Genomic DNA, 57063 nt, shown 5'->3' on the forward strand with positions numbered 1-57063 from the left:
AGTAGTTGGCCAGGTCAAGCTCGGGGCCATGTTCCTTGTCCGAAACCAGCAGATTTCCCTCACACTTCGATGAGGTGCCTGAGCCAACTGCTCCTGAGTCCACTACCGCGACCGAGAGTCCCCGGAGGGCACAGAAGTATGCGATAGCCGCACCCACTGCACCGGAGCCAATGACGAGCACATCGGAGGCATTCACCGCAGGCACCACAATGATCAAGAGCTCTCAGGTGAAGGTTTAGCGATGTCGTGCAGCAGGATAGGAGTGATGTGGGTTGTGCTCTGCCCCTCAGTGCCCTGGGACCACAGCTGGGAGGCATGACCCAGGTGGCGCATGATGACTTCGTAGGCACCCTCAGCGTCGCCCTCCTCCAGCTTGTTGAGCAGAATAACGTGTTCATAGGCGGAATGGATGAGCTGCCCGTTATCCACCAGAGTGCGCAGAGCCTTAAGCCGCGTGCGCCCGCGCAGCTGTGTACAGAGGATGACCAAGTGCGAGTTGCCGGTGTGTTTGAGGATCTCGGCATGGAAGACGCGGTCCTCGGCTAGGTAGGTGCGCAAGTCGCCCTCAGCGGCAGCCGCGTTGATTTGGTCGGCCTTGGCGCGCAGGGCTGGGAACTCCTCGGCGGGGATGTGCCCGGTGACCGCGTGGACGGCTGGACCTTCGAGCAGCTGCCGCACCGCGGTCATCTCACGAAGGTCTTCCGGAGTCATGACGGTCACCCTGAAGCCCTTGTTTTTCACCGGAGACACAAGACCTTCATTGGTCAGGTCCATCATTGCTTCACGAACTGGGGTGGCTGACACTCCGAGCGGCTCGGCCAGCGCCGGGGCGGAGTACAGTTCCCCTTCTTCGAGGTCGCCCACGATAATCGCGGTGCGCAGCGCCTCAGTGACGGTGCTGCGCAGGCTCTTGTACTGCTGGATTGTGCTCAGCGGAATATCGTGTGCGGCCATCTCTTCTGCTCTTCTCTGTTCCTGGGGACTGGGGCGTCACATGTTTCGGTGCAGTGTGACATAGCAGATTTTACAGCTCAAAACCCTCCGGATAAGGATCGGTGGGATCTAGGAAGAACTGAGCTGTCCCAGTGATCCAGGCCCGACCGGTAACCATGGGTACCACGGCATGGTAATCCCCCACTCTGGTTTCCTCTGTGAGCCGCCCGATGAACCGGGACCCGATAAAAGACTCGTTAATGAAATCCTCGCCAAGGGCAAGCTCACCTTTGACGTGCAGCTGCGCCATCCGCGCGCTAGTCCCGGTGCCGCAGGGGGAGCGATCAAACCAGCCAGGATGAATCGCCATGGCATGCCGAGAATGCTGGGCTGTGGATCCCGGCGCTTGCAGGTAGACATGGTGACAGCCACGGATATCAGGACGAACCGGATGGACCGGCTCATCGGCCTGGTTGATCGCCGCCATAATCTTCAAGCCTGCCTGCAGCAGGAGATCTTTGCGTGACTTCTCAAATGGCAATCCCAGCAACTCAAGCTCAACTATGGCATAGAAGTTTCCACCGAAAGCAAGGTCATAGGTGACTTCACCGTAGCCAGGGACCTCCACCGTGGCTGCAGTGCGCAGATGGAAGGCCGGCACATTGGTTATCGTGACCGATTCAGCTTGTCCCTCACGCACAGCCACTTCGGCGGTGACCAGTCCAGCCGGAGTGTCGAGCCTGATCGTCGTCCTGGGTTCGGTGACCTCCACCATGCCAGTCTCCACCAGCACGGTGCAGACACCGATGGCGCCATGACCGCACATCGGCAGCAGCCCGGACACTTCAATGAAAAGAACGCCCCAGTCAGCATCATCGCGGGTGGTGGGCTGGAGAATGGCTCCACTCATCGCACTGTGCCCGCGGGGTTCACGCATTAGCAGGTTGCGCAGGTGGTCTCGATGCTCCATGAACCACAAACGGCGCTGAGCCATGGTGGCCCCAGGAATGGGGGCGACTCCACCGGTGATGACCCTCGTGGGCATCCCCTCAGTGTGGGAGTCAACTGTGTGGTAGACGTGATGGGTACGCACAGAGCGAGCCTACTTGTAGCCTTTGGCGAGGGCAGCTTCAGTATCCCGCGTGATCGCCTGGTGCATCCAGCCCGCCAAAGGTCCACGCGGGGGCCGGCATTGACCACCTTTCAATCCAACGATGTCCATTGAGAGCTTGATGGCCTGCACGAACTCAGTCTTTGTATCCCACCTTAGCAGTGGGTGCAGTTCCGCGTAGAGCTCCTTAGCCTTCAGCAGGCCCTCAGGCTCCCCTGAGGTCGACAGCTGGTAAAGCTCCACTGTCGTCTGCGGAATCGCATTCGGATACCCCGAAACCCAACCTACTGCACCAGCCAAACCAACCTCCAATACCGTGTCATCGGTACCAATAATGATGTCCATCTCGGGAGCAAGCTCTTTAATCTCATAGGCCCGGCGGACATCACCGGAGAACTCTTTGACTCCCACCATGTTTCCTTCCTCATGGATGCGGGCGATCAGCCGCGGGTGCAGATCTACCTTGGTGTCAATCGGGTTGTTGTATCCCACCACCGGGAGGCCCACCTTACCGACATGACGGTAGTGGTCTACCACCTCATCATCATTGGCCCGGTAGGAGTTTGGAGGAAGCAGCATCAAACAATCGGCACCTGCCTCCGCGGCGTGCTCAGCCCACCTCTGAGATTCAAAGGCGCCATAGGCGCCGACTCCAGCCATCACATTGAAGCCTTCAGGTGCTGCTTCCACTGCAGTCTCAATGACTTTGGCTCGCTCTTCATCGGTGAGCACTTGGTACTCCCCCAACGAACCGTTCGGGGCAACGCCGTCACAGCCATTCTCAGCAAGCCACACGATGTGCTTCGCGAAGGCATCGAAATCAATTTTAAGGTCATCGGTGTAGGGAAGTGCTGTCGCGACGATTACGCCGTGCCACGGCTTGGACTCTGCCATTTTCAAGGTGCTCCTTACCCAGGTTGGTAGTGCAGCAGCGCATCGAACTCTGCCGCATGCAATTCTTTCGCAATAAATCTAATATGTCAACTGTAACATTTCACCGTGTACTGTCTCTGCGAGGTTTCACCGTCCAACTGCATAGCCCTGACTTCCACGTGGGTTGGCTGCTGCTCGGAAGAAATCTTTCTCCCTCGCCACAGCACTCAGCCGGCCTTCCGACCATCCGTCCCCAACGACAAGTTCGTGCCCTCGCCGCCGCAAATCGTCCAGCACGTCCTGTGAGAACCGGTCCTCGATCATGATCTGGGCTGGGAAGGATTCCCGGGGATAGAACGAGCTGGGTACATGGGTCGAGTGGAAAGCCGGAGCATCAATCGCTTCCTGGAGGTTCATCTGTCCATGCACCACGTTGAGGAAGAACTGCAGTTGCCATTGGTCCTGGGAGTCACCGCCTGGACTACCGAAAGCCATCCAAGGTCTACCGTCCCTCAAAGCAAGGGAGGGAGTGAGCGTGGTTCTAGGACAAGCACCGGGACGCAGCGAATTCGGCAGGCCCTCCTCAAGCCAGAACATCTGCCCGCGGGTACTCAGCGGAAATCCTAGGCCAGGAATGGTAGGGGAAGCCTGGAACCATCCACCGCTTGGCGTGGCGGAGATCATCATGCCGTTACGGTCTACGACATCGACATGGCAGGTGTCTCCCCGGGTCTCACCTGTCTTGGCAACAGTAGGCTCCCCGATGCCCGCTGGCAGGCTGACCTGACTGGCATCTGGGCACTTCGGGAGGCGTGGAGTGCGCCCTCCTGGACTTCCCGGCAACAGCTCCTGGGAGGCGTTCTCCCCGATCAAGGAGCGTCGCTTCTCGGTATATTCGGGAGAAAGTAGGTCCTCAACCGGGACATCGGTGAATCGTGGGTCGCCGTACCACGCTTCTCGGTCAGCGAAGGCCAATTTGCCGCACTCGACGATTAGGTGGACCCAATCAGCAGAACCTGGCTGAAGGGACCCCAAGTCGAAATCCTCCAAGAGTGCCAGTTGCTGGAGCATCACGGGACCCTGCCCCCAAGGGCCAGTCTTGCAGACGGTGTAGTTTCCGTAGTCCAGGCTCAATGGCTCTTCAACGGAGGCTCGCCACTGTGCGAGATCATCAGCTCTCAACAGTCCTGCGTGCCTTCTACCCGAGGTGTCCAGGACTTCCTGCGTGGTGCAGAAGTGGTCGATCGCCTCCGCTACGAAGCCTTCATACCAAGCGAGCCGCGCAGCTTCGATCTGCGCATCACGGTCTCGACCCGCAGACTCCGCCTCTTCTGCAATGCGTTGGTATGTTGCTGCCAGTACCGGGTTTTTCATCAGACTTCCTGCACCAGGAACTTTTCCCTGGGGTAGCCAGGTATCAGCCGAGCTCGGCCACTCTGTGGTGAAGAGTTCTTGCATCGTCCCTAGAGCGGCAGAGACGCGTTTGAGCACGGGATGACCGGTACCCGCGTAGTGTATGACAGGCTCCAGCACCTCGCTGACACTCATCGTCCCGTGCCGTTGTAGCAGGCTAAGCCATGCGTCGAAAGCCCCTGGGACAACTGTCGGAAGCAACCCGGTCCCGGGCATGATGTCAAGACCCAAATCGTTCAGCTTCTTGGGCTCAGCCAATGCGGGGGCTACCCCCTGGCCGTTAATCACCTCAGGCTTCTGGTTCTCCTCCGACCAGACGATGATGGGCACTTCCCCGCCGGGGCCGTTGAGATGAGGCTCCAGCACCTGCAGCACAAAGCCGGAGGCTACCGCCGCGTCCGCAGCATTGCCTCCACGGTCCAGGATGCTCATCCCCACAGAGGAGGCGATCCAGTGGGTGGAAGCCACCATCCCGATATTGCCCAGCAGCTCCGGGCGTGTGGTTTCCAGCATATGTTCTCGCCTCCTACCCCGCTTGCCGAGCAGCTTCCCAGGATGGGTCGACCTGAGGAACTGCTGCCAGCAGGGACTGTGTGTACTCGTGCCGCGGTGCATCGAAGATCGCCTCACGGGATCCCTGTTCAACGATCTCGCCGCTCTTCATGACGGCAACCTTATGAGCGATCTGACGGACCACAGCCAGATCATGAGCGATGAAGATGTATGACAGGTTCAGGTCCCGCTGGAGGTCTCGCAGCAGGTCCAGCACCTGGGCCTGTACGGAGACATCAAGGGCAGACACTGCCTCGTCGCAGATCACCAGCTGAGGCTCGACGACCAGGGCACGGGCGATGCCGATCCGCTGCGCCTGGCCTCCTGAGAACTGTGCCGGATAGCGGCCGGAGTGATCGGGATTGAGTCCCACCCGCTCCATGGACTCCTTCACTACGCGACGGCGGCCGCCCAGAACCTTCCTCCCCTGATAGAGCAGCGGCGCCGAGATCACCTGCTCCACCGTGTGCCGGGGGTTCAGCGAGGAATAGGGGTCCTGGAAGACCACCTGGACGCCCCCGCGGAAGTCACGCAGGGCCTTGCCAGCCTTATAGGTGACGTCGACGCCGTCGAACTCAAGCAGTCCCTCTGTGGGCTCGATGAGCTTCGCGGCCATCCTCGCGGTAGTCGACTTCCCCGACCCGGATTCGCCGACGATCCCGAGAGTCTCCCTGCGCGCCACATCGAAGGACACGCCTTTGACAGCGCGGAAAATGGTACGGGGCCCGGTGCGGAAATCTCTGACAAGATTCTCGGCTCTCAGCAGCGGCTGCCGCGTCATGAGTCCTCACTTCCAACTGGGGTCAGAATCGGCTCGGGAAGGTCCACCTGGTCGTCGAGCCGCGGTGTGGCGGCCAGCAGCTGACGGGTATAGTCATTGCTGGGCCGGGAGAAGATCTGTTCTGCTGTTCCCTGCTCGACGGTGCGCCCGTGGCGCATCACTGTGATCCGGTCCGAGACCTGACTGACGACTGCCAGGTCGTGGGTGATGAAGAGCATGCCGGCCCCGGTGCTCTGCTGGACTTCGGCCAGCAGCTCCAGAATCTGGGCCTGCACGGTGACGTCCAGAGCCGTGGTCGGCTCATCGGCGATGATCAGCTCCGGTTCGCAGACCAAAGCCATGGCGATCATGACACGCTGCCGCATACCGCCCGAGAATTGATGCGGGTAGTGGTTAACTCGCTTATCGGCATCCACGATCTTGACCCGGTCCATGGCTTCCACTGCGCGTCGGAGTCCAGCTCGCCGGGATCCCCCTCGGTGTGCACGGTATGCCTCTGCGATCTGGAATCCGACCGTGTAGTAGGGATTCAGGGAGGAGAGCGGGTCCTGGAAGATCATCGCCATGCGGTCGCCGCGCAGTCTGCGCATCTGTCGGTCAGACCGGCCCAGGAGCTCCTCGTCCATAAAGCTGATCCGGCCCGTGGTCCGGGCCTCTCGCGGCAGCAGTCCCATCACGGCCAAGGACGTCATGGACTTTCCTGAGCCGGATTCCCCGACCAGCCCCATCGTCCCGCCCTGCGGGATCTCAAAGCTAACCTGGTCCACAACAGCGGCAGTGGGGAAGGCGATCGTCAGGTCAACCACCTGGAGCATTGGCTTGTCTGTCATTTGGTGCTCTCTCTCACCCGGGGGTCGAGGGCGGTGTAGGTCAGGTCGACCACGATGTTCGCGATGATGACAGCGAAGGCTGCCAGCAGCGTGACCCCCATGATGACAGGCTGATCGTTGGTCCCGATGGCGTTGTACGCCCATCGCCCGACACCGTTGAGCCCGAAGACCGTCTCTGTGATCAGGGCTCCTCCCAGGAGGGTGGCGAAGTCCATGCCCAACAGGGTGACAACTGGAGTGAGAGACGGCCGCAGACCATGGCGGAGCATGATCGGCGCGGGGCGCAGTCCCTTGGCGTGCGCAGTCCGCATGAAGTTCTCACCAAGGGTGTCGATCATGTTGGTCCGGGTCAGTCTGGCGTACATCGACGCATACATTAGCGCCAAAACTGTCCAGGGCATGATGTAGGTCTGGAACCATCGGGTCGGATCGTCGGTGAATCCGACTACCGCGGGGAAGGGCAGCCACTGCAGCTGAACCACGAGCAGGTACTGCAGGACCAGCGCGACGAAGTAGTTGGGCAACGAGACGCCGGCCAGTGCAAACATCATCGCACCGCGGTCCCACCAGGTGCCCTGCTTCACTGCACTGATCACACCGGCTGCGACTCCGGAGAGGATCCAAAGCACTGCTGCGCCCACTGCAATGGTGATGGTCACCGGGAGCCTGTCGACGATACCGTCGAAGACGTCGGTGCGGTACTGGAATGAGTACCCGAGACAGGGGGCAGAACAGTAGATCTCTGCGGCTGTTCCTTCCCCGTAGGTCCGACCAACGAATATGCCGGAGAGAAAGGCCCAGAATTGCACGAAGAAGGGCTCCTCCAGTCCGAGTTGACGTCGGATCTGAACGATGGTGTCAGGCGTGCATGCGTCGCCGCAGATGCTCGCTGCAGGATCGGGCGTGAGATAGAAGAAGATGATGAACGTGAAGAAGATCACGGCCAGCATCGTGACGACAGCGCCGAGTAACCGCTTGAGGATGTAGCTGATCATGACCGGCCTCCGCTCGCCCAGACCTTCTGAAGGTTGTCACCGAGGATGGTAAAGGAGAAGACCGTCAGGAATAGGAAGATTCCAGGGACGGCGAAGAACAGCGGGTGGCTGGCATACCACGGTACCGCCTGAGCGATCATCTGTCCCCAGGAAGGCGTCGGCGGGATCACACCCACACCCAAGAACGACAATCCGGCCTCGGTAGCGATGAACGTTGGCACGGCAAGAGTTGCCATAACGATGACAGTTCCGGAGAGATTGGGCAGCACCTCTTTGAACACGAGAGTCATTCGTCCTGCTCCTGATGCGCGCGCCGCTTCGACGAATTCGCGGTTGGTAATCGACATTGCCTGTCCTCGGACCACGCGAGCGGTCTGCGGCCAGCTGAAGAGGCTGAGAACCAGGACCAACAGCAGAGGCCGGTTGCCCTGAGGTACGGCCGAGAGGACTGCGATCATGAAGATCAGTGCCGGGAATGCCATCAGGAAGTCCATCAGTCGTGAGATCACAGCATCCACCCATCCGCCGGCGAATCCTGCCAGCATTCCCAGGGTCACACCGATCAGCATGGTCAGGGCCGTGGCGCAGATGGCGATGAGCATAGAGACCCGAGCGCCGTAGACAATGCGGGCGAAGATGTCTCGCCCATTCTGGGGCTCGACGCCGAACCAGTGGTCCGCACTGATTCCTCCCCAGGGGCCGAGGGGCAAACCGCCGGTGGAGGAGTCAACGGCTGACTCATCGAACTGCAGTGGACCCCATCCGCTGAGCTGGGTCACCCAGGGGGCGAAGACTGCCATACCTGTCACGATGAGCAGGAAGGCCAGGGAGAAAATGACCGACGGCTTGCGGAGGATTGTCTTCAGGGCCGAGGCACCCGGAGGCTTTGATCCGCCTCCGGGTGCCTGCCCGTCAACCTCCTCAAGCTGCGCTGAGGAAGGTACTGCCAAGGTGCTTATTCCTCTGGATCCAGCAGCCCGACGTGGCTGTAGTCGATGTAGCCGGTGCGTGCTGGGTTGGCGAATGCGCCTCCGACGTTCTCACCGACCATCTGAAGGTCCGCGATGAGCAGGAGGGGAACTACCGGGGCGTCCTCCATGATCATCCGGTTGATTTCGGAGTACCGGGCGTTCTGCTCGTCGATGTCCTCCATAGCAGCTGCCTCGTCGAGAGCCTGGTTGGTCTCTTCGGAGTCGTACTGGGAGTGGTTGAGGTTGCCGGACTCTGCGATGCGGTTGCCGTGGAACCGGTTCTCCAGTGCGATCTGTCCGGTGAGCCAGCCACGAGTGCAGACGCCGGTGATGGCCAGGTCGCCCAGCTGGCTGGGGGTGCCAATGACGTCGTAGTAGCTCGCGGCATCCAGCACGTTCAAGGTCACGTCGACACCGGCTTCGGCGTAGGACTGCTGAACCGCTTCAGCCATGGACTGCCACATGGGCAGGTTGCGCACGTCCATCGTCAGCTCGAGGCCGTCCTCATATCCGGCTTCGGCCAGCATCTCAGCGGCCAGTTCGGGATCTCCGGCATCACCCTCCGTCTCATAGAGGTTGAACTCTTCCCGGCCGTCGATCATCGGCAGGAGCATGTCGTGGGTGATGTCGGCCAGTGCCTCGCCTCCTGCCGCGTTCTGTACGCTGGTCTTGTCGAGCGCATAGTTCAGAGCCTGCCGGACCTCGAGGTTGTCCAGATCTGGATTGTCCATGTTGAAAGCCATGTACCAGACGCAGGTGGGTTCGGTGCGGACGGTGCGGCCAACCATATCGGGGTTGGACTGGACCTGCTGCAGATTGGCAGGCTGCAGCGGGTTCGCAGCAGTCTGCACTGCGTCGGCGTCGTCGCCCTGACCCGCCATCATGCGCTGATCGATGGTGGAGTTGTCCAGATTGAGCAGGAACTCGAAGCCGTCCGCGTAAGCCGCACGAATGGGATCGGTATCAGCATTCCAGTGCTCGTTGCGCTCCAGGGTCAGACGTTCGCCTTCCTGGTACTCGGCAATCCGGTAGGGTCCCGAAGCAATGGGCGCATCCGCGATCTGACCGGGAGTCTCCACTTGGTCGGCAGGAAAAGGTGTTGATGGCGGGGTTCCCATGATGTAGGGGAACCCTGCTACGGGATCACCGGTGTGGAACTCGATAGTGCGTTCATCGATAACCACAATGGAGTCCAGCCCATCGGAATCTTCGAAGATTCCTTCATAGTCTGCGGCACCCTCAATCGCGTTACGCATCAGTTGATCGCCGATTCGGACGGAGGGGTCCAAAGCGCGCTCGACACCGAACTTCACATCTTCTGCGGTGATCGGAGAGCCGTCCTCGAAATAGATATCTTCCTTCAGCGTGAAGGTCCAAACAGTGGAGTCATCATTAGACTCCCAACTCTCAGCAAGATCGCCGACCAGTTCCATTTCACCGGTTTCGATGTCATAGGTGTACTCAGTCAGGAATCGGTACAGCAAGGTGTATAGGTTGCGCACCCCGCCATCGACTCCGATTGCGGGGTCAAAGCTAGCGAAATCGACGCCACCCAACACTGTAACAGTCCCACCTTCCTGAGGATCACCAGTGTAGAGAGCCCACCCGTCGTCGGTGAGTATCCTCTCGGTGGTGCCGAGACCCTCATCTCCTGCTGTCTCAGGCTCAGTCTCGCCGTTTCCGCAGGCAGAGACCAGTGCAAGTACTGCGACGCTGGTGGCCGCAAGGCTGAGGCGTACTTGACGCTTCATGATGCCTTCCCCTCATCTAGGTGATGTGACATTTCACAGTTTACATTACATATGTTGTGTGTCATATAGGTAACTTCTTGTTTCATCCGCGTGAACAGCCAAGGAGAAGGGAGCTTCATTGCAGCTTTTCGGTTGGTACGCCAGCTCTGCCACTAATGAACCGAATGATCTCTGCTTCCAGCGCCTTCAGGGAAGTGACCCCAAAGAGAGCACTCTGTCACGAAAGTCGGGAATGCTGAATTTCTCCCCCAGCTCAGCCTAGGCCTAGGCCTAGGCGCACAGTTTCGCAATGATCAACTGCCCCAAGTAATGGGCGCACATCTGTCCGGGCTAGGAAATATACCGGTCGATTTCAGTGACGATCTCAAGTTCAGCGATTTCAGGTTCAACCGCAGAAAATTCCAGTTTCGTGAGCAATCTCCACCTATCTCCGCCTTGATCTTGACTGCTGTACTCCAGCCCGATCTGATGGATTTCCTCAACGGTGTAGTCGGTAGGTGAAGTCCCGCAGTTGGGAGGCGTAAAATGCCTCACCCTCAGGCTGGTCGTAGGTGTCGATGGATTCGGGGCTTGGCCCAGCCGGAGCCGAGCTCAGTCTGCCGCCACTCCCATTCTGGGGTGTACAACCCTCTGAAGACCCTGCCTGGCTCAGCTATCACGTATTTCTTCTCACGTGTGACTTCTACTTCTGTCATGCGCCTCCCCCCACCACGTACTGCACAGGTTGTTTTCGCATGCAACCATCCTCAAGGTACCATGTGAAATGTCACTCAATACCATCTGGAGCAAGAACGAGCGCCGTCGATACCATGAAAGGGGCACATTGCTATGACCACACTGCCTGATGCCACCCACCACTCCCTCATTGCCGGGGAACCTGCAAAAGGTACTGACGGCGTGGTGCGAGCCATTGACCCCGCTCGCAATGAGGAAACTGGACCAGAATTCACCACCCTGGCTGAATCCCAGGAGCAGGCTGCTGCCGAGGCCGCCGCCGAGGCCTTCGGCATCTACCGGAAGCTGACCGACGCAGACCGCGCCGCGTTCCTCACCACGGTTGCTGAGAACATCAACGCCGCCGGAGAAGAGATCATCGCTACCGCGATGACTGAGACTGGACTTCCGCAGCAACGGTTGACCGGCGAGCTGGCCCGCACGGTCAACCAGCTAAAGATGTTTGCCAAGCTGGTGGCCAACGGTGATCACCACAGCGTTCGGACGGAGCCGGCGCTGCCGGACCGCACTCCCCTGCCACGTCCAGACCTGCGCCAGAGGAAGTTGCCTCTGGGGCCGGTAGTGGTCTTCGGAGCCTCCAACTTCCCGCTGGCCTTCTCTACCGCTGGCGGGGACACAGCCTCCGCCCTGGCCGCCGGCTGCCCGGTCATCTTCAAGGCTCACCTGGCCCACCCGGGCACAGGGCTGCTCGTCGCCCAGGCAATCGCCAAGGCCGTCGCCGATCACAACCTCCCGGCGGGAGTCTTCTCGCTGGTCTACGGTCGGGGCACCACGGTCGGCCAGTCCCTGGTGAAGCACCCCGCCATCAAGGCGGTGGGCTTTACAGGTTCCCGCTTCGGGGGCACCTCGATCATGGCCACTGCCGCGGCACGCCCTGAGCCCATACCGGTCTACGCTGAAATGAGCTCGGTAAACCCGGTGATGGTTCTCGATTCGGCCATCAAGGGAGACTCCACCGCCCTGGCTGAAGGGTTCATCACCTCACTCAACGGCTCGGCGGGCCAGCTGTGCACCGTTCCGGGGTTGATCTTCGTACCGGGAGACGAGACCGGGGATACATTCCTTGCCAATGTAAAGAATGCACTGGCCGAGACTGCTGGAGTCACCATGCTCACCCCCGGGATCTGCTCCTCCCGCGTGCAGGGGGAGAAGCGGCTCACCTCCATGCCTGGTGTGACCGAAGTCGGCCGCGGTACGGATGGCCAGACGGCGAACGCCCTGGGACCAGCGGTGTTCTCCACCGATGTGGAGACCTTCCTCACCCACAAGGAGCTTTCCGAGGAGATCTTCGGGGCCACCTGCTTGGCGGTGCGCTACGCTTCCGCCGGTGAACTGCAGAAGGTAGCCAGCCGGATTGAAGGCCAGCTGACCGCCACTCTGCACCTGGACACCGAGGACCCTGGCGACGTAGCGCTGGCCGCGGATCTGGTCGAGCTGCTCGAGCTGAAGGCCGGGCGGGTACTCGTCAACGGGTGGCCCACCGGAGTCGACGTGGGGGACGCAATTGTCCACGGCGGGCCCTTCCCCGCGACCTCCGATGGCCGCTCCACCTCAGTGGGGACTGCGGCTATCGACCGGTTCCAGCGCCTGGTGGCCTACCAGAACCTGCCGGCTGCGCTACATCCGGCCCCAGTGCACGAGGACAACCCTTGGGATGTGCCCCAGCGCACTGATTTCCTGTCCCAGCTGAGATAAAACCGACCAACCGGCTTAGACGCAACGCCCGGACTTTATACGTCACCACACTATAGGGTGGAAAGAGAGCGAGCCGGTCCCTACGGCTCAATGCGCAGCTGTGAGACGGGAGGTGAGCCAACGTGCGTCATGTGGTCACCGGAGAGGCCGTCAGCCTCGACCTGCCTTCGGTCTCCCTGATCACCCGGGGCGCCTCCCTGCTGGTGGACATCCTGCTCTACTGGATCACCCTGCTGCTGATCTTCATCGGTCTGGGCTACTTCGGCGCCCAGGCGCAGCTGCAGATGAACCCGGCGGCCGCCGCGGCCATCAGCCTCACTGTGGTAGTCGGGGTGCTGGTCATCGCCCCTATCACCATCGAGACGTTGAGCAGGGGGCGTTCGCTGGGCAAGCTGATCTTCGGGGTGCGCGTGGTCCGCGATGACGGCGGTTCTGTCCGGCTCCGGCACTGTCTGATCCGTGGTTTGGCAGGATTCGCAGAGATATACCTGACGCTCGGGCTGCTTCCGCTGCTGACCGGGATGTTCACTGAGCGGGGCAAGCGGCTGGGCGATGTGATGGCCGGGACATACGCGATCCGTGTCCGGCATCCGCGAGTGCGCCCGATGATGCTGCCGGTGCCCCCGCATATGGCCGCTTGGGCTCAGATTGCCGATATCGGCAGAATCCCCGACGACGTGTCCGCCCGGGCCGCCCGGCTGCTGCGCACTGTGGAGAACGGCAGGAAAGTGGATCTGCCGGCGGTCAGTGCCATCGGCGAACGGCTGGCGGCCGAGATCGTGCAGTACGTCACCCCGATGCCGCCGACCACCTCAGCCTTGGAGTTCCTGGCCGCTGTCATGGGTGAGCGGCGCAACCGGGAATACCAGCGGGTGCGCGCCCAACAGGAACGCGCCGAGCACCTACACCGCCGCATCCACGCCCTGCCCTATGCCTGAGCTGCGGCGGGTCGCAGCAGGGTGTGCGCTGGGAGCGAAGCGATCCAGCGACTTCAGGTGTGAAGGCAGGCAGGCCTATGCCTGCGGAGAGGCGAGCGAGGCACCCGCCACCGGAGGCCCCCTGACGTCTGGGACCCGTGCAGACACAGAGTAGCTGCGAGGGCAACGTCAGGGACTAATACCGGTAGTGGTTGGGCTTGTAGGGACCGGCGACGTCGACCCCCAGGTACTCGGCCTGCTGCTTGGTGAGCTGAGTCAGTTTGACACCCAGTGCGTCCAGGTGGAGCCGGGCTACCTTCTCATCGAGCAGCTTGGGCAGCACGTAGACCTCAGTCTGATAGGCATCGTGGCCCTCATACCCGGTCTTATGCGATTTGGCGAAGAGTTCGATCTGCGCCATGACTTGGTTGGTGAAGCTGGAGGACATCACAAAGCTGGGGTGCCCAGTGGCGTTGCCGAGGTTGAGCAGCCGGCCTTCGGAGAGCACGATAATGGAGCGCCCGCCGCTGTCCGGGAAGACCCATTCGTGCACCTGGGGTTTGATCTCAACCTTCTGGATTCCGGGGATCGCAGCTAGCCCGGCCATATCGATCTCATTGTCGAAGTGGCCCACATTGCCCACTATGGCCTTGTCCTTCATCCGCTGCATCTGGGCCGCGGTGATGATGTCCTTGCCTCCGGTGGTGGTGATGAAGATATCCCCGCTCTCCAGCACCTCATCGAGGGTGACCACCTGATAACCGTCCATCGCGGCCTGCAGGGCGTTGATCGGATCGATCTCAGTAACCACCACCCGTGCGCCCTGGCCGCGCAGCGCCTCTGCGGAGCCCTTGCCCACATCCCCGTAGCCGCACACCACTGCGGTCTTACCAGCAATCAGCACATCGGTGGCCCGCATGATGCCGTCAGGCAGGGAGTGCCGAATACCGTATTTGTTGTCGAATTTGGACTTGGTGACCGAGTCGTTGACGTTGATCGCGGGGAAGAGTAGCTGTTTTTCTCTGGCCAGCTGGTAGAGCCGGTTGACCCCGGTGGTGGTCTCCTCGGTGACACCGGCGATCTGGTCGGCGATGCCGGTCCAACGCCGGGGGTTCTCCGCATGGGAGTTCCGCAGGGTCTCCAGGATGATGCTGTACTCGTGGGGATCCTCAGCGGTGGCTGAGGGGACTGCACCTGCGGCCTCGAACTCTGCGCCTTTGTGCACCAACAGGGTGGCGTCTCCGCCGTCGTCGAGAATCATATTGGGGCCTCGGGAGGGGTCCTCATCCACGCCCGGCCAGGCAAAGATCTGCGAGGCGGTCCACCAGTATTCTTCGAGGGTCTCGTTCTTCCAGGCGAAGACCGGCACCCCCTGGATGTCCTGCGCAGTGCCGTCTGGCCCCACCACCACGGCTGCGGCGGCCTCGTCCTGGGTGGAGAAGATATTGCAGCTGGCCCAGCGCACCTCAGCGCCCAGGGCCACCAGGGTTTCGATCAGCACTGCGGTCTGCACAGTCATATGCAGCGAACCGGCGATCCGGGCCCCGGCCAGCGGTTGGGACTCGGCGTACTCCTCGCGCAGGCTCATCAGCCCGGGCATCTCATGTTCAGCCAGCCGGATCTGGTGGCGTCCCGCCTCGTGCAGGGAGATATCGGCGATTTTGTAGTCGAAGCTCATTCAGTGTCCTTGAGAAGTGTGGGGACTCCGCGCGCAATGCGGTAGCAGCGGGTTTCATCGTTGATGGCCACCAGCTCATCGCCCTGCAGGCGCAGCCGGCTGCCGGTGGCCGGGCAGCGCAGAATCTCCAGGACGGCGGGGGCGATCACCGGGGTATCGGGCATGGGTTCCAGACTACCTGGAGATGACGACGACGCCCGACTGAGCCGGGATGAGGCTGGAAGCTGACTCCGAGTCTGCCAAGGCGACTGAGGAGCGCTAGCGAAGCGCCGGCCTCGCCGGGGTTGGTTCTGGGCAGGCACCTTATTCACGGATGAGACGGAGATGGCCTCGGGATATTCCGGAGCCGGATTCAGGGGCGGTCAGCGGCGCGGGAGCCTGCCGAGCTGCTGCGGACACCGCTGGCTCACGGGGTTCGCGCACAGCTTCGGCCAGGGCCAGCAGGTCGCCATCGTCATTCTGCGCTCTGGCGTAGTCCAGCCGGAGCACCTCCCATCCGCGTGGTGCGCTCACGGCGTCTGCGTGGGCGGTGCAGAGGTCGTAGGTGTGCGGTTCGGCGTAGACGCTGATCGGTCCGACCGCCACGGTGGAGTCGGCGTAGGAGTAGGTCAGCGTGGCTGCCGCGGGTGCTTCACAGCTGGCTTTGGTGCAACGGCGTTTGGAGTCCACGGTGACTGAGCCTACCCAGGTTTCGCTCAGAATCCTGGGATTTTCGACCGGTTGTCAGGGGTCGAGTCTGAACGGGACGTGCTGGCTGATGGGGGTGATCGGGTGCAGTGCGCCGATGCTGAAGCGCCCTTCTCCATCAGTGCTGAGAGCACTTCCGTAGGCTTCACCCTCGGTGCGCACCACCAGCACCGCATAGACGTCCTCCAGATCCGCGGACTCGGCCCGGTCCAGCAGTTCCTCGTAGGGCACCTCCACTGAGGCTCCACCCTCAGCCTCTGCCACCAGATCCTGGGAGGCGCGGCCCTGACTGTCGAAGAGCCGGTAGGTGATCTCAGCCTGGTCCTGTCCGGGCGTGGCGAAGAAGCGTAGCTCGGTGCTGAACCCTTCTGGTAGCAGCGCGCCTGAGCCGGGGGCAATCGGTTCCCCAGCGGTGGCCCAGCTGAAGTCCGGGGCGGGGTCGGTCTGCTGCTCTTCGGTCTCAGGCTCTAGCTGCTCGCCGGTCCAGGGGTCAGTCTCCGGTTCCAGCTCCACCTCTACAGTGACTTCTTCGCCGGTGCCGGCGCTGCGCACGGCGGCTAGGGCTGGCTGGTCGGTGGTCATGGCGACGTCGTATGTTCCCGGTTCCAGTCCGGTCAGTCCCACCGCGGAGACGCGGCCGGGCTCGAGACTGAAAACCCCGGGCGTCTCGGTGATCACCTGACCTTCGGTACTGAAGACCTGCAATTCTACAGTCACCGGATCGGTGCCCGGGGCGTAGAACCACAGCTGGGGGCTCTGGTCGGCTCCGGCGGGCACCCCCACGGCATAGTGCTCCTGGCGCAGGGCAGCCATAGGACTCAGCTGCTCCACTCCCAGTCCACTGCCGGCGGCGCTGAATGCTGACTGCAGGTGGGCGGTGACCGGCGCTCCACTGGCCTGCACATGCACGGCCAGCTGGGCATCCCTTTCGGTGAGGGCGGCCAGGTTAACGGTGCGCACCGTGTTCTCCGGGACCAGCAGGGTGGTGGCGCCCAGCGCGCCGGTCTCCCCTTCCTCACTGTAGGTGGTGATCTCCACGGTGGCGTCGCGGCTGTGCGGGTTGGCCAAGGTCAGCAGTGAGTCGGAGCCGATGCCGGTCTCCGGGCCCAGGAACCACTGGCTGCGCTGTGGCGCGGTACACCCTGTGGTGGCCAGTCCTGCCACGGCCCCTTCTTCGGCATAGTAGGTGAACTCGGCCGCAGCCGCCGGGGCCTGTGAGGGGCTGGGTCCTTCAACGGGCTGGATCTCCAGCAGGGCGGGGCTGAATCCCTCTCCCCGGGTTCCGGTGACCAGGTGGCGTTCGGCCAGTCCACCGCCTGCGGATTCGCCGGCCTCCTCAGGACCGATGAGCTGCTCCGGCTCGCCCCGGCCTTCCTGGCCCAGCGTCACCCAGTCTGTGCCGGGCAGCCGTCCGTCGGCGGCGGCGAATATGGCAGCACTGCGCATTGCGGAGGCAGCACTGTCTCGCTCGGCGTACTCCAGTACGCCCTGCTCGGACAGGGAGTCTGGCTGGCCGGGCATCGCCGGGCAGACCAGCCGTTCAGTCACGGCGGGAGCTGGTACGGCGTAGGCGGGCTGCTGCAGCAGTGCCGGTTGCGGGTCGGGGTCAGTGATGTGCAGCCAGGCTGAGCCGATTCCGGCAGCTACCAGGCCCAATCCCACCAGGACAGCGGCGGCGCGGGTCGCACTACGTGTCTCTGCCGGATGTTCAGTCGCTGCGGCGTGGCGGGCACCGGCCCTGGGCGTCTGCTCAGTCTCCTCGGCATGCCAGGCCTGGCGTTTGACTGCCCGTTCCTGAGCTTTCTGAGCTTTGCGCCGTGCTCGGCGCTGGGTGCGGATATACTTTTTGACGGAGCTCATCGGCTCACCTCCGTGCCAGCTGCCAGTTGCTGGTCGGGGATCAGCGGGAGGATCCGCCAGCTGCGCGGCAGCGGCAGGGCGACCAGCAGGAAGATCAGCACCAGCAGGCCGGTGCTGATCAGGATGGGGTACTGGAACTGGGAGCTGTGGCTGACCCTCAGCTGACCTTCCGGCTGCTCGGCGAAGGAAGAAGGCAGGTGGAACTGACGGCTCCACTGCATTTCTTCTGGCTCAATGTCCAGGCTGTTGGCGGTGACCCGGCGCAGGCTCTGCCCGTCCAGCTCGGCCTCCCATCCCACAGCTCGCTCAGCGGCCAGCTCCACATAGTACTCAGTGCCGGGGTCCAGCTCCAGGACTGCGCCGCTGCGGTCCTGCAGTTGGCCGAGGTCCAGGTGGATGCGGTGGTAGCTGCTGGGCAGCAGGGCCACCGGTTCGCCCGCCTCGGTGACTATACGCGCCCAGGCGGTGGAGGTTCCGGAGATCCCGCCGGCGGCCGGCAGCTCCTCAGCGGCTGTCTCCACCCGCCAGAGGGCACCGAACTCAGTGTCCCCCACTGGGCTGAGGCCACCTGCGGTATCGGCGGCCTCCCGCAGGGCGGTGCCCTGGGTGACCAGTACATAGCCGATGCCCAGCTCTGCAGCCAGGTCAGCTACATGCTCAGATCCTGGGGCGACGATGCCGGCCACCAGCTCGCCCAGCCGCTGCTGAGAGTCGCTGAGCTCTCCGGCAGGAAGATGGTCGTTCTGGGGACCGACCATACCCAGCCAGCTGGCGGGGGCTTCCGGGGTGGCCCAGAGCGGTAAGTCCTGGGCTGCGGCGGCCGTACGGCGAGCGTCTAGCGTACTACCGTGGCGGGCCCGAATCTCGGCGGTGACGCCCTGAGATGAGGAGGAGAGCACCAGAGTGCGGGCTGCGGCCGGGCCGGTGCCCAGGTCCGCCGCAGTTGCCGGCAGGCTGCGCACAGTGCCTGGTTCGATGAGCACGCGTTCGGTGTTGACTGTGCTGATGGTCTTCTCGGCCAGCTCGGTCCCGGGCATCATGCGCGGTGCGGCCCAGAAGACTCCAGCGGTGAACACGGCCAGCACCAGCAGGGTGGAAGCCACCGGGGCGAAGACTCCGCCCAAGGCTGATCCGGCAGCCTGGGAGGTGGCCAGGCCGCTGACTGCTGCTGCGATCAGGCACAGGGCCAGCACTGAGACCAGCGGGCCGATATGTGCGCCCACAACCTCGGAGCCGGCGGTGCCGGCCGCCAGGCGGCTGGCCAGGGCGGAATAGCCCAAAATGCCCAGACCGATGAATCCGCAGCTGAGCACCACTGCCCGGCGTCCCACGGCCAGCAGGGCGAGCACAGCAATGATCAGCAGGGGCGCGCCAATGGTCAGGGCAAGCCGCAGCGCCCAGAAATCCTCAGCTAACACGTCGGGCAGCCAGGCCACGGTCTCCGAATTGGTGGCCCCTGGCAGACCGCCCGTCGAGTCGAAGGCCTGGGAGAAGCCCAGCAGCTGCTGCCACAGGGGTGCGGAGGCCCCTGCCTCTGCAATACTGACAGCCCTGCCTGGTTCGGAGATCAGTACAGCCACCAGGTTGGCCCGGCGGTCCAGGGTGGAGATGAGCATCGGGGCGAAGACGGCCAGTGCGGGGATCGGCAGCAGCCAAAGCACCTTGCCGGCCCTTCGCAGGACCAGGGCCGCGATCACACAGCTGAGCACTGCCGGGACCAGCAGCACCGGGGCGGAGGCGGTGACCACCGCCATCAGCAGGGCGGCCCCGGCGGCCGTTTCCCAGCCTGCAGTCAGCCGCAGCGCCGCCACCCGCCCTGCGGTGACCCGGTGCCGGCCGTGGGCGCGCACTGCCCGTACAGCGGCCAGCACCAGCACAGGCAGCAGGATGTGGGCGATCACCGCGCCGATCCGTCCTTGTCCCACTGCACTGTGCAGGGCCGGCAGCAGCGCCCAGATCAGTGCTGCGATCAGTCGGTGGAAGGCCTTTGGGCTCCAGAGTCCGGCCGCCCACCACGCGGTGAGCGCGCTCAGCGGGGCGGACAGGATCACAACCCACAGCAGCACCGTTGAGGCATGGCCGAAGCTGAGCGCGGAGAGAATCAGCAGCACCAGGTTGAAGGGGTCTGCGGCGGCGCGCTCGCCCAGGGAGTCGGTGACCAGGAAGGACAGGGTGTGCTGCCAGACCTCGGCCACTGACCCGGAGACCGGCAGTGCCGCACCGCCGGCTAGGGCGGGGGCGGTGAGTAGTTGGCGGAATCCGACCAGGGAGACCCCGGTCAGCGCGACCAGCAGCAGGAACAGTCCCAGCCTGTCCTCAGAGCGGCGTGCCGGCATCTGGTCGAATTCGCCGCCGTCGGAACCGATCTCAGTCAGTTCCCCGGCCTCATCGCCAGTACCTTCCCCGGAGATTCCTACGGTCTCTGCAGTGGTGTCACGACGGCGCTGCTCGCGCAGCTGACTGCCAGTCACCAGGTTCTCCCGGACTCTGCGGCGGCCGGCGGCCAAGGTCTGCTTGGCGCTGTCACCGGCGCGATGGGGCCTGGACAGTGCCGCGATTCGGCCTTCCCGGCGATGCTGGCGCAGATGGACCAGGGCTGCGATATTGCACAGTCCGGCTGCGGCATGGCGCAGCTGAGCTAACCCGGCGTCGGGTGCTTTGCAGACGAACAGGGTCACGGTTCGCAGCAGGGCGACCAGCCACATGAGCACCCAGAGCGGGGGCACCGCGAGCGGGCTGGCCTGAGCCAGTCGGGTGCGGATCTGGCTGCGCCGGTGATCCTCAGGCAGCAGCAGCCCTCCAGCTAGTCGGTGCACCATCTCTCGCTGGGCAGGCTGGATCCGGCGCACTGCGGCAGTGGGTTCCAGCACGGTGCGGGCACCGACCTCACGGGCACGGGCACAGAATTCAGCGGCCGCGTAATCGGCCTCCAGCACGGGGCTGAAGCCACCCAGGTCGCCGAAGAGACTGGCCCGGACCAGCATTCCGTGTGCAGAGACGGCGGGCACCTCATCGCGCCCGTCGTACTGGCCCTGGTCGAACTCCTTGGGCTCGGTGAGTGTGACCACCTCTCCTGAGCGGGCGGTCCAGAGCCCGGCGTTGAGCAGTCTGGGCTCCTCGATGCCGGCGATCCACTGTTTGGCACCCACCACTTCCACTTCCTGGTGGGTGTCCTCATCCTTGACGGTGAACAGCCGCTCCTCTAGGTGCTCCAGTGCCTCCGGCTCCGGGACAGCATCTGCTGGGAGGATCCACAGCCACTGGTATCTGGGGGAGAATCCGTCACCGAGATGCCGCTCCAGGCTGCGCCAGAGCGAGGTAGTTTTCACTCCGCCGGGCCCGGTGGAGAGGGTCTTCTTGGCTTTGCGCCGGTCCTCCAGCAGCTTCGAGCGCAGTGAACGGGAGAGATCCTGCGGTCCGGCGTAGCTGCCGGCGCTGAGTTCGATCACGGTGTCCGGGGCCCGGGTCTGCCATTCCAAGCCGGCGGTCAGGTTCAGTGCTCGGCCGTGGGTGTCCCACTGTGGGGACGCAAAACCGCCGCCGTCGCGCATCACGACAGCGGCGATATGGAGCTGGGCCCCCGAGGTGCTCACCGGCGGGCTCCCATACGCGGGGTGTTGGTCACCTATCGGGCTCGCCTCTTGAGCTTTCTGCGCTCCCGCTCGGACAGCCCGCCCCAGATGCCGAAGCGTTCATCATTGGCCAGTGCATAGTCCAGGCATTCTTGCTTGACGGTGCAGGCTCCGCAGACTTTCTTGGCGTCCCGGGTGGAGCCGCCCTTCTCCGGGAAGAAGGCCTCAGGGTCGGTCTGGGCGCAGAGCGCGTCGACCTGCCAGGCCAGCTCACCTTCGATCTGCTCGGCGGGGATCAGAGTGGGGATGCCCAGCCATACAGACTCAGAGTCCTCCTGGGCGGTGTCGGACTGGGTGCGGCGGGAAGGCGCCTCACTCAGTGCGGTCACGGTGCCCTCGGTCCTGGCCACGGCCGCCTCGGCTGCGGCCAGGAATGCGGTGGCCTGGTCCTCCAGCGCCTTACCGTGCTCCAGCTTCTCGGCGGCGGTGGGGTCGGCGGGGTCTACGAACCAGTCGTTGGGCACATTCAGGCCGCTGCTGCGCACTGGTGCCTGCTCCTGTTCGGGACTGATGTCACTCAGCCGCTGTGCCTTCCCCATAGTGTGGGCCTCCCCGGCGCTTGTTAGGCGCTTGCTTCAGTTCGTCACGGTCAATGTCTGACCCTAATTACACTGGTGTGAGTAAACATTCGTCAAGTGCGTCCGGCGAGTCGCTCAGGGTGCACCAGAGCTTCATCACACCAACGACGACGCCGTGACCAGTACCTTTTTGGGAAGGACATCTCCTCATGTGCCCGCTGAGCTTGGGAAACTCGTCAGCAAAAGTTCCCACAGAATTTACAGAACTGCTGGAGTTCTTAGGCTCCAGGCCCCAGCCGGCGGTGGTCTTCTATGCCCCAGACGGTGCTCGCATTGAGCTTTCGGGCCGAGTGCTCGGCAATTGGGCCGCCAAGCTGATCGGCTTGTTCGCTGATGAGCCGGGGCTTGCTCCTGGTGAGCAAGTGGTGCTGGACACCGCGGTGCATTGGAAGGCCGCAGCTGTGCTCCTTGCCGCCGGCACGATGGGCACAGGGGTCAGCCTGGGCGCAGAGAACGACGACGCCGTCCTGGTGATCACCGACCGGCCGGGTGAGTGGACCAGCAGCCAGACCCTGGGGGATGCCGAATTAGCTGCACTCAGCCACGGGATGCTAGACGTCTCGTTCGAGGAGGCCACCGGTGAGCAGCTGGAAGCCTGGGTACTGGACATCTCCGCAGAGGTGCGCCAGCAGCCTGATCAGCTGATGTTTCCACTGCCTTCGACTCCTCTACCAGAGACTGCTGGAACAGGAGATCCGCTGCTGGTCACCCAGTGGACCGCGGAAACCTATCCCCAGATGCTGGGCACCTGGGCGGCCGGCGGCGTCGTTGTACTGTGCGATGGTGAGCCCAGCGGTGAACTGCGCAAGCAGATCCGCCGCAACGAGGGGATTTAACGTCTAGGTTTCATCGGCGTTTTTAGGCGTGAGAGCCGGTCCTGCCTCCGGTCGAGAGCCGAACGGGGTCTCCTGACCTGGCCCGCCGGCGGGACCAGCACTGTCGGTGTAGGGCGCGGCTTGGGCTGCGGCTTTGACTGTGTCAGCGTCGCCGGTCCCGGTGAAGACCCAGAACTTATAGGCCACGAACCGGAAGACCATAGCCAGGCCCATGCCGATGATCGAGCCGGAGACGAAGGAGGCCAGCTCGCTGGTCAGGCCCAGGATGTAGTAGCTGAAGGCCACGCAGCCGGACATGATGAGCAGCCCGATCAGATTCATCAGGATGAACATCGTCAGTTCGCGCATCCGGGTGCGGGTGCGCTGGTGCCGGAAGGTCCAGTAGCGGTTGCCCAGCCAGGAGAAGACGGTGGCCACGGCCACCGAGATGGCCTTGGACTTCACGTGGGAGTCATCCATGGGCCCGGTGATCAGCCAGATGAAGATGGCGGAGTCAATCACGAAAGCCACCGCGCCCACAGTGCCGAATCTGGCCAGTTCCCGCCACAGCAGGCGGAACAGGCCCACTCCGCGGTCCCACAAGGATTTGATCACCGGGCGATGTTACCAGTGTTGGTGGTGCGCTTTCCGCCGGCATGCTCGGCTTCGCCTCGCACCTCACCCAGCGGAACAGTCACCATTGGTGCTGGCGGCCTGCTCCAGGATGCCGGTCTCGCCGCGCTGCTGGGCCTCGATGAGGTACACCTCGGTCAGCGGCGAGCCGTCGGGCTGGGTGAGCTCAACCGGGTCTGCGGTCTCCTGCTCCCCGGGCTCGTCCTCCGCCACGGCCTCATCGGTATGCTCCGGGGTGGGACCGGGCGGCGCGCCCTCCGGGTCAACGGCCTCCTCCGGGGAGTCGGGCTCGGTCTGGGCCTCGGGCTCCTCGGCGGTCGGGGCCTCGTCGTGATCTCCCTCATTGGCCATCAGTTCATCCAGCCGGGCATAAATCTGGTCGAAATCCGGGTAGGTGGAGAACAGCTCCCCAGCGGTGCCGAAATCGGGCGCGCCCAAGGTCAGCCGCTGCGGAGTGTGCTGCTGGGCGTCCGCAGCAAGATCAAGCAGGCTGCCCAGCTGAGCCTGAGGCAGGTCAGTCTCCACGATGTTCTCCCCGGCCCCCATGATTTCGGTGAACCGGGTGAGCAGTGTCTGCGGGGTGAACTGCCCGATCATCGCCTGCTGAACACACTGCTGGCGCTGGATGCGGTTGAAGTCGTTGCTGTAGTCGCGGGAACGGGCAAAGGAAAGAGCATCCGTTCCGTCCAGCTCCAGAGTGCCAGGCTCGAACCAGCGATTACCCCATTGGTTGGTCTCCGGGTGGCGGCCCCGGTAGGGCACCCAACCGCCCGACTCCACGGTGATCCCGCCCATCGCGTCAATGAGCTCGGAGAACCCGCCCATATCCACCATCACATAGCCGTGGATGGCCAGGTCCAGGGTACCGGAGGCGGCGTCCATCATGGCGGCCGCACCGGGATCCTGGGCCTCCGGATAGAGGTGGCTGTAACTGTTGTGCACCTCGGTGTAGAGGAAGTTGATGATGCACTCATTGCCGCAGTTGTAGCCGTTGGGGTAGATATCCCGCATCGGGGAGCCTTCGGCGAACTGGGCGTTCTGGAAGTTGCGCGGGATGGAGACGATGATGGTCTCGGAGGTGGCCTGGTTGACCGAGACCACGTGGATGGAGTCCGGGCGCAGGCCCTCCCGGCCCTCGCCCGCATCGGCGCCCAGCAGCAGGAAGTTGTAGCGGCCATCCTCAGCCTCCACCGCTGAGCCTGCTCCGAAGATTCCGGCCAGGGCGTGCCGGGCGTCGTTGAGCATATGGGCGGCATAGGCCAGTCCGCCTGAGGTCAGCGTGGTGAACAGGATCAGCAGCACCGCGATGATTGGTTTGAAACCGGGTGCCAGCTGGCCGAAGCGGATGAGCCGAAAGGTGTCCAGCCACAGGATCAGCCAGCCGATCGCCAGGGCGACCAGGATGATGGAGCCGGCCCACATGATGAACGGCTGGGTCAGGGCGGTCAGCAGCACTGAGCGCATGGTGAAGTACATGGTGATGCCCAGCAGCAGGGTGAACCAGCAGCCCACGGTGACCGCCAGCGCCAGTCGGCCCAGGCCACGGGAGCCGGCGGCGATCTGTGCTCCACCGGGGATGAACAGGGTCAGCGCGGTGAGGATGGACGCGCGCTTGGTGCGCTCACGAGCGCTGGCGGCCCGCGGGTTGCGCAGCACATCATTCTGGCCACGGAACTCGTGATAGGTGATGGTGGGAGCGATCATCTCCGCGGACGGCAGCCCTTCATCTCAGCCGCTTCGGCGCGCAGGGCCTCTCCTTTGGCGTGGGCTTGGGCGGAAAGCTCGGCCTGAAAATCTATCAGTTGGGCACGGAGCTGCGCTGCGGCGTCGTCGTTTCCTGCCGCCAGAGTGCGTACGGCCAGCAGACCTGCGTTGCGGGCCCCACCCACCGAGACAGTGGCCACCGGCACGCCTGCGGGCATCTGCACAATCGAGAGCAGCGAATCCATCCCGTCCAGATGTTTCAGAGGCACTGGTACACCAATCACCGGAAGCGGGGTGACTGAGGCCAGCATGCCGGGCAGGTGCGCTGCTCCCCCGGCGCCGGCAATGATCACCCGCAGGCCGCGGGTGTGGGCCTGCTTGCCGTAGTCGATCATCTCGGCGGCCATCCGGTGGGCGGAGACCACGTCGGCCTCAAAGGGGATGCCGAACTCTTCCAGTGCCTCGGCGGCGGCTTTCATCACCGGCCAGTCGGAGTTGGAGCCCATCACGAGCCCGACCTGGGGCGCGGTGCCCGTCTTTGTAGCTGTCCCTGGGGCTGCGGTATCTGCGCTCATTCTTCCTCCTCGCCTTCGGTGAGGATCTGAGCCACCTCTGCGGCAGTCTGGCGGACCCGGTGCAGCCGGCTGCGGGTGGCCTCAAAACTCTCGTGGGGGTTGGTGGTCTGGGAGAGAATATTCACGTGCCCGATCTTGCGGCCGGGCTTGGGCTCCTTGCCGTAGAGGTGAATCTTGGAGACCCCGGATCGGCGCATCGCGGCGTGGACCGCAGAGTGCAGGTCCTGATTGACTCCGCCGAGCAGGTTCTTCATCACCACATAGCCGCCGGCCCCGCCAGCCACTGAGGTCGCGCCCAGGGGCAGGTTGAGCACCGCCCGCAGGTGCTGCTCGAACTGGCTGGTCACTGAGCCGTCGATGGTCCAGTGTCCGGAGTTGTGCGGACGCATGGCCAGTTCGTTGACGTAGAGTCCAGCAGGCATATCGGTGCTGGTGTCAGTCTCAGAGACTTCAAAAAGCTCCACGGCCAGCATCCCGGTGACTCCGAGCTTCTCGGCGATGGTGGTGGCAATGCGCTCGGCCTCGGCCAGATGGGCCGGTGAGGTGCGCGGAGCCGGAGCGATCACCTCATCGCAGACCCCATCGGTCTGGTTTGATTCCACCACCGGGTAGGCCGCGGTGGAGCCTGAGGCCCGGCGGGCCACCTGGGCGGAGAGTTCCCGGGTGCAGGGCACCCTCTGTTCGGCGAGCAGGCCGGTGCCAGCGTCCTTGGCGCGCTGGAACCAACTGGCGACGTCGTCAGAACCCGTGGCGGCCGCGGCGTCCTCGATGAGCATCACACCTTTGCCGTCGTAGCCGCCGCGCGGGGTTTTGAGCACCACCGGCCAGCCCACGGAGTTCCCCAAGCTGATCAGGTCATCGGGGGTGTGCACCTGCGCCCACTGCGGGTTGGGCAGGCCGAGGTCCTCCACCGCACGGCGCATGGCCAGCTTGTCCTGGGCGTAAATGAGCGCCTCGGGGGTGGGATTCATGGTGATTCCGGCTTCGGCGAGCACAGAGAGCACCTCAGCGGGGACATGCTCGTGGTCGAAGGTGATGGCGTCCAGGCCTTCAGCAAAGGCCAGCACGTCCTGAGGGCTGCGGTAGTCGCCGATAGTGGTGTGCGGGATGACCTGGGCGGCCGATGCAGTCTCGGAGCCGGCCAGCAGGTGCAGCTCGATGCCGAGCTCCACGGCGGCCGGGGCCATCATGCGGGCCAGCTGGCCGTCGCCGAGCACGCCCACCTTGGGCACAGTTCCGGACCCTTCGGCGCGTGTATGCGTCGCCGTCTCTCGGCCGGCTGCTGTGGCGCTGGCCTTCACACCTGAAGTATTCACAGTCCCCCATTATGCGCGCTGAGACTGATCACCTGCTAAAGCGCAACGCCACCAGGGACCGCACTCGGCGAATACGCAGACTCCGAGGCTACTGTGGTGAGGGCGGTCGCCAGTCGAGGAAGGAAGGATCAACCATGGCACGGTTCGTGGTGACATTCGACACCCCGGATACGTCAGTGCTGCAGGACGAGGCCCCAGGGCTGCTCAGCTCACATGGCTTCTCCACGGAGACCTACTTCCCCCGCCTGGGCATCGGCGTGGTGGAGGGGGAGTCCGGGCAGCTGGAGTCTTTCAGCACCCGATGCCGGGAGCAGAACCGCCCGATGAGCTTCGCCCCGGAGCTGACCTACTACGCCATCACTGACTCTGCTGTCAGGCAGTTTACCGACACCGCGGAACTGACCTGGGGGCTGCAGGCCATCGGGATCACCACCGCGCAGGAAGCCGGGCACGCCGGCGCCGGGGTGCGGGTGGCAGTGCTGGACACCGGCTTCGACGCTGACCACCCGGACTTCGCCACCAGGAGTGTGGTCGCAGAGTCTTTTGTGGACGGTGAGGGGCCGGCCGACGCCCATGGCCACGGAACCCACTGCATCGGCACTGCCTGCGGCCCCTGGCGGCCGGAGACCGGACCGGGGTACGGGGTGGCTTCGGAAGCTGAGATCTACTCGGGCAAGGTGCTCGGTGATGATGGATCCGGCTCGGACACTTCGATCCTGGCTGGCATCGACTGGGCTCTGCAGCACGACTGCCAGATCATCTCCATGTCGCTGGGCGCTGATGTGCCTGAGGTGCACCCGCCCTATGTGGCCGCCGGACGCCGTGCGTTGGAGAGCGGGTCGCTGATCATCGCTGCCGCCGGGAACAACGCGCAACGCAGCGCGGGCGACTACGGGTTCGTCGGGGCGCCGGCGAACAGTCCGCACATCATGGCCGTGGCGGCTGTGGACGCGCAGCTGCGCACTGCTGACTTCTCCGCCCGCTCACTCCCCGAGGAGGGAGGTGAGGTGAATCTCGCAGCTCCCGGTGTGGAGGTTCATTCCGCCTGGCCCGGCGCAGAGCGCCACCGCAGCATCAGCGGCACTTCGATGGCCACTCCCCATGTGGCAGGCATCGCCGCTCTGATCTGCGGGGTCAGTGAGCTCCGCGGGGAGGAGCTGTGGGAGCGACTGGTCGATCACGCCGCAGCGCTCGATGATGAGGCCGCCGAGGATATCGGGGCCGGGCTGGCCAGGGTTCCGGACGGGCAGGACTGACCAGGAGCGCTCAGGGGCACCGGATATGGCCGAGCAGGAATGGGTGATCACCGTGGCGGATGCTGACCTCTATCGTATCGACGAGGTGGTTGCTGAGCTGGCGGCCGCAGGACTGAAGGTCGAGCGCGTGCTGTCCGCTCTGGGCCAGGTCACCGGGCGCACAGAGCTGACGGGCCAGGCCGAGGGCTCGACCCGTCAGATGCTTGCCGCTGTCGACGGCATCGCCTCGGTCGACGTCTCCAGGCGTCACCGTCTCAGACCGCCCGACTCGGAGGTGCAGTAGGTTACTCGCCTGTGGTCCCGTCGAGGGATTCGCGGATGAGGTCGGCGTGGCCGTTGTGGCGGGCGTACTCCTCGATCATATGGATGAGGATCCAGCGCAGGGAGACCTGTCCGCCGCTGTGCATCTGACGCACCGCCAGCTGCTCCAGGCCGCCGTCAGCGAGCGCCTCCTCCAGCAGTTGGCGGGAACGGAGGACGGCGCGCTCCCACAGGTCGAACAGTTCCTCAGGGCTGTTCTCGACGGCGGAGTTCCAGTCCCAGTCCGCATCGGATCCCCAGTCCACATCTTTCCAGTACTCCGCGTCTGGGTTGCCGTGCAGAACCACAGAGAACCAGTTGTCCTCCACCAGGGCCAGGTGCTTGAGCATCCCGGCCAGGGTCATACTGCTGGGCGGCAGCGGCGTGTTCAGCTGATCACCGGTGAGTCCACTGCACTTGATGGTCAGGGTCTGCCGGTGGAACTCCAAGAAGCCGGTCAGCAGCTCCAGCTCTGTTCCGGAATGCGGGAGATGTGTTCGCTCAGGTGCCTGCGTCATGCCCCCCAACTCTATAGTGGCGGCTCGTTGGAGAGTATGCGCCAGAGGCGGATCTCCGTGAGTGCCCTGTCGCTGTCAGGGGCGAACCTGCAGGATGCCTGCAACACTCAGCCAGCCGCGATGAGCCGATCAGCGAGTTCCGTACGCTCGTAGAGGACGTATCTCCCGAATCGGCTCGTCTGGAGAAGCCCCGCACGGGCCAGAGCCCGCAGGTGCTGATTCACTGCAGCGGTCGTGACGCCCATGAACAGGGCGATCGCAGTAGACGACGTGCAGCTGATCAGCAACGGGGTCCGCCAGAATCACTTCCTCAATGCCGGAGCTCTTCCGGACCGTGCCGGAGACCGAGGACGTGAGGCACCTGAAGTTCGTCACCCGCGCCGGCATCGAGAGCTTCCAGACCACGTTCCCCGAGCTAACGTTCCACTACTGCGGCAGCACCTTCAACCGCCTACTGGAAATTGCCCGCGACAGCGTCGCCGTCCGCTTCCACGTCGAGAACATGGGCGCGGTGATCGCCCTGGACAGCCCTGCTCGGGATCAAGGGATAACATCAACGTACCGCCGATCAGACGAAACAAGAGCCTCGAGGATCTTCGAATCGTAGGTGGCCAGCACCGCGTTATGGGTGACAGCGAGATTAATGAGCTGGAAGTCTGTGACCTGGCGGAAACCGCGCACTTGGCTCAGATTGACCCGAGCTTTTCGCAGGGTTCCCGTATCCGGGAGAAACTGTACTCTGGCGTCGGTGAACAGCCCTTGCACCAAATCAACGGCCTCGGCGAAGGTGCGGTCTCCGGTAGCTGGATTCATCAGCAGACGGATAGTTCCGGATTCAGTAACAGGCGTAGTAGCGAAGCGCTCGACAGATTCCAGCCAGGCATGGGCACGGGCGTTGCCCTCGTGCTCGGGATTCAGCAGGGGCAGCAGAACGTTGACATCAGGAATGTAGAGCGTGGACACGCGAGGTCAGTAGTCGATCTCGTCCAGAGCCTCTTCGACCATCTGGTGCGTCACCTTGTGACCAGGGCGAGGTTCCATCATGGGGAATCCACGGTGACGCGCGCGGACAACCGGGTCGTCTTCGACGTCGATGGCGAACCGGGTCAGATAGGAGATGGCCTCATCCACACTTATGCCGCGTGACGCCGCATACCGGCGGGCTGCCACCAGAGTAGGCTCATCGATATCCAGCGTGGTCTTCATGACACCTAGTATACTTCCACGGCCTAAACGTCTCGAGTGCCCAACGGACCAAGGGCCTGCATCAGATCCACTGGAACCGTTCGCTGCGTGCCCATATCAGGCAGTCTATCCAGTGACTTCTCGGGGCTTGACCTGCCCTTGAAACGAGTGACCTTTTTATCAGCCCACGTCACGCTCTTCAATATCCCTACAACAGAAAAGTCGAGACGGTGACTCTCATCAGGGTGCTCGCACCTGCAAAGCACTCACCAGGAAGTTACGCGGGCCCTTGTGGAGTCCGTGATGAGCCGATCTCTAAAGATCGATGCTGTGAATACGGCGGAAAGTTCCGGGAAATAACGCCCTGACCCGGGGCGATACTCCCTACCTGGTATACGACTCCCACTTCCTCCGATGGTGCTCGGCCTCTACGATCCGCACGGTTCCGGACTTGGAGCGCATCACCATCGACTGGGTGGACACATGGTCGCCCTGATAGCGAACACCGCGCAGCAGGTCGCCATCGGTGATACCGGTAGCGGCGAAATAGCAGTTGTCGGAGGTGACCAGTTCATCGGTGGTGAGGATCTGGTCCACGTTGTGCCCGGCGTCGATGGCTTTCTGCTTCTCCTCATCATCCTTAGGCGCCAACCGGCCCTGGATGACCCCGCCGATAGCCTTGATCGCGCAGGCGGCCACGATCCCCTCCGGGGTGCCGCCGGCACCCATCAGCACATCCACCCCGGTACCGGGCCGAGCTGCGGCGATGGCCCCAGCCACATCCCCGTCCATAATGAACCGGGTGCGCGCTCCAGCGGCACGGATCTCCTCCACCAGTTTGGCGTGCCGAGGGCGGTCCAGCACACACACGTTGAGCTGATCCACGCTCTTGCCCGTGGCCTTGGCGATCAGGTGCAGGTTCTGCTTGACCGGCAACCGCAGGTCCACCATATCGGCGGCCTCCGGACCGGTCACCAGCTTGTCCATATAGAACACCGCAGAGGGGTCGAACATGGAGCCGCGTTCAGCCACTGCCAGCACGGCCAGCGCGTTGTCATAGCCCAGAGCGGTCAGCCTGGTGCCGTCAATGGGGTCTACGGCCACATCGGCCTCCGGGCCGGCGCCGTTGCCCACGTGCTCACCGTTGAACAGCATAGGGGCTTCGTCCTTCTCGCCCTCACCGATGACCACCACGCCGTTGAGGTTGACCGTGTCCAGCAGCGAGCGCATGGCATCCACCGCCGCGCCGTCGGCACCGTTCTTATCACCCTTGCCCACCCAGGCGCCACCGGCTATCGCAGCGGCCTCAGTGACCCGGACCAGTTCCAGGGCCAGGTTGCGGTCCGGTTCGTCATCGCCCACCGCCAGCCGAGGGTTCAGGTGGGAGAAGTCGTCGTCCTGGTGGGCAGTCTCTGTGGTGCCTGCGGTCATCGTCTGTGTTCACCTTCCGCTTACCGGTACGCCGCTGACCTCGTTGTCGCAGCTGGACCTCCAGCATATCGGGCACCGCATGGCGCCTGCAGCAAGCGCCAAAAGTGAGAGAATGGGCCCGTGAGTCAGCAAGCCCCCGAACGAGCCACTGAGCAGGCACCCCAGTCCGACGCTGTTCAGATCACCGAGTCCCAGGCCAAGCGGCTGCGCACCCCGCTGATGGGCATGGTCATCACTATGGTCGTACTGTGCGGGATTCTGGCGGTGATGTGGTTCGCCAACCCTGAGCCGAACACCCCCTACACCCGTGACGAGGACGTTCAAGAGGCTGCAGTCTGGACCAACAGTGTCACCGAGTACTCCCCCATCTCCCCGGAGGTCCCCGAGGGATGGACCGCCAATTACGCCCGCTGGGACACCCGCGCCGAGCACAGTGTGGACGTCTGGGAGGTCGGCTACACCACCGCCGAGGTGAACTTCGTGGGCTTCGCGCAGACCGATGAGGCGACCCCCGGCTGGGTGAACTCCGAGACCAATCTGGCTGATCCCACCGGCACCACCACCATCAGCGGCCTGGAGTTCGAGACCCGGGAGGCCGCCGGGCGCCAGTACTTTGTGCTGGAGGCGGAGAACAACACTATTGACGGCACCACGGTGGTGATCAGCAGTGACGCTGAGCCGGAGGAGCTGCAGGCCGGTCTGGATGCCATCATCGATTCCATCGGTGCCGAGCTGCCTGACCCGGTAGGGGACGACGACGCAGAGTGGATGGAGATCACCGAGGATCCGGAGAGTGCCGATGAGTGAGGAAGCCCATAAGCAACCAACCCCGGCAGAGGCCTGGCAGCTGTTGAAAGAGGGCAACCAGCGCTTTGTCAGCGGGGAGGTCCGCCATCCGAATCAGAATGCGGCCCGCCGCTCCTCACTGACTGAGTCCCAGCACCCGATGGCGGCGATCTTCGGCTGTTCTGACTCCCGGCTGGCCGCCGAGATCATCTTCGACGTGGGCCTCGGCGACGTGTTCGTGGTCCGCACTGCCGGACAGGTGATCGACGATGCGGTGATGGGTTCCCTGGAGTTCAGCGTGGATGTGCTGAAGGTCCCGCTGATCGTTGTGCTCGGGCACGACTCCTGCGGAGCGGTGCAGGCTGCGGTCCGCTCGGCTGAGACCGGTGAGCTGCCCGGCGGCTATGTGCGTGACCTGGTGGAGCGGATCTTCCCCTCTGTGCTTGCGGCCAACCGGGCCGGCGCGCTGAGCATCAACGAGACCGTGGAGGAGCACGTCAAGCAGACCGCTGAACGGATGACCAGCCACTCCCGGGTGCTCTTCGATGCAGTGGACGCCGGCCGTACCGCGGTGGTCGGGGTGACCTACCGGCTGGCCGAAGGTGCTACAGATGTGGTCTCCAAGATCGGAGCGCTGGAGAGCTGACGTGTTCTCTCTGATCGGTCAGCTGCTCACCTCCGGATCTGCCGCACAGATCGTGGCCGCAGTACTGCTGTTAGCCGGCGGGGCAGCCTTCGCAGTATGCGGCACTGCTCTGGCGTTCATCGACCTCAACCAGCACCGGCTGCCCAACCGGATCATCTACCCCTGGGCAGGGTGCACCTTCGGACTGCTGGTGCTGGTGACCTTTCTGCTCACCGATATCGCCGCCCTGGGCCGAGCGGTGACCGCAGGGCTTTCCTGGGGCCTGCTGTTCCTGATGGTCCGGCTGCTCCACCCGCCCTCACTCGGCATGGGAGATGTGAAATTAGCCGTGGTGCTGGGCATGTACACCGGGTTTATCAGCTGGGAGACGTTCGCCGGCGGGGTCGTACTCTCCTTCCTGCTCGGCGGACTGGTCTCACTCTGGCTGCTGCTGACCCGCCGCGCCACCAGCACCAGCCGGATCGCCTTCGGCCCGTTCCTGATCCTCGGTGCGGCCGGGGCGCTGATCCTCAGCTGAGACGGTAGTGTGGCAAGAGAGCGAGCCGGAGCCCGGCTTAGCGCGACGCGATGAGAGGGGAAGCGAGCGAACGTGCCGACTCCGGAGTACATCAAGGACCTGCGCAAAGACATCGGGCACAGGGAGCTCTTCCTTCCAGGGGTGACTGCTGTGGTGGTGCGACGCGCCGACGACGACGGGAGAGAGCTTCCTGTGCCCCAGGTGCTGTTGGTGAAGCGCTCGGACAACGGGAACTGGGGCGCGACCTCAGGGATCATGGAACCGGGCGAGGAACCCGGGGCCGCCGCAGTGCGTGAGGTGGCGGAAGAGACGGGGGTGACCACCCGGCCGGTGCGGGTCACCGGGGTCTCCGACCACGGGCTGGTGGTCTACCCCAATGGGGACCGCTGTCGGTTCACTGATATTTCCTTTGAGATGGAGTACGTCTCAGGCAAGCCTGTGGTGGCTGATGATGAGTCCACCCAGGTCGGCTGGTTCCCCGCGAACGCCCTGCCAGAGCCCTTCACCAGGCAGCACACCGAACGCATCGACTGGGCGCTGGAAACCGGCGCTCCGGCCCGCTTCAGGAGCTGAAAATCGTCCAGTGCATGATTTGTGCAGTATCTCCGGGTGTTGTAAGGCCAAACTACTGCACAAATCATGCACTCAGCGGGGACGGGCTGTGGCTGCGGCGCGCCGGACCACCAGTTCGGCGTGGCGGATGAGCGGGCCGTCGATCATCGCACCGCGGAACTGGAAGACCCCCGCGCCGTGCTTATCGACCTCGGCCAGCAGGGCGCGGGCATACTCGAGCTCATCCTCAGTGGGCCGGTAGGCCTGCCGGATGGTCTGCACCTGCGCCGGGTGGATGCAGGCTTTGGCGGCGAACCCGCTGCCCACCGCATCTGCTGCCTCAGCAGCCAGCCCCTCAGCATCAGCGATATCGGCATAGATCGAGTCCACCGCGGCCTTGCCCCGGGAGGCTGCAGCTAACAGCACCGTGGAGCGCACATACCGGGCAATGTCCCGGTATGTGCCGTCAGTGTGCCGAGATGAGGTGCCTCCCAGGGAGACGATCAGGTCCTCCGCACCCCACATGACCGCGGCAGTGGCCGGATGCTCAGCGATCTCATAGGCGGCCGCCGCCCCGGCGGCGGTCTCCACCAGGGCAATCACCTGGGCCTGCGGCAGCCGGGCGTGCATGGCCTGAATGTCCGCCCCGCTCTGCGTCTTGGCCAACATGACATATTGGGGAAGATGCTCATCCAGCACACCCAAATCAGCCTCGAAGTCCTCAGTGCCGGCGGGGTTGACCCGCACCACCGTGCGCTCCACCAGCTTCTGGTCAGCGCTGGAGAAGTGTTCGGCCAGCGCCTGCCGGGCTCCCGGTTTGTCCCCACAAGCCACCGCATCCTCCAGGTCCAGGATCACCGCATCAGCACGTTCCGCGGCCTTCGCATACCGCTCGGGACGGTCCGCCGGGCAGAACAGCAGTGCGGGCCCCAGCGTGAATGAGGGCCCGTTGAAGGGATGGGTGGTGGTCATGGGCTCTGTCTCCCTCAGGCGGCGTGGCGCGCTCACGCGCGCCTACCCTCAATCGGCTCGGAAGACTCTGAGGCAGCTCCGGTCTTCTCCTGAGTCAATCGGGCACCGTTGTCGTGGTGGTCTTTCATCCACAACATCACATTCCGGGTACACTGCGCCACTACAGTGCCCTGCTGGTTGCGCCCGGTGTGCTTGATGGTGACGATCCCCTGCCCCGGCCGGGAGGCGGACTCCCGCTTGGCCAGGATCTCCGACTCTGAGTACAGGGTGTCGCCATGGTAGAGCGGGTGCGGGAAGTTCACCGACCCGAAGCCCAGGTTGGCCACGATGGTGCCCTGGGTCAGCTGTGCCACCGAGGCGCCCACCAGAGTGGCCAGGGTGAACATGGAGTTCACCAGCGGCTGGCCGAAAGGCTGATCGGCTGCCCAGTGCGCATCCAGGTGCAGGGACTGGGTGTTCATGGTCAGGGTGGTGAACAGTACGTTGTCGGCCTCAGTGACGGTGCGCCCGGGGGCGTGCTTGAACACGGTGCCGACCTCGAGCTCATCGAAGTACAGTCCGCGCTGTTGGATGACCCTATGCGCGTTCTGCGGCTGGTTGTCAGTCATGATCAGTCCAGCCCCAGGGAGCGTGCGATGAGCATCAGCTGGACTTCGGTGGTGCCCTCACCGACCTCCAGGATCTTGGAGTCGCGGTAGTGGCGGGCCACGGTGTACTCGTTGATGAATCCGTAGCCGCCGAAGATCTGGGTGGCGTCGCGGGCGTTGTCCATGGCGGCCTCCCCGGCCACCAGCTTGGCGATAGAGGCCTGGGTCTTGAACGGTTTGCCCGCCGCTATCAACTGGGCCGCTTGGTAGTAGGCCAGCCGGGCGGTATGCGCCCGGGCCTGCATACGGGCGATCTTGAAGCTGATGCCCTGGTAGCTGCTGATCGGGGAGCCGAAGGTCTTACGCTCCTTGGCGTACCGCACCGCCTGATCCACGCAGCCCTGCGCAGCCCCGGTAGCCAGGGCCGCGATGGCCACCCTGCCCTCATCCAAAATGCCCAGAAAATTGGCGTAGCCGCGGCCCCGCTCGCCCAGCAGGTGTTCCTGAGGCACCCGAGCCTCGGTAAAGCTCAGCGGGTGAGTGTCAGAGGCGTTCCAGCCGACTTTGTCATAGCCTGCGCCCACCGCGAACCCCGGGGTGCCACTGGGCACAATAATCGTGGAGATCTCCTTTGTGGTGGACCCGTCCGTTGCCTTGCTGGTGCCGGTGACCGCGGTGACGGTGACCAGGGAGGTGATGTCGGTGCCGGAATTGGTGATGAATTCCTTGGTGCCATCGATCACCCATGTCCCGTCCACCAGCTTGGCGGTGGTCCTGGTCCCTGAGGCGTCTGAGCCGGCGTCGGACTCAGTGAGCCCGAACCCGGCCAATCGCTTGGCTGAGAGCAGGTCCGGCAGCCACTTCTGCTTCTGCTCTTCAGTCCCATAACGGTAGATGGGCATCGCGCCCAGCCCCACCCCGGCCTCCAGGGTGATCGCCACCGACTGGTCGACCTTGGCGATCTCTTCCAAGGCCAGGCAGAAGGCCAGGTAGTCCCCGCCCTCTCCTCCGTACTCCTCGTCGAAGGGCAGGCCGAACAGGCCCATACTGCCCATCTGGGCGATGATCTCGTAGGGGAAGCTGTGCTCGGCGTCGTGCTTGGCCGAGACCGGGGCGATCACCTGTTCAGCGAACTCGCGGACCGATTCAGCCAGTGCCTGGTGCTCTTCGGATAGCAGCGTGGTCATCAGATGTCCTTACTCTCGGGTTCTTCAGCGTCAGCCTCTACAGCGGCGAGCACCTGGCCCAGCTTCACGGTCTGGCCCTCGGTCACGTGGATCCGTGCTGTGCCGCCCAGCGGTGCGGGGAGCTGGTGCTCCATCTTCATCGCTTCAATCGTGACCAGCACCTGCCCGGCGATGACTGCAGAACCGCCGACGACGCCCACACTTACCACGGTGCCTGGCATCGGCGCGGTGAGCTCTGGTGCAGCCTCAGTGTGCTCGGCGTCAATCTGGCTAAGGTGGCGCAGCACCTGGGCCTGGTGGTCCAGCACGGTGAACGCCCCAGCGTAGTCCTGGGTGTGGATCCAGACCTCAGCGCCTTCCCGCGAGGACGAAGCCACCGCACTGAACACATTCTCCCCTGAGCAGATCGGGTCCTCCACGGTCACGGTGAAGGGTTCCGCCTCCGGGGCAGCCCCGGCGGGAATGACCTGATACCGGGCGGGGACGGCCTGGCCGATTCGCCAGCCGTCAAGACGCCAGGACTCGGGGGGACCGTGGGGATCTTGAGGTGCAGTGGCCGGGATCTGCCTGAGGTGGCCCGCACGGCTTCGAGATCCGCGCAGGATCTGCCCGCCGAGGGGACTAGCACTGATCACTGCGATTTGAGCATGATGCGGCTTGGGGGCCGGGAATTCCATCTCGGGCAGCCTGCGCTCAATGAGGGTGGTGTCCATCTGCCCGGCCCGCACCTGGGGGTCGGCAGCCAACAGCTTGAGGAAGCTGATGTTGGTGGTCACCCCGAGGATCACGGTCTCGCCCAGGGCCTGTTCCAGGCGGGCGAAGGCCTGCTCCCGGTCGGCCCCGGTAGCGATGATCTTGGCCAACATGGGGTCATAGCCGGTGCCGATTTCCTGCCCGTGCTCAATCCCGGAGTCGATGCGAATGCCTGTACCTTCCGGCTCGCGGTAGTGCAGGATCTTTCCGGTGCTGGGCATGAAACCGGCACCGGGATCCTCAGCATAGACCCTGGCCTCCACCGAGTGACCGGTGAGGGCCACGTCGCCTCGCTCATGCTTCTCAATCGCCTCGGAAGAGCCGGAGCCAGCTCCGGGCTTGGCTCGGCTCAATCGGGTCTCGTTCTGGCTCACCTCCAGTGACAGTCCAGCGGCGATCCGGATCTGCTGGGCCACCAAGTCGATTCCGGTGATCTGCTCAGTCACCGGGTGTTCCACCTGCAGCCGGGTGTTCATCTCCATGAAGTAGAACGTCTCCGGAGCATCTGCGGGCACCAGGAACTCCACGGTGCCAGCACCCCGGTAGTCCACGCTGCGCGCAGTCTCGCAGGCCGCAGCTCCGATCCGGGCCCGGGTGGCTTCGTCCAGCAGCACAGAGGGCGCTTCCTCAATGACCTTCTGGTGGCGGCGTTGCAGGGAGCATTCCCGCTCCCCCAGATGGATCACATTGCCATGGGCATCGGCGAGGATCTGCACCTCGATATGCCTCGGTGAGCGGATGAGCTGCTCGATGAGCAGGGTGTCATCGCCGAAAGCCGCCTTGGCCACCCGTCGGGCGGTCCTCAGAGTCTCGGGCAGTGCCTCCGGTGCCTCCACCACGTGCATGCCTTTGCCCCCGCCGCCGGCTGAGGGTTTGATCAGCACCGGGTAGGTCATCCCCTGGGCTGCGACGATGAGCTGCTCGTCGCTCAGTCCTGGCTCGCTGATGCCCTCCACCAGCGGCACTCCTGCGGCGGCCACATGGTTCTTGGCCCGGATCTTATCCCCCATCACCTCCAGGGCATGAGGATCTGGTCCGATGAAGGTGATACCGGCCTCAGCGCAGGCACGGGCGAAGGCCGGGTTCTCAGAGAGGAACCCGTAGCCGGGATGAATGGCCTCAGCCCCGGTCTGCTGGGCAGCGCCGATGATCGCCTCAATATCCAGGTAGGCCCTGGACGCGGCCCGCACTGATTCCCTCGAATCTGCACCGGTGCCAGACGCCAGAGTCCCCAACGCCCCGGCCGGGCCGATGCAGACCGCCAGGTCGGCCTCCTGCACATGCGGCCCGCGGTCGCCTTCAGCATAGACCGCCGCCGATCGGATGCCCAGTGCACGCAGGGTGCGGATCACCCGGCGGGCGATCTCACCGCGATTAGCAACGAGAACTGTAGAGAACATTCCCCTCACATCCTGAACAGAACGAACCGTGCTGGTCCCGGCGGCGGGCGCATGTCCCGCCGCCTCTCGGCCGGTTGCAGCGGCGCCGGCCTTCGCGCCTAAAGACGAAACCATGTCCATCACATCCTGAACAGCCCGAAGCTGGTGTCCGGCAGTGGGGATCGGGAGCAGGTTTCCAGGGCCATACCAAGAACCCGGCGGGTGTCAGCCGGGTCGATGATCCCGTCGTCCCAGAGCCGGGCGGTGGAGTAGTAGGGCTGGCCCTGCGCCTCGTACTTCTCACGGATCGGCGCTTTGAAGTTCTCTTCCTCCTCAGTCGGCCACTCCTCATCGGCGGCTTCCAACTGATCCCGTTTGACTGTGGCCAGCACGGAGGCTGCCTGGTTCCCGCCCATCACCGAGATCCGGGCATTGGGCCACATGAACAGGAAGCGGGGTGAGTAGGCACGCCCGCACATGGAGTAGTTCCCCGCACCAAAAGAGCCGCCGATGATCACGGTCAGCTTAGGCACCCGGGTACTGGCCACCGCGGTGACCATCTTGGCCCCGTGCTTGGCGATCCCGCCGGCCTCATAGTCCCGGCCCACCATGAAGCCTGAGATGTTCTGCAGGAAAAGCAGCGGGATACCACGCTGGTCGCAGAGCTCAATGAAGTGGGATCCCTTCAGCGATGACTCGGAGAACAGGATGCCGTTATTGGCCACAATCCCCACCGGGTGGCCGTCGATATGGGCGAATCCGGTGACCAGTGTGGTGCCGTAGTCGGGTTTGAACTCGTGGAAGGCGCTGTCGTCCACAATGCGGGCGATCACCTCGCGGACCTCGAAGGGCTGATTCACATCCGGGGGGATGATCCCGTAGAGCTCCTGGGCATCCTGCCGCGGAGGTACGGGGACCTGCACCGTCCAGGCCCGGGGCTCAGGTGCCGGCAGGGTGGCCACAATATCGCGGATGATCTGCAGGGCATGGTCGTCATTCTCTGCAATGTGGTCAGCCACCCCAGACTCCGCGGTGTGCACCTTCGCCCCGCCCAGCTCCTCTGCGGTGACCTCCTCCCCGGTGGCGGCCTTCACCAGGGGTGGACCGCCTAGGAAGATGGTGCCCTGGTTGCGCACGATGACGCATTCATCGCTCATCGCCGGCACATAGGCACCGCCTGCGGTGCAGGAGCCGAGCACTGCCGCGACCTGCGGGATCTTTTTGGCCGAAAGATTCGCCTGGTTGTAGAAGATCCGACCGAAGTGGTCCTTATCTGGGAACACCTCGTCCTGCATGGGCAGGAAGGCCCCGCCGGAGTCCACCAGGTAGATGCAGGGCAGTCGGTTGGCCTCAGCGATCTCCTGGGCACGCAGATGCTTTTTCACGGTCATCGGGAAGTATGTGCCGCCTTTGACCGTGGAGTCGTTGCACACCACCATGACCTGTCTACCGTGCACCAGCCCGATCCCGGTGATGATCCCGGTCCCGGGGGCGACGTCGCTTCGCTCACGCCCCTCAGCCGCCTCGGAAGACTCGGAGCCGGCTCCAGGCCTCTCTCGGCTCAATCGGGCGTCATCATAGAGCCCATGGGCCGCCAGGGCACCGATCTCCAGGAAGGGGCTCCCCTCATCCAGCAGCCGGTTGACCCGTTGACGCGGCAGCAGCCTGCCACGGTCCAGATGACGGCGCCGCGAGCGCTCCGGTCCGCCCAGGGCCGCCCTGGTGAGGTGCTCACGCAACTGCCCGGCCAGCTGCCGGTTGTGCCGGTCATTGGCTTCGAAGTCCTGGGACTGGGTGTCAATCACACTGTTGAGCGACTGCACAGCTGCCTTCCTGATGGATGCCTGGAACCCAACTTAGCGGTGAGGTCACGGGTGAACAATGGCGGGCGGCTCAGAGCAGCATCACCTTGGGATCGGCGAGCGCCCGGCCGATATCGCTGAGGAACAGGGCCATCTCCTTGCCGTCCAGGATGCGGTGGTCTGCTGACACTGCCAGGGTGGTCACCTGGCGCAACGCGATCTGGTCCTGGTGCTCCCAGGGGATTCTGCGGATCCGTCCGAAGGCCACGATCGCGGACTCTCCCGGGTTGAGGATCGGGGTGCCGCTGTCTACGCCGAAGACCCCCACATTGGTGATGGTCAGGGTGCCGTCCTTCATCTCTGCAGGTGTTGTCTTTCCCTCTCTGGCGCGTTCGGTCAGCGCGGCCAGGGCCTCGGCCAGCTGGACCAGGGACATCTGCTGAGCGCTCTTGATGTTCGGCACGATCAGCCCGCGCTCGGTGGCTGCGGCAATACCCAGGTTCACCTCCGGGGAGAGGATGATCTGCTCCTCGGTGAATCTGCCGTTGACCATCGGATTGCGCCCGACTGCCCAGCAGACCGCCCGGGCCAGCAGCAGCATCGGGGTGATCTTCACATGGGCCAGGACGGGTTCCTGTTTGAGCTCGGCGAGGAACTCGAGGCTTTCGGTGACGTCCACGTCCAAGAAGACGGTGACGTGCGGGGCAGTGAAGGCGGAGGAGACCATGGCTGCGGCAGTGGCCTTGCGCACTCCGGCCACCGGGATCCGGGTCTCCTCCTTAGTCTGACTGGTCTGGGCGCTGCTGGTGGGCTGGGCAGTGGCAGGGACCTGTTGGGCGGGCTGCCGCCGCTGATGGTAGTCCAGGAGGTCCTGGCGGGTGACGTTGCCGCGCAGGCCGGTGGGCGGGACCTCACGCAGATCGATCCCCAGATCCTTGGCCAGTTTCCGCACCGGCGGGGAGGCCAGGGCCGGGCCGGACCGGGCACCCGTCTCTGCGCCGGGCCGGTCATGATCAGCACGTCCGGCGGGGCCGGGTGAAGAATCGGGCTCGCTGGGAGTCTGCCGAGGTGGTTGAGGCTCGCGCCCCCTGCGCCGCCGGGCACGACGCCGCTCAGCCGAGGCTCCGTAGCCCACCAGGGTGTTGCCGGTCTTCTCCTCCCCTTGCTGCTCCTGGGCGGGGGTCTCGGCACTGGTGCCGTCCTCCTGAGGGGGTGCCGCGTCGTCGTTCGCTCCCTCACCGGCGAACCGGACGATGGGGGTACCCACCTGCACCGTCTGGCCCGCTTCGGCCAGCAGAGCTTCAATGACCCCGGCCTGCGGGCTGGGCAGCTCCACCAGGGCCTTGGCGGTCTCGATCTCCACCAACACCTGGTTGACCGTCACGGTGTCGCCTACGGCGACCTTCCAGCTGGCGATATCGGCCTCGGTGAGTCCCTCCCCCACATCAGGGAGCTTGAACTCGGCAGCCTCAGTGGGTGCGGTACTCAATGTGTCATCACCTCTTCCACGGCGTCCAGCATCCGGTCCAGGTCCGGCAGGTAGTGCTCCTCTAAGCGGGAGGGCGGGTAGGGCAGGTGGAACCCGCCCACCCGGGCGATAGGTGCCTCCAAGTGGTAGAAGGCCCGTTCCACCATGCGGGCGGAGAGCTCGGCACCCATCCCCAGGAAGGTGGGCGCCTCGTGGCCGATCACCAGCCGGCCGGTGCGCTTCACGGAATCTTCCAGCAGGTCAAGGCCCAGCGGGTTCAGCGAGAGTAGGTCCACCAGTTCCACGGAGATGCCCAGCTTCTCAGCCTGCTCCACCACGGTCTGGGCTACCGGGGTCAGCGGCCCGTAGGTGACCAGGGTGACGTCGGTTCCCTCGGCGAGGATCCGTGCTGCCCCCAGGGGGGTGCCGGCTTCGGTGTCCACCTGCCCGCGCATCCAGTAGCGGCGTTTGGGCTCGAAGACGATCACCGGGTCATCGGATCTGATCGCCTCCTGTATCACCCAATAGGCGCTGTGCGGGTCGGAGGCGGTCATCAGCCGCAGCCCGGCATGGTGGCCGAAGACCGCCTCCGGGCTCTCCGAGTGGTGTTCGGGCGAGCCGATGCCTCCGCCGTAGGGGATACGGATGGTCACCGGCAGCGGCTGTGTTCCGCCGGTGCGGGAGTGGATCTTGGCCAGCTGGGTGACGATCTGGTCGTAGGCGGGGAAGACGAAGGCGTCGAACTGGATCTCCACCACGGGCCGGTAGCCGCTGATTGCCAGGCCGATGGCGGTGCCCACGATCCCGGATTCGGCCAAGGGCGTATCGATGACCCGGTGCTCGCCGAAGTCCTTCTGCAGTCCCTCAGTGATCCGGAAGACCCCGCCGAGTTTGCCGATGTCCTCCCCCATCAGAAGCACCTTGGGGTCCTGTTCCATACTGGTGCGCAGGCTGGTGTTCAGCGCTGCGGCCATGGTCATGGTTTTAACTGCCTGGCTCACTGCTCATCCTCCTCGTCCAGGGAGGCGAGATAGGCCAGGTAGTTCTCCTGCTCCTCCTGAACCAGCAGGTGGGGTTCGCGGTAGGCGTGGGAGAACATATCCGCCGGGGCGGGGTCGGGCATCGCCTTGCAGGCTTCACGCACCTCGGCGGCGAACTGCTCGGCCCGTTCTTCCAGCTCAGTCTCAGCGGCGTCGTCGATGATGCCCTCCCGTGACAGGTAGCGCTGCATGCGCAGGATCGGGTCGCGCCGCTCCCAGGCCTCCACCTCGGCTCCGGAGCGGTATTTGGTGGGATCATCTGCGGTGGTGTGCGGTCCGCGCCGGTAGGTGTAGGCCTCAATGAATAACGGGCCGGCCCCGCTGCGGACCTTCTCCAGGGCGGTCTGCGCCACAGCCCAGCAGGCCAGCACATCGTTGCCGTCCACCCTGATCCCGGGGATGCCGAAACCTTCTCCGCGCCGGTAGAGGTCTGCAGAGGTCTGAGTGTGCACCGGCTCAGAGATGGCCCATTGGTTGTTCTGGCAGTAGAACAGCACTGGTGCGTGATAGGCCCCGGCGAAGGTCAGCGCCTCGGAGACATCACCCTGCGAGGTGGCGCCATCGCCGAAACAGGTGACAGTGGCGACATCGCGCTCTGGGTCCTGGTTGCCCACTCTGCCCTGCAGGTTCATGCCCATGGCGTAGCCGGTGGCGTGCAAGGTCTGAGTGCCGATCACGATGGCGTAGGTGTGGAAACGGTGCTTCTGCGGGTCCCAGCCGCCGTGGCTGGTGCCGCGGAAGACTCCGAGCAGATCGGCCGGCTGCAGTCCCCGGGAGAAGGCCACGCCGTGTTCGCGGTAGGAACCGAAGACGAAGTCCTGGGGCCGCAGCGCCTGGCCCAAGCCGATCTGGGCGGCTTCCTGGCCCAGGCTGGGTGGCCAGAGGCCGAGCTCACCCTGACGTTGTAAGGCAGTGGCCTGGGTGTCGAAGCGGCGCAGCAACACCATGTCCTGGTACATCCGCCTGAGATCGGCAGCACCGAGGGTGCTCAGGGCGTCGTCGTACTCGGGACAGGGGGTACGGTTGCCCTCGGCGTCCAGCGCCTGCACCATCTCGACCTCAGTCGCAGTGATCTGTGCCATACACAATATGATCAGCGTCACACACGGATTGAAGCAATAGTGTGCAGCTGAATTGAACAGAATGGCAGATCAAGCCCTGGCTATCTGCGCTAGGGTAGTCACTATGACCAATAAAGTGACCCAGAGCACATTCCTGGATGCCACGGATAAGCAGATCCTGCGCGCCCTGGATCAGGACCCGCGAGCCACTATCGCGTTCCTGGCCCAATCCCTGGGACTGGCCCGGGGTACGGTCCATGCTCGGATGCAGAAGCTCTATGGGCCCCAGGAGCTGCTGGCAGCCGAGACCATCAAAGTGCCGCCTTCGGCTGTGGGCAGGCCGCTGCGGGCGATTATCACCGCGCAGGTGGAACAGTCCCAGTTCGACGAGCTGGTGGAAGATGTCTCAGAGATTCACGAGGTGGTCGAATGCCTCGGCGTCTCCGGCAACCACGACCTGCATATTGAAGTGGTGGCCGCAGATGCCGATGACATCTACCGGGTGACCCAGCGGCTGATGATGTGCCGCGGAGTCACCCGGACCTCCACGATGCTTGTGCTGCGCGAAGTCATCCCCCGTCGCATGTCTCAGCTGCTTCGCTGAGTGGCTGCTGGATTAGCGGGCGGCGAAGACTGCGCTGATGGCTGGGGCGACGTCGCGGTAGGTGTGGATGGTGCGGAAGATTCCCAGGCCTTTCGCGGCAAGTTCGCGGCCAAGTTCGATGTCCTTCTCGCCGGATGAATCCAGCAAGACGTCGAGCCTTGGCAGCTGGGCCGCGAGCGGCCGTGGGTCCGGGCCCGCGTTGTGCACACAGTCCGAAAGCAGGATGACCCTGGTGTCGCGGACTGGAACCTGGCTGAGCTGCTTGGCTGCCAGTTGCAAGGGGAAGGCAACATTGGTCAGCCCTTTGGCTGGCAGTCGCAACAGATTGTCTAGGAGTTCAGCCGAACGGACTGACTGGCCAGGCTCCAAGAGCACGGCGGCATCGGACCAGAAGGCGATGACGCCGAGGTTGTCGCGAGCGAGTTCTCCGGCCAACGCACCGACTGCGGCTGCGGCGGTGCGGACGCGCTCTCCACGCATCGAACCGGAGACATCGACCAACAGCACCACGGAACGGGTAGTCCGCGTTCGGTCTCGGACGATGATGTCCTCGTCTTCCGGAACAGGCCGTTCGGTGAGCATCTCGAGTGTTCGGTCGAGGTCGATATCGTCGCTGCCACCGCGGTACGGAAGGCTGCCGAGCTCCCCAGCACCTCGGACCGCGGTCGTTTCAAGCCGCGGACGGGGCACGGAGAGTCGGGCCGCGATCTGCTGAGCTCGTGCCCGCACTATGGGGTCAAGCCCAGATGTCTCTTCTACAAGATCTACCAGTTCACCCTGTTCGTTGGTGAATCCCGTGCCGTTGGAACCTGGCTTGTTCGGTTTGCCACCTGCTGTACGTCCTGCTGAGGATGCTTGCAGGATGAGGCCACCGGCGCCGCCTGACACTTCGAACAGGGTGGGCGGGGCGTCCAGTTGTTTGGGCTTCCGGTGCAGGGGGCGAGCTTTGCGGGTCTTTCGTGATTCCCGCTGCAGAGGCGAGTCGGCCTCGATCTCTTTTCAACCGGGTGCCGCAGCTCGGGGCTCCAGAATGAATCGGTCTTCCCAGATTTCGCGCAGTACGTGTTCCGGGACCAGTTCTGATGCCTCGTCCACGTGGATTCGCCCGGAGAGTGCGACGATCATGGCGTCGAACACCAGACCGCTGTATGCATCACCCTCCGGGGAAGACACATCACGGAGCTCGGCCAGCTGGAGGGCGACCAGCGTGAGGTCAATGGCGCCTCGCACACTGGAGCCCTGGCGCACTTCAGGGTGCCTTCGGGTCGCACGCGTCACTGCGACTGAATCGCTGATCAGCTGTTCCCCGAGTTGACCAGAGGCGTTGGTGCGCAGTGCGACGATCCGCTCTTCGGCATCCGCGTCTTGGTAATCGACGGCCAGACGGTTGAGCCGGTCGTGGACACTGTTGGAGAGACGGGTGGTTCCCACGTTGTCGTAGGGGTTCATCGAGGCGATAACCCTGAACGTGGGTAAGGCGTTGATCTTTCCGACACGAGGCACCGAGATCGCCCGGTCAGCCATTGCTGTCAGCAACGTATTCAATGTGTCTTCAGGTGCTCGGTTGAACTCCTCGATGTATAGGAATCCGCCCTGCTGCATGGCATCGACCAGTGGGCCTGCCACAAAGTTGTCCTCACTGTAGTCCTCTTTGAGCACGCGGGAAGGGTTGTGGTGGCCGACGAGCTTAGCAGGCGTGAGGTCGGCGTTACCCTCCACAAAGAGCAGCGGGATCCCCCACTCCTGGGTGATAGCTGTTAAGAGGGTGGTTTTACTGGTGCCCGGCGGTCCCTCCAGCAGCATGTCCCGCCCAGCGGCAACGGCAGCGAGCGTCAGCTCAAGCTCACGCTCACGGCCCACCACCTTCTGCGCGATCCGCTGCCGACGCTCCCCTACACTCCTCAACACACCATTGCTCACGTCACCTGTCACTTGATAGTCACTCCGGCATCCACGGGGAGCGTGACGCCGGTGACGTAACGGCCTTCATCAGAAGACAGCCACACGAGCGCGTTGGAGATATCCACGGGCTCCACCCACGGGATCGGCAAGGCATTCATCTGTAGTCCGACTTCTCCGAGACTCTCCCGAGTGGGGTTGTCGAGGTCTGGCCTGAAGAGTTGATACATGGCGTCATGCATGATCATCGGGGTGTCAACCATCGTCGGATGAAGGCTGTTGACCCTAATCTTCTCGGGTGCCAGCTCAAGCGCCAGCGTCCGCATGAGCCCGACGACACCATGTTTAGCTGCAACGTAGTGGGCAATGTTCTCGTTGGCTTGCAGTCCTGCCCCGGAACTAGTCAGAACAATGGATCCACCATTGCCAGCAGCTTTCATATGAGGGATGGCAGCTTTGCATGTGCGCCAAACTCCGGTCAGATTTATCTCCTGCATGTCGACGAAATCTTCGTCGGGAATCTCATGGGCACGATTCGGAGTGCCGAGGATGCCGGCGTTGCCAGCGACAATGTCAAGCCTGCCGCCCAATTCCGCAACACCCTTGTCAACGACTCTTTTGATTTGGTCGAAGTCTCTTACGTCGGCCTTGTCGACGACGATTCTCCGGTCGAGGCCCTCGACCTGGCGAATGGTCTCCTGCAGGTCCTCCTCTGTGGCTCCGGGCGCGGAGTCCGTTGAAACGCCTTCACAAATATCAAAGGCGATGATGTCTGTACCTTCTTCTGCCAGGCGTACCGCATGCGAGCGCCCTTGCCCACGTGCGGCGCCGGAAATCAGCGCGACTTTTCCTTCCAAACGTGCCATCTTGCTTTTCCTTTCGCAGAGTTCGTACGGAGTCTTACTTGAGGAAGTTCCCACCATCGACAGGGAGTGTCACCCCAGTGATGTAGCGGCCCTCCTCGGAGGAGAGGAACAGCAGAGCGTTTGAGATATCGACCGCCTCCACCCAGGGGATTGGCAGTGCAATGACGCTTTGCGACGCTTCAGCGAACTCCTCTTTGGTGGCGTTCTCCTTGCCGGTAAAGAGGTTGTAGACCGTCTGATGCTGGATCATGTCCGTATCGACCTGAGTCGGATGAATGCTGTTGACACGAATCATGTCTGGCGCGAGCTCGAGGGCTAATGTGCGCATGAGCCCCACAACAGCGTGTTTGGCCGCAACGTAATGGGACATGTTGTAGTAGCCGCGAATGCCTGCCTCGGAACTTGTGATGACTACCGAGCCACCTCCCCCGGATTCCTTGATATGCGGAATGGCAGCCTTACAGGTCCGCCAGACACCGTTGAGGTTGATCTCTTGCATGATGACGAATTCATCGTCCGGGATCTCCTCAGCAACGTTCGGTCTTCCGGCGATCCCGGCATTGGCTGCGACGATGTCTAGGCGACCTAACTCAGATACTCCTTGGTCGACGACAGCCTTGACCTGCTCGTAGTTTCGGACGTCGGCCACACCTGAAACTATTCTGCGGTCTAGAGCTTCAACCTGCCGCACAGTCTCCGCAAGGTCCTCTTCAGTCGCTGGCGGTGCGGAGTTACTGGGCACCGCCTCGCAGACGTCGAACGCAATGATGTCTGCGCCCTCTTCAGCTAAACGGATCGCGTGTGAGCGTCCTTGCCCACGTGCGGCGCCGGAAATCAGCGCCACCTTTCCTTCCACTCGTCCCATTGGGACCTCCTTGATCTTTGAATTTGATGAAGGCTTCGGAAATCAGTAACTCGTCATGCCGCCGTCTACCGCCAGGGTGTGGCCAGTGACCCAGGTCGATTCATCGGAAGCAAGGTAGAGAACGGCATTCGAGATCTCTCGCGGCGGCATCGAGCCAGGGAACCACTGTGTGAACATGCCCATTAGATCCGGATTCTCCTTGCTGAACCCGTCAAAGAGCTCCATTGCTCCAGCAGCCATATCTGTATCGACACCACCAGGGTGAACGCTGTTTACGCGCACCTTGTCCTTTGCTAGCTCCATCGCGAACGATTTGGCCAGTGCCGTGACACCGAACTTCGCAGCGTTGTAGGGCACATGGAATGGCACCGGTTTTATCCCGGCGGCCGAACTTGTCAGAATGATCGATCCCCCACCACCGGAGACCAGATGCCCCACCCCGGACATGATGGTGTTCCAGACTCCGGTGAGGTTGATGTCGATGGTGTCCTGAAAAATCTCTGGAGTGATATCACGCCAAATGGCCGGAATGTCGATGCCGGCATTCCCGATAATCACGTCCAATCGCCCCAACTCGGCGACCCCTTTGTCAACCACTGACTTGAGGTCTGAAAGACTCCGGACATCAGCCTTCTCAGCAACGATCCTTCGATCCAGCGCCTCGACCTGCTGTACGGTTTCCGCGAGGTCATCTTCAGTAGCACCCGGGTAGGGCGTACCAGGAATGGCTTCACAGATATCCACCGCGACGATGTCAGCGCCCTCCTCTGCCAACCGCAGGGCATGAGAGCGTCCTTGCCCTCTGGCCGCTCCGGTAATGAATGCCACTTTTCCTTCTACACGTCCCATGACAAGGTCCTTTCGATGCGAGAGGAATATTGGCGCAACAGTCGCGCAGGTGATTATTGTGATGTTCGCCACATTAGTGGCACTGAGTGCCGTTGTCTAGAGAATCTGGAAACTTTCTCGAAATATTTATACCGCTCATTGCAAATACAAAAAGACCCTCCAACCCGAGAGCATTACACTCTCAGGAAAGGGTCTTTATCAGAAAATCTTAGGCTAAGTCTGCGCCATCACCTCATCAGCAGGGCTGACCATCTTCGAATCACAGAGCACCCGGATCGCGGTCAGGTACTGCTCCACGGAGTCTTCCTCAACCCCCGCGGCCAGCACTGCAGCCCACGCACTGGGCTGGGACCCCAACGATTCGACAATCCGCAGCAGTGTCTTGTCCTTCAAGAAGGACAACTTTCGCGTACCAAAGTGATAGAGCAGCGCACCAAAAGGCTCCGGCCGCACTGCGACCCGCTCACTGAGCCGATAGGGCTGATCTGGATCGAAGGACATATCTGCCGATCAGTAGACTCCACACATGCCATCGATGGAGACCTCCTCCACCAAGGCATCCTCCTGAACACCGGCATCCACGGTAGCCTGATCCTCTCGATCAGCCTCTGCCTGCTGCTTAGGATCGAACTCTGACATCTGTCTCATCTCCTCAACGGCGGGGCAACCTCAACCCGCCCAATAGTGGCGATATTGTCTATCACCGACCATGATGGTCGTCAGTGATCCACATCATAATAGTGGCACTCGGTGCCGAATGGAAGAGTAGAGTTTGAGAACTGACGTTGATGCCATGACGATCGCTGAGAGCAGCAGGAGTTCCCCCCGGGGCCGCACCCCGCTGACCAGCAAGGCAACTCTGAGCCGCATCGGCTTGGAGCTGTTCATCGAGCGCGGCTTCGATCAGGTGACAGTGGATGACATCGCTGAAGCTGCCGGCATCGGTCGCCGCACCTTCTTCCGGTACTTCCCCTCCAAGAACGATCTGCCCTGGGGTGACTTTGAAGCACTCCTAGACCAACTCGAGTCCCACCTCGACACCGTCGACCATGAGGTACCCCTCTTCGACGCCCTGAGAACCGCGGTCAGCGAGTTCAATCGATTCCCCGGCGATGACCACGGACTGCACCGCAAACGGATGGAGCTGCTGCTTAAGAATCCGACACTCGTCGCGCACTCCACTATCCGATACGAGGCATGGCGTGCCGTCATCGCAGACTTCGCCGGCCGCCGTCTCGACAAGCCCGCCGATCACCTCCAGCCCAAGACCATCGGCCAGATCTGCCTGGGCATCAGCGTCTCCGCCCACTACGAATGGCTCGAGCAAGAGGACCAGAGCCTGCCCGAACTCATTGACTCCGGATTCCGACTGGCTAGAGACGTCTTCTTGAGGTGAAGTACGACGTAGTCATAGTCGGAGGCGGCACTGCAGGTTCCGTGCTTGCCGCCAGACTCAGCGAGAACCCAGAGCGTTCGGTCCTGCTGCTCGAGGCGGGACCCGCGCCGCGGAGCCGCTCAGAAATCGACGACGCCGCCGCCAACGGTACCTCGCTTCACGCAGCCAGCACCGCCAGCTCACTCACCTGGCAATTTCCTGCACGGCTCACCGCCTCACGCAGCGTTACTGCTGTAAGGGGAAAGATTCTCGGCGGATCATCGGCCATCAATGGGGGCTACTTCGTCCGCGCCAGACCGGAGGACTTCGACTATTGGTCAGCTGTCGGCGACACCACATGGTCCTACGACCAAGCACTGCCTCTTCTAGGCCGAATGGAGACGGACCTCGACTTCGGGAACCACCCTCAGCACGGAGCCAGTGGACCCATGCTGATCAAGCGAGCCTGGACAGCGGTTCCCGCAGAAGGGCTGAACGCAGTTTTCGCCGCGGCCGCTAGAGCAGCGGGACACACCTATAACGCGGACCTCAACGATGCGGCGTCGCACGGTGTTGGTCCCGTCCCCTCTACTGTGGTCAACGGTGTGCGCCACAACGCAGCGATGCAGTACCTCTTTCCTGTCCTGGACCGACCCAATCTCAAAGTGATAGGGGCAACACGAGCGCTGAGTGTGAAAATCCGCAAGGGGAAAGCCGTGGGAGTGGAATGTGCGGTCGACTCGGGCTCCAGACAGAGCTTCTTCGAGGCGGGGGAGGTTGTGCTCTCCGCTGGTGCACTGTCCACCCCTCAGCTGTTGATGCTCTCTGGCATCGGGGTTCCCGATCAGCTCCGCAGCATCAGCGTAGCACCGGTTGTCGAGACACGCGGCGTCGGGCGCGGCCTGAGCGACCACCCCGACCTTGCACTGAACCTAGAGGTTTCGGCTCGAGCGCTGTGTTCCACGCCTCAGGGCAGCCAGCCTGGGCCAGGCTTCAGCGCCGCGCTGCACTTCTCAGCGGAGACCACCGGCACAGCACACGAGCTCGAGCTCCTCATCGCTACCACCCCTAGCCATGAACTGTTCGGCGGTGAGGCTCGTCAGGACGAAGTTCAGGAACACCTGTTGATGCTTGGCCTGATGACACCGACATTTCGAGGAAGCCTGCGACTGCGCTCGGCTGATCCACTACAGATGCCAAGCATCGACTACAACTACCTTCACACTGCTGCTGACTGGGCCGCGCTGCGAGCGGGAGTGCGCAGAACATTCCAGTTGCTCGGCCAGCCGGCAATGCAGGAGGTTCTCCTCCGCACGCCTCGGCTCGAGCGCAACCGATCCAATCAGAACGTTTTGGACAACGAGCACCTGCTCGATGCATGGATTGCCAACCACATCGGTACCCGCTTCCATACCAGCGGCGGGGCGCAAATGGGACCCGAAGACGACCCAGAGTCTGTCGTCGATACCCAAGGGCGAGTTCACCAAGTCCAGGGGCTGAGAGTCGCAGATCTCTCCATACTCCCAAAAGTTCCGCGCCGGGGAACCGCAAATACCGCAGTGTTCATTGGTGAGCTGATCAGCGATTTCATGAAATGAACCGACTGAACATCTGGACAATGGCACTCAGTGCCACTAATGTGGGGCATGTCACAAGTCTAGCCTAGTGAAGGGAATCTCATGACGGCAGAAGCCCTGGCCCCGCCCGAGACTCAACCGGCAGAGAGTCCGCAGCGGCAGCCCGCGCGCCTTGTGGACCACTTCGAATATGGGCTCGATGCCCCGATCTGCCTGACCTGGGAGCTGACCTACGCCTGCAACCTCACCTGTACACACTGCCTCTCCAGCTCTGGCCGCCGAGACCCCCGTGAGTTGTCGACTGAGGAGTGCAAAGCAATCATTGATGAGCTGCAGAAGATGCAGGTCTTCTACGTGAACATCGGTGGCGGCGAGCCCACCGTCCGCAGTGATTTCTGGGAGCTTGTGGACTATGCCACCAGCCACAACGTGGGCGTGAAGTTCTCCACCAACGGCGTGAAGATCACTCCGGAGGTTGCCAAAGATCTCGCCGCCAACAACTACGTGGATGTTCAGATCTCGTTGGACGGTGCCACTGCGGAGGTCAATGACTACATCCGATCCAAGGGCTCCTATGACATGGCGATCCGAGCCATGGAGAACCTCCAGGCCGCTGGCATGGCGAACTTCAAACTGTCCGTGGTCTGCACTCGATGGAACATCCCGCAGCTAGATGATTTCAAGGCGATCGCAAACCGCTACGACGCCCAGCTGCGGCTGACTCGACTGCGCCCCTCAGGCCGCGCAGTGGATGTCTGGGATGATCTGCACCCCACTCAAGAGCAGCAGAAGCAGCTCTACGACTGGTTGATGGAGCATGGGGATGAGGTACTGACCGGAGACTCATTCTTCCATCTCTCAGCGTACGGAGAGTCGCTGCCCGGACTGAACCTCTGTGGAGCCGGCCGGGTGGTGTGCCTCATCGACCCCATTGGGGAGGTCTACGCTTGCCCGTTCGCCATCCATGACGAGTTTCTGGCCGGAAACGTCCGCGAACCCGGTGGGTTCGAGAAGGTCTGGAAGGAATCTGCCCTGTTCCAAGACCTGCGCGAACCGCAGTCAGGAGGCGCCTGCTCCTCATGCTACTTCTTCGACACCTGCAAGGGCGGTTGCATGGCGGCAAAATTCTTCACCGGCCTGCCCCTGAACGGCCCGGATCCTGAGTGCGTGCGCGGTTTCGGCAAAGAGCTACTCAAGAAGCGCGACGGGACAGCTCTGCCCAAACCCTCAGGCGATCATTCACACCGCACCTCGCCTCCGCGGCCCCGCCCCAAGACCAACCGAAAAGTGCCGGTCACCATCCAGTCAGGACCGCCGTCACCCAGCGCACCGCCCGTCTCGGCCTGCAATGAGAGCCCCCTGGCCGGCTTCTCGCCCGATCAGGCGCTCCAGCAGAACCGGGCGCGGTAGTCATGGCCGGTGGATGGTTTGAGACCGTCGCAGTAGCCCAACAGCGCGCCAAGCGCCGCCTACCACCTTCAGTCTACGGCGCACTGGTAGCTGGATCAGAGAAGGGCATCACCATTGCCCAGAACCAGGCCGCTTTCGGCGAGATCGGGTTCTCCCCACACGTTGCCGGGCATAAGCCGGACCGAGACCTGGCCACCAAGGTCATGGGCATTCCCGTCTCTATACCGGTACTGATTTCACCCACCGGTGTCCAGGCCGTTCATCCTGAAGGAGAACTGGCGGTGGCACAGGCTGCAGCCAATCGCGGCACCATTATGGGTCTGAGCTCCTTCGCCTCTAAACCCGTGGAGGCCGTGGTTGAGGCCAATCCGAACACCTTGTTCCAGATCTATTGGTGCGGCACCCGGGATCAGATCCTGCAGCGGTTGGAACGCGCCAAGGGCGCCGGAGCCAAGGGCATCATCGCGACCTTGGACTGGTCCTTTTCCAACGGCCGAGACTGGGGCAGCCCTTGGATCCCAGAGAAGCTGACCGTCAAGGCGGCCGCAAAGTTCGCCCCGCAGGCCCTGCGCAGGCCCAGCTGGCTGTTGAACTTCGTCCGCTCTGGCCGCATCCCAGACCTCACAGCCCCCAACCTGCAGGAGCCCGGCGGCGAGACCCCCACATTCTTCGGCGCCTACGGCGAGTGGATGAACACGCCCCCACCCACCTGGGAAGACGTCGCCTGGCTACGCGAGCAGTGGGACGGACCGTTCATGCTCAAAGGTGTAGTCCGGGTGGATGACGCCAAGCGCGCTGTCGATTCCGGGGTCACCGCCATCTCTGTGTCCAACCACGGCGGCAATAACCTAGACACGACTCCAGCCAGCATCCGAGTGCTTCCCGGCATTGCCGAGGCAGTCGGTGAGCAGATCGAGGTGCTCCTAGACGGCGGCATCCGCCGCGGCTCCGACGTTGCGAAGGCTATCGCCCTAGGCGCCAAAGCTGTCATGATAGGCCGCGCCTACCTCTGGGGACTGGCCGCCAACGGGCAGGCCGGAGTGGAGAACGTACTGGACATCCTGCGCGGCGGACTGGACTCTGCTGTACTGGGACAAGGAAAAAACTCCATCCACGAGCTGCGCGCCGAGGACCTCGTCGCCCCGGACGGATTCTTCCTCAGACTCGGAGAGGACGGACTCGATGACCGAGCCACCCAGCACGGAGATCCGGCCCCCGAGGCCGTCCGCTCTTGAGCACAAAACCTGGCCGGAACTGACCGGACGACCGGTGACAGTCTTACTGCCGTTGGGCTCCACCGAGCAGCACGGTCCGCACCTTCCCCTGGACACAGACACTGTCATCGCTGCCGCAGTTGCCCAGGCACTAGCTGAGAATCTCACCAACAAAAAGTACGACGCCGCCGTGGCACCGCCCCTGCCCTATGGGTCCAGTGGGGAGCACCAACAGTTTCCAGGAACTATCTCGATCGGCCAGGCAGCACTGGAGACTGTGCTGGTCGAGTACGGCCGTTCGGCCCTGGAGTGGGCCTCACAACTGATCATCATCAATGGTCACGGCGGCAATCTGGACCCAGTCCGCAAGGCAGTGAACACGCTGCGCTACGAACAGCGCAACGTGAATTGGGTCGCCTGCTCCACACCTGAACCAGACCCTTGCGATACCCACGCTGGTCACATTGAGACCTCGCTGATGCTGTACCTGCAGCCGGAACATGTCCGGATGAGCGAAGCCGCTCACGGAAACACCGAGCCCCTGAACGCACTGCTCCCGGAACTGCGTGAGAACGGCGTGATTGCGGTTAGCAGCAACGGGGCGTTAGGCGATCCGCGAAACGCCAGTGCCGAAAACGGCCATGTCATCTTTGACCAGATGGTCCAGGCAGCTCTAAACCAGCTTGCCGAGACCACTAGGGGTGCTGTCGGTGCCTGACTCGGAGGCAGCCGCGCCCTGGATCCCCTACGGGACGGAGATCCGTCTCAACAGGCACACCCATATGCTGGGCACAAACGTGCTGATGGGCGGATCACCCTCCCTGGTCATGACGCTGAGTCCCCGCGCTGCCGAACTTCTGAAACGCAGAAGCTTCACAGTCACAGACGAGCTCTCAGCCGGCCTCGCTGAACGGCTGATCACCACAGGCATCGCTGACCCTAGTCCTGAGACTCTTCCCGCGCTGGACACCTCACAAATCACCGTAGTGATCCCGGTGTACCGGCGCCCCGAACAGTTAAGGCGGCTGTTGACCAGCGTGAACCTCTGCCTTCCGGATCACCATGTCATTGTCATAGACGATGCCTCCGGCGAGGACAGCGAAGCTATCGCCCAGCACACTGATAACTACGCAGCACGGTATCTCCTTCTGGACAAGAACCGTGGACCGGGCGAAGCCCGCAATGCAGGATTGACCGAGGTCAGCACCCCTTTCGTGCTCTTCGTGGATACCGATGTGGTGCTGCAGCCGGGCAGTATCAACCTGCTGCTGAGACACTTCATCGACCCGGAGCTGGCCGCGGTCACACCTCGGGTGCTGGGCCTGCCCGGCAACAACTGCGGATGGGTCACCGACTATGAGGATGCCCGATCCTCGCTCGACCACGGGCCTGATGCCGGGCTGGTCCGGCCACACTCACCGATGTCCTGGGTCTCCACGACCTGCATCCTGGCACGAACTGAGGCGCTAACTACGGGCTTCAGCCCTGGAATGCGCGTAGCTGAGGATGTCGATCTCGTGTGGCGGCTCAGCGCGGCTGGCTGGCGCGTCCGCTATGAGCCGTCCAACAGGATCTACCACGAACACCGAACGACCGCCCAGCAGTGGCTCATACGGAAGTACGTCTATGGCACTGGCGCTGCCGACCTGGCGCAGCGACACGGCAACCTGGTGGCCCCAGCAGTACTCGCACCCTGGGCCGGCGCGGTCCTGATGTGTGTTGCCGTGCAGCGCCGATGGAGTCTGGCCATCGCAGTCGGACTGACCGGCTGGGCCTACAGCTCCACGGTCCGGAAACTGCGCGGTCTGAGCATCGGACACCGAAAGCGCTACCTCATGGCGGGACGGCTGGTCGGTTTCGGGCTGACCACTGCAGCAGGGCAGGGAGTTGCCCTGATGGTGCGGCACTGGGCCCCTGGCATCGTCGTTG

General features: G+C 63.3%; 56 protein-coding genes (2 of these 56 running past the window's edge). 17 read left to right on the plus strand and 39 right to left on the minus strand.

The window, feature by feature from the left end:
- From F0311_RS14675 to F0311_RS14720, 10 genes are all read right to left on the minus strand, one after another.
- Positions 1–196: the beginning of an NAD(P)/FAD-dependent oxidoreductase gene (locus F0311_RS14675; RefSeq protein ID WP_223881391.1), read on the minus strand. It extends 962 nt beyond the left edge of the window; the window shows 196 of its 1158 coding nt (coding positions 1–196); it begins with the start codon at positions 194–196; the stop codon falls past the left edge of the window.
- A 17-nt stretch (positions 197–213) separates the two neighbouring features.
- On the minus strand, positions 214–954 hold the full coding sequence (locus F0311_RS14680) for a GntR family transcriptional regulator (protein WP_150462693.1): 741 nt from the start codon (positions 952–954) through the stop codon (positions 214–216).
- 70 nt (positions 955–1024) lie between these two features.
- Entirely contained in the window at positions 1025–2026 is a 1002-nt protein-coding gene (locus F0311_RS14685; protein ID WP_150462694.1) for a proline racemase family protein, read from the minus strand.
- Between the two features lie 9 nt (positions 2027–2035).
- Complete coding sequence (locus F0311_RS14690) at positions 2036–2938, minus strand: dihydrodipicolinate synthase family protein (RefSeq protein ID WP_150462695.1); 903 nt, start codon at positions 2936–2938, stop codon at positions 2036–2038.
- A gap of 126 nt (positions 2939–3064) precedes the next feature.
- Entirely contained in the window at positions 3065–4843 is a 1779-nt protein-coding gene (locus F0311_RS14695; RefSeq protein ID WP_150462696.1) for a gamma-glutamyltransferase family protein, read from the minus strand.
- Between the two features lie 13 nt (positions 4844–4856).
- Positions 4857–5663 (minus strand): ATP-binding cassette domain-containing protein, encoded by an 807-nt coding sequence (locus F0311_RS14700; protein ID WP_150462697.1) that lies wholly within the window; start codon positions 5661–5663, stop codon positions 4857–4859.
- On the minus strand, positions 5660–6493 hold the full coding sequence (locus tag F0311_RS14705) for an ABC transporter ATP-binding protein (protein WP_150462698.1): 834 nt from the start codon (positions 6491–6493) through the stop codon (positions 5660–5662). Before F0311_RS14705 ends, F0311_RS14700 begins: the two co-directional genes overlap by 4 nt.
- Positions 6490–7488: an ABC transporter permease gene (locus F0311_RS14710; RefSeq protein WP_150462699.1), complete on the minus strand. Its 999-nt coding sequence runs from the start codon at positions 7486–7488 to the stop codon at positions 6490–6492. Before F0311_RS14710 ends, F0311_RS14705 begins: the two co-directional genes overlap by 4 nt.
- Positions 7485–8438, minus strand: a complete 954-nt coding sequence (locus tag F0311_RS14715; RefSeq protein WP_223881392.1) for an ABC transporter permease — start codon at positions 8436–8438, stop codon at positions 7485–7487. The genes F0311_RS14710 and F0311_RS14715 overlap by 4 nt, the downstream gene beginning before the upstream one ends.
- 5 nt (positions 8439–8443) lie before the next feature.
- Positions 8444–10210, minus strand: coding sequence for an ABC transporter substrate-binding protein (locus F0311_RS14720; protein ID WP_150462700.1), 1767 nt, complete (start codon positions 10208–10210; stop codon positions 8444–8446).
- 828 nt (positions 10211–11038) lie between these two features.
- Here F0311_RS14720 and F0311_RS14725 point away from each other — a divergent pair.
- Together F0311_RS14725 and F0311_RS14730 are read left to right on the plus strand one after the other, a co-directional pair.
- Entirely contained in the window at positions 11039–12640 is a 1602-nt protein-coding gene (locus F0311_RS14725; protein WP_150462701.1) for an aldehyde dehydrogenase (NADP(+)), read from the plus strand.
- Between the two features lie 122 nt (positions 12641–12762).
- The gene (locus F0311_RS14730) at positions 12763–13578 is read left to right on the plus strand and encodes an RDD family protein (protein ID WP_150462702.1); all 816 of its coding nucleotides are present in this window, start codon (positions 12763–12765) and stop codon (positions 13576–13578) included.
- Between the two features lie 175 nt (positions 13579–13753).
- On the opposite strand, the gene ahcY is transcribed toward F0311_RS14730, so the two are convergent.
- The 6 genes from ahcY to F0311_RS18835 all read right to left on the minus strand — a co-directional run bounded on the left by ahcY (position 13754) and on the right by F0311_RS18835 (position 21953).
- Complete coding sequence (ahcY, locus tag F0311_RS14735; RefSeq protein ID WP_150462703.1) at positions 13754–15235, minus strand: adenosylhomocysteinase; 1482 nt, start codon at positions 15233–15235, stop codon at positions 13754–13756.
- Positions 15232–15399 (minus strand): hypothetical protein, encoded by a 168-nt coding sequence (locus F0311_RS18165; RefSeq protein WP_191089956.1) that lies wholly within the window; start codon positions 15397–15399, stop codon positions 15232–15234. Before F0311_RS18165 ends, ahcY begins: the two co-directional genes overlap by 4 nt.
- Positions 15400–15538: 139 nt before the next feature.
- Entirely contained in the window at positions 15539–15904 is a 366-nt protein-coding gene (locus F0311_RS14740) for a DUF3499 domain-containing protein (protein ID WP_150462704.1), read from the minus strand.
- A gap of 54 nt (positions 15905–15958) precedes the next feature.
- Positions 15959–17782: a DUF5719 family protein gene (locus F0311_RS14745; RefSeq protein WP_150462705.1), complete on the minus strand. Its 1824-nt coding sequence runs from the start codon at positions 17780–17782 to the stop codon at positions 15959–15961.
- Positions 17779–21375: a glycosyltransferase family 2 protein gene (locus F0311_RS14750; protein ID WP_150462706.1), complete on the minus strand. Its 3597-nt coding sequence runs from the start codon at positions 21373–21375 to the stop codon at positions 17779–17781. The genes F0311_RS14745 and F0311_RS14750 overlap by 4 nt, the downstream gene beginning before the upstream one ends.
- Before the next feature lie 32 nt (positions 21376–21407).
- The gene (locus F0311_RS18835; RefSeq protein WP_150462707.1) at positions 21408–21953 is read right to left on the minus strand and encodes a WhiB family transcriptional regulator; all 546 of its coding nucleotides are present in this window, start codon (positions 21951–21953) and stop codon (positions 21408–21410) included.
- A gap of 203 nt (positions 21954–22156) precedes the next feature.
- Here F0311_RS18835 and F0311_RS14760 point away from each other — a divergent pair, with 203 nt between their 5' ends.
- Complete coding sequence (locus F0311_RS14760) at positions 22157–22828, plus strand: TIGR03089 family protein (protein ID WP_191089957.1); 672 nt, start codon at positions 22157–22159, stop codon at positions 22826–22828.
- Positions 22829–22831: 3 nt separating this feature from the next.
- Here the strand turns inward: F0311_RS14760 and F0311_RS14765 are convergent, their stop codons facing one another.
- The 4 genes from F0311_RS14765 to F0311_RS14780 form a co-directional block, all read right to left on the minus strand.
- Entirely contained in the window at positions 22832–23422 is a 591-nt protein-coding gene (locus tag F0311_RS14765; RefSeq protein ID WP_150462709.1) for a GtrA family protein, read from the minus strand.
- 63 nt (positions 23423–23485) lie between these two features.
- Positions 23486–25144 carry an LCP family glycopolymer transferase gene (locus F0311_RS14770; protein ID WP_150462710.1) on the minus strand — a complete coding sequence of 553 codons (1659 nt, stop codon included), beginning with the start codon at positions 25142–25144 and terminating at the stop codon, positions 23486–23488.
- Positions 25141–25719, minus strand: coding sequence for a 5-(carboxyamino)imidazole ribonucleotide mutase (purE, locus tag F0311_RS14775; RefSeq protein ID WP_150462711.1), 579 nt, complete (start codon positions 25717–25719; stop codon positions 25141–25143). The genes F0311_RS14770 and purE overlap by 4 nt, the downstream gene beginning before the upstream one ends.
- Positions 25716–27035 (minus strand): 5-(carboxyamino)imidazole ribonucleotide synthase, encoded by a 1320-nt coding sequence (locus tag F0311_RS14780; protein WP_223881393.1) that lies wholly within the window; start codon positions 27033–27035, stop codon positions 25716–25718. Before F0311_RS14780 ends, purE begins: the two co-directional genes overlap by 4 nt.
- Before the next feature lie 134 nt (positions 27036–27169).
- Here F0311_RS14780 and F0311_RS14785 point away from each other — a divergent pair, with 134 nt between their 5' ends.
- The gene (locus F0311_RS14785; protein WP_223881394.1) at positions 27170–28291 is read left to right on the plus strand and encodes a S8 family serine peptidase; all 1122 of its coding nucleotides are present in this window, start codon (positions 27170–27172) and stop codon (positions 28289–28291) included.
- Positions 28292–28316: 25 nt separating this feature from the next.
- Positions 28317–28574 carry a hypothetical protein gene (locus F0311_RS14790; RefSeq protein ID WP_150462713.1) on the plus strand — a complete coding sequence of 86 codons (258 nt, stop codon included), beginning with the start codon at positions 28317–28319 and terminating at the stop codon, positions 28572–28574.
- Between the two features lies 1 nt (position 28575).
- Here the strand turns inward: F0311_RS14790 and F0311_RS14795 are convergent, their stop codons facing one another.
- Positions 28576–29109 (minus strand): DinB family protein, encoded by a 534-nt coding sequence (locus F0311_RS14795; protein WP_150462714.1) that lies wholly within the window; start codon positions 29107–29109, stop codon positions 28576–28578.
- Between the two features lie 313 nt (positions 29110–29422).
- Between F0311_RS14795 and F0311_RS14800 the strand changes: the two genes are divergently transcribed.
- Positions 29423–29716, plus strand: coding sequence for a hypothetical protein (locus F0311_RS14800; protein WP_150462715.1), 294 nt, complete (start codon positions 29423–29425; stop codon positions 29714–29716).
- Here the strand turns inward: F0311_RS14800 and F0311_RS14805 are convergent.
- The 3 genes from F0311_RS14805 to glpX form a co-directional block, all read right to left on the minus strand.
- The gene (locus F0311_RS14805) at positions 29650–30072 is read right to left on the minus strand and encodes a PIN domain-containing protein (protein ID WP_150462716.1); all 423 of its coding nucleotides are present in this window, start codon (positions 30070–30072) and stop codon (positions 29650–29652) included. The genes F0311_RS14800 and F0311_RS14805 overlap by 67 nt on opposite strands.
- 6 nt (positions 30073–30078) lie before the next feature.
- Positions 30079–30315: a hypothetical protein gene (locus F0311_RS14810; RefSeq protein WP_150462717.1), complete on the minus strand. Its 237-nt coding sequence runs from the start codon at positions 30313–30315 to the stop codon at positions 30079–30081.
- A 363-nt stretch (positions 30316–30678) separates the two neighbouring features.
- Entirely contained in the window at positions 30679–31725 is a 1047-nt protein-coding gene (glpX, locus tag F0311_RS14815) for a class II fructose-bisphosphatase (protein WP_150462718.1), read from the minus strand.
- A 120-nt stretch (positions 31726–31845) separates the two neighbouring features.
- On the opposite strand from glpX, the gene F0311_RS14820 reads away from it, so the two are divergent.
- The 4 genes from F0311_RS14820 (at position 31846) to F0311_RS14835 (ending at position 34247) form a co-directional block, all read left to right on the plus strand.
- Positions 31846–32532 carry a DUF4245 domain-containing protein gene (locus tag F0311_RS14820; RefSeq protein WP_150462719.1) on the plus strand — a complete coding sequence of 229 codons (687 nt, stop codon included), beginning with the start codon at positions 31846–31848 and terminating at the stop codon, positions 32530–32532.
- The gene (locus F0311_RS14825) at positions 32525–33157 is read left to right on the plus strand and encodes a carbonic anhydrase (RefSeq protein WP_150462720.1); all 633 of its coding nucleotides are present in this window, start codon (positions 32525–32527) and stop codon (positions 33155–33157) included. The genes F0311_RS14820 and F0311_RS14825 overlap by 8 nt, the downstream gene beginning before the upstream one ends.
- A 1-nt stretch (position 33158) precedes the next feature.
- Entirely contained in the window at positions 33159–33674 is a 516-nt protein-coding gene (locus tag F0311_RS14830; RefSeq protein WP_191089958.1) for a prepilin peptidase, read from the plus strand.
- A gap of 72 nt (positions 33675–33746) precedes the next feature.
- Entirely contained in the window at positions 33747–34247 is a 501-nt protein-coding gene (locus F0311_RS14835) for an NUDIX hydrolase (RefSeq protein WP_150462722.1), read from the plus strand.
- A 72-nt stretch (positions 34248–34319) separates the two neighbouring features.
- Here the strand turns inward: F0311_RS14835 and F0311_RS14840 are convergent, their stop codons facing one another.
- From F0311_RS14840 to pdhA, 8 genes are all read right to left on the minus strand, one after another.
- Positions 34320–35198 (minus strand): HpcH/HpaI aldolase/citrate lyase family protein, encoded by an 879-nt coding sequence (locus tag F0311_RS14840; RefSeq protein WP_150462723.1) that lies wholly within the window; start codon positions 35196–35198, stop codon positions 34320–34322.
- A 32-nt stretch (positions 35199–35230) separates the two neighbouring features.
- On the minus strand, positions 35231–35806 hold the full coding sequence (locus F0311_RS14845; protein WP_150462724.1) for a MaoC family dehydratase: 576 nt from the start codon (positions 35804–35806) through the stop codon (positions 35231–35233).
- A gap of 2 nt (positions 35807–35808) precedes the next feature.
- A complete protein-coding gene (locus tag F0311_RS14850; RefSeq protein WP_150462725.1) occupies positions 35809–36972 on the minus strand; it encodes an acyl-CoA dehydrogenase family protein in 1164 nt (387 codons plus the stop codon).
- Complete coding sequence (locus F0311_RS14855) at positions 36972–39125, minus strand: acetyl/propionyl/methylcrotonyl-CoA carboxylase subunit alpha (RefSeq protein ID WP_150462726.1); 2154 nt, start codon at positions 39123–39125, stop codon at positions 36972–36974. Before F0311_RS14855 ends, F0311_RS14850 begins: the two co-directional genes overlap by 1 nt.
- Positions 39126–39244: 119 nt before the next feature.
- Positions 39245–40927: a carboxyl transferase domain-containing protein gene (locus F0311_RS14860; RefSeq protein WP_150462727.1), complete on the minus strand. Its 1683-nt coding sequence runs from the start codon at positions 40925–40927 to the stop codon at positions 39245–39247.
- Positions 40928–40997: 70 nt separating this feature from the next.
- Entirely contained in the window at positions 40998–42395 is a 1398-nt protein-coding gene (locus F0311_RS14865; RefSeq protein ID WP_150462728.1) for a dihydrolipoamide acetyltransferase family protein, read from the minus strand.
- Complete coding sequence (locus F0311_RS14870) at positions 42392–43354, minus strand: alpha-ketoacid dehydrogenase subunit beta (RefSeq protein WP_150462833.1); 963 nt, start codon at positions 43352–43354, stop codon at positions 42392–42394. Before F0311_RS14870 ends, F0311_RS14865 begins: the two co-directional genes overlap by 4 nt.
- Positions 43355–43371: 17 nt before the next feature.
- Positions 43372–44496, minus strand: a complete 1125-nt coding sequence (pdhA, locus tag F0311_RS14875; protein ID WP_223881395.1) for a pyruvate dehydrogenase (acetyl-transferring) E1 component subunit alpha — start codon at positions 44494–44496, stop codon at positions 43372–43374.
- A 103-nt stretch (positions 44497–44599) separates the two neighbouring features.
- On the opposite strand from pdhA, the gene F0311_RS14880 reads away from it, so the two are divergent.
- Positions 44600–45079 (plus strand): Lrp/AsnC family transcriptional regulator, encoded by a 480-nt coding sequence (locus F0311_RS14880; protein WP_150462729.1) that lies wholly within the window; start codon positions 44600–44602, stop codon positions 45077–45079.
- A 12-nt stretch (positions 45080–45091) separates the two neighbouring features.
- Here F0311_RS14880 and F0311_RS14885 read toward each other — a convergent pair whose 3' ends face one another.
- From F0311_RS14885 to mftA, 7 genes are all read right to left on the minus strand, one after another.
- Positions 45092–45967 carry a vWA domain-containing protein gene (locus F0311_RS14885; RefSeq protein ID WP_223881396.1) on the minus strand — a complete coding sequence of 292 codons (876 nt, stop codon included), beginning with the start codon at positions 45965–45967 and terminating at the stop codon, positions 45092–45094.
- Between the two features lie 111 nt (positions 45968–46078).
- Complete coding sequence (locus tag F0311_RS14890; RefSeq protein WP_223881397.1) at positions 46079–46999, minus strand: AAA family ATPase; 921 nt, start codon at positions 46997–46999, stop codon at positions 46079–46081.
- A gap of 8 nt (positions 47000–47007) precedes the next feature.
- Positions 47008–47844, minus strand: a complete 837-nt coding sequence (locus F0311_RS14895; protein ID WP_150462731.1) for a mycofactocin-coupled SDR family oxidoreductase — start codon at positions 47842–47844, stop codon at positions 47008–47010.
- A 34-nt stretch (positions 47845–47878) separates the two neighbouring features.
- The gene (locus tag F0311_RS14900; protein ID WP_150462732.1) at positions 47879–48709 is read right to left on the minus strand and encodes a mycofactocin-coupled SDR family oxidoreductase; all 831 of its coding nucleotides are present in this window, start codon (positions 48707–48709) and stop codon (positions 47879–47881) included.
- Positions 48710–48751: 42 nt separating this feature from the next.
- Entirely contained in the window at positions 48752–49558 is an 807-nt protein-coding gene (locus tag F0311_RS14905) for a mycofactocin-coupled SDR family oxidoreductase (protein ID WP_150462733.1), read from the minus strand.
- Positions 49559–49771: 213 nt separating this feature from the next.
- Entirely contained in the window at positions 49772–50059 is a 288-nt protein-coding gene (gene mftB / locus F0311_RS14910; protein WP_150462734.1) for a mycofactocin biosynthesis chaperone MftB, read from the minus strand.
- A 9-nt stretch (positions 50060–50068) separates the two neighbouring features.
- Positions 50069–50197 (minus strand): mycofactocin precursor MftA, encoded by a 129-nt coding sequence (gene mftA, locus F0311_RS14915; RefSeq protein ID WP_150462735.1) that lies wholly within the window; start codon positions 50195–50197, stop codon positions 50069–50071.
- 133 nt (positions 50198–50330) lie between these two features.
- Here mftA and mftR point away from each other — a divergent pair, with 133 nt between their 5' ends.
- From mftR to mftF, 6 genes are all read left to right on the plus strand, one after another.
- A complete protein-coding gene (gene mftR / locus F0311_RS14920) occupies positions 50331–50954 on the plus strand; it encodes a mycofactocin system transcriptional regulator (protein ID WP_223881398.1) in 624 nt (207 codons plus the stop codon).
- A complete protein-coding gene (gene mftG / locus F0311_RS14925) occupies positions 50951–52531 on the plus strand; it encodes a mycofactocin dehydrogenase MftG (protein WP_150462736.1) in 1581 nt (526 codons plus the stop codon). Before mftR ends, mftG begins: the two co-directional genes overlap by 4 nt.
- Before the next feature lie 81 nt (positions 52532–52612).
- Positions 52613–53920 (plus strand): mycofactocin radical SAM maturase, encoded by a 1308-nt coding sequence (mftC, locus tag F0311_RS14930; RefSeq protein ID WP_150462737.1) that lies wholly within the window; start codon positions 52613–52615, stop codon positions 53918–53920.
- A 2-nt stretch (positions 53921–53922) separates the two neighbouring features.
- Positions 53923–55155, plus strand: coding sequence for a pre-mycofactocin synthase MftD (gene mftD / locus F0311_RS14935; RefSeq protein ID WP_150462738.1), 1233 nt, complete (start codon positions 53923–53925; stop codon positions 55153–55155).
- Positions 55103–55852: a mycofactocin biosynthesis peptidyl-dipeptidase MftE gene (gene mftE, locus F0311_RS14940; RefSeq protein ID WP_150462739.1), complete on the plus strand. Its 750-nt coding sequence runs from the start codon at positions 55103–55105 to the stop codon at positions 55850–55852. Before mftD ends, mftE begins: the two co-directional genes overlap by 53 nt.
- On the plus strand, positions 55845–57063 hold the 5' portion of the coding sequence (gene mftF, locus F0311_RS14945; RefSeq protein ID WP_150462740.1) for a mycofactocin biosynthesis glycosyltransferase MftF. The gene runs 233 nt beyond the window's last position; the window shows 1219 of its 1452 coding nt (coding positions 1–1219); it begins with the start codon at positions 55845–55847; its stop codon lies beyond the right edge, outside the window. Before mftE ends, mftF begins: the two co-directional genes overlap by 8 nt.

The organism is Nesterenkonia ebinurensis, assembly GCF_008711175.1.
Taxonomy (GTDB): Bacteria; Actinomycetota; Actinomycetes; order Actinomycetales; family Micrococcaceae; genus Nesterenkonia; species Nesterenkonia ebinurensis.

Excerpts from the sequence above, each read along its gene's own strand:
- F0311_RS14810 (WP_150462717.1), bottom strand. The coding sequence starts at position 30,315 with ATGAAGACCACGCTGGATATCGATGAGCCTACTCTGGTGGCAGCCCGC.
- pdhA (WP_223881395.1), bottom strand. The coding sequence starts at position 44,496 with ATGGCACAGATCACTGCGACTGAGGTCGAGATGGTGCAGGCGCTGGAC.
- F0311_RS14905 (WP_150462733.1), bottom strand. The coding sequence starts at position 49,558 with ATGGGACGTGTAGAAGGAAAAGTGGCATTCATTACCGGAGCGGCCAGA.
- mftB (WP_150462734.1), bottom strand. The coding sequence starts at position 50,059 with ATGTCCTTCGATCCAGATCAGCCCTATCGGCTCAGTGAGCGGGTCGCA.
- mftA (WP_150462735.1), bottom strand. The coding sequence starts at position 50,197 with ATGTCAGAGTTCGATCCTAAGCAGCAGGCAGAGGCTGATCGAGAGGAT.
- F0311_RS14870 (WP_150462833.1), bottom strand. The coding sequence starts at position 43,354 with ATGACCATGGCCGCAGCGCTGAACACCAGCCTGCGCACCAGTATGGAA.
- mftE (WP_150462739.1), top strand. The coding sequence starts at position 55,103 with ATGACCGAGCCACCCAGCACGGAGATCCGGCCCCCGAGGCCGTCCGCT.
- F0311_RS14725 (WP_150462701.1), top strand. The coding sequence starts at position 11,039 with ATGACCACACTGCCTGATGCCACCCACCACTCCCTCATTGCCGGGGAA.
- F0311_RS14695 (WP_150462696.1), bottom strand. The coding sequence starts at position 4,843 with ATGCTGGAAACCACACGCCCGGAGCTGCTGGGCAATATCGGGATGGTG.
- F0311_RS14840 (WP_150462723.1), bottom strand. The coding sequence starts at position 35,198 with ATGACCACCACCCATCCCTTCAACGGGCCCTCATTCACGCTGGGGCCC.
- F0311_RS14900 (WP_150462732.1), bottom strand. The coding sequence starts at position 48,709 with ATGGGACGAGTGGAAGGAAAGGTGGCGCTGATTTCCGGCGCCGCACGT.
- F0311_RS14825 (WP_150462720.1), top strand. The coding sequence starts at position 32,525 with ATGAGTGAGGAAGCCCATAAGCAACCAACCCCGGCAGAGGCCTGGCAG.
- purE (WP_150462711.1), bottom strand. The coding sequence starts at position 25,719 with ATGAGCGCAGATACCGCAGCCCCAGGGACAGCTACAAAGACGGGCACC.
- ahcY (WP_150462703.1), bottom strand. The coding sequence starts at position 15,235 with ATGAGCTTCGACTACAAAATCGCCGATATCTCCCTGCACGAGGCGGGA.
- F0311_RS14800 (WP_150462715.1), top strand. The coding sequence starts at position 29,423 with ATGCCGGAGCTCTTCCGGACCGTGCCGGAGACCGAGGACGTGAGGCAC.
- F0311_RS14720 (WP_150462700.1), bottom strand. The coding sequence starts at position 10,210 with ATGAAGCGTCAAGTACGCCTCAGCCTTGCGGCCACCAGCGTCGCAGTA.
- F0311_RS14770 (WP_150462710.1), bottom strand. The coding sequence starts at position 25,144 with ATGATCGCTCCCACCATCACCTATCACGAGTTCCGTGGCCAGAATGAT.
- F0311_RS14690 (WP_150462695.1), bottom strand. The coding sequence starts at position 2,938 with ATGGCAGAGTCCAAGCCGTGGCACGGCGTAATCGTCGCGACAGCACTT.
- F0311_RS14790 (WP_150462713.1), top strand. The coding sequence starts at position 28,317 with ATGGCCGAGCAGGAATGGGTGATCACCGTGGCGGATGCTGACCTCTAT.
- F0311_RS14745 (WP_150462705.1), bottom strand. The coding sequence starts at position 17,782 with ATGAGCTCCGTCAAAAAGTATATCCGCACCCAGCGCCGAGCACGGCGC.
- F0311_RS14880 (WP_150462729.1), top strand. The coding sequence starts at position 44,600 with ATGACCAATAAAGTGACCCAGAGCACATTCCTGGATGCCACGGATAAG.
- F0311_RS14795 (WP_150462714.1), bottom strand. The coding sequence starts at position 29,109 with ATGACGCAGGCACCTGAGCGAACACATCTCCCGCATTCCGGAACAGAG.
- F0311_RS14855 (WP_150462726.1), bottom strand. The coding sequence starts at position 39,125 with ATGTTCTCTACAGTTCTCGTTGCTAATCGCGGTGAGATCGCCCGCCGG.
- F0311_RS14705 (WP_150462698.1), bottom strand. The coding sequence starts at position 6,493 with ATGACAGACAAGCCAATGCTCCAGGTGGTTGACCTGACGATCGCCTTC.
- F0311_RS14850 (WP_150462725.1), bottom strand. The coding sequence starts at position 36,972 with ATGACCACGCTGCTATCCGAAGAGCACCAGGCACTGGCTGAATCGGTC.
- F0311_RS14680 (WP_150462693.1), bottom strand. The coding sequence starts at position 954 with ATGGCCGCACACGATATTCCGCTGAGCACAATCCAGCAGTACAAGAGC.
- mftC (WP_150462737.1), top strand. The coding sequence starts at position 52,613 with ATGACGGCAGAAGCCCTGGCCCCGCCCGAGACTCAACCGGCAGAGAGT.
- F0311_RS18165 (WP_191089956.1), bottom strand. The coding sequence starts at position 15,399 with ATGCCCGATACCCCGGTGATCGCCCCCGCCGTCCTGGAGATTCTGCGC.
- F0311_RS14895 (WP_150462731.1), bottom strand. The coding sequence starts at position 47,844 with ATGGCACGTTTGGAAGGAAAAGTCGCGCTGATTTCCGGCGCCGCACGT.
- F0311_RS14710 (WP_150462699.1), bottom strand. The coding sequence starts at position 7,488 with ATGATCAGCTACATCCTCAAGCGGTTACTCGGCGCTGTCGTCACGATG.
- F0311_RS14700 (WP_150462697.1), bottom strand. The coding sequence starts at position 5,663 with ATGACGCGGCAGCCGCTGCTGAGAGCCGAGAATCTTGTCAGAGATTTC.
- glpX (WP_150462718.1), bottom strand. The coding sequence starts at position 31,725 with ATGACCGCAGGCACCACAGAGACTGCCCACCAGGACGACGACTTCTCC.
- F0311_RS14785 (WP_223881394.1), top strand. The coding sequence starts at position 27,170 with ATGGCACGGTTCGTGGTGACATTCGACACCCCGGATACGTCAGTGCTG.
- mftD (WP_150462738.1), top strand. The coding sequence starts at position 53,923 with ATGGCCGGTGGATGGTTTGAGACCGTCGCAGTAGCCCAACAGCGCGCC.
- F0311_RS18835 (WP_150462707.1), bottom strand. The coding sequence starts at position 21,953 with ATGGGGAAGGCACAGCGGCTGAGTGACATCAGTCCCGAACAGGAGCAG.
- F0311_RS14845 (WP_150462724.1), bottom strand. The coding sequence starts at position 35,806 with ATGACTGACAACCAGCCGCAGAACGCGCATAGGGTCATCCAACAGCGC.